Origin of the sequence: Polaromonas sp. (genome assembly GCF_036676035.1) — a bacterium.
Classification (GTDB): domain Bacteria; phylum Pseudomonadota; class Gammaproteobacteria; order Burkholderiales; family Burkholderiaceae_C; genus Polaromonas.
The window spans coordinates 55,094-112,179 of record NZ_JAKFDR010000114.1; the positions used below are offsets into that span (position 1 = coordinate 55,094).

Annotated in this window: 51 protein-coding genes and 2 pseudogenes (2 of these 53 running past the window's edge); 17 read left to right on the top strand and 36 right to left on the bottom strand. The window is 62.9% G+C overall.

Annotated features, from left to right (window positions below; all coding sequences use genetic code 11):
• Together V6M61_RS17670 and V6M61_RS17675 are read left to right on the top strand one after the other, a co-directional pair.
• A protein-coding gene (locus tag V6M61_RS17670; RefSeq protein ID WP_332777904.1) for a polyamine aminopropyltransferase crosses the window boundary here: on the top strand, positions 1-1,171 show its 3' portion. Its footprint begins 362 nt before the window's first position; the window shows 1,171 of its 1,533 coding nt (coding positions 363-1,533); the start codon falls outside the window, past its left edge; the stop codon is at positions 1,169-1,171.
• A 132-nt stretch (positions 1,172-1,303) separates the two neighbouring features.
• Positions 1,304-2,905: an FAD-dependent oxidoreductase gene (locus V6M61_RS17675; RefSeq protein WP_442957805.1), complete on the top strand. Its 1,602-nt coding sequence runs from the start codon at positions 1,304-1,306 to the stop codon at positions 2,903-2,905.
• A gap of 35 nt (positions 2,906-2,940) precedes the next feature.
• On the opposite strand, the gene V6M61_RS17680 is transcribed toward V6M61_RS17675, so the two are convergent.
• Positions 2,941-3,318: an S-adenosylmethionine decarboxylase family protein gene (locus V6M61_RS17680; protein WP_332777905.1), complete on the bottom strand. Its 378-nt coding sequence runs from the start codon at positions 3,316-3,318 to the stop codon at positions 2,941-2,943.
• 179 nt (positions 3,319-3,497) lie between these two features.
• Here V6M61_RS17680 and tkt point away from each other — a divergent pair, with 179 nt between their 5' ends.
• Positions 3,498-5,558 carry a transketolase gene (tkt, locus tag V6M61_RS17685; RefSeq protein ID WP_332777906.1) on the top strand — a complete coding sequence of 687 codons (2,061 nt, stop codon included), beginning with the start codon at positions 3,498-3,500 and terminating at the stop codon, positions 5,556-5,558.
• Between the two features lie 108 nt (positions 5,559-5,666).
• Positions 5,667-6,665 carry a type I glyceraldehyde-3-phosphate dehydrogenase gene (gap, locus tag V6M61_RS17690; protein WP_332777907.1) on the top strand — a complete coding sequence of 333 codons (999 nt, stop codon included), beginning with the start codon at positions 5,667-5,669 and terminating at the stop codon, positions 6,663-6,665.
• On the opposite strand, the gene V6M61_RS17695 is transcribed toward gap, so the two are convergent.
• From V6M61_RS17695 to V6M61_RS17720, 6 genes are all read right to left on the bottom strand, one after another.
• Positions 6,620-8,059: a sensor histidine kinase gene (locus V6M61_RS17695; protein WP_332777908.1), complete on the bottom strand. Its 1,440-nt coding sequence runs from the start codon at positions 8,057-8,059 to the stop codon at positions 6,620-6,622. The two genes, gap and V6M61_RS17695, sit on opposite strands and share 46 nt — an antisense overlap.
• Positions 8,056-9,855: a DAHL domain-containing protein gene (locus tag V6M61_RS17700; RefSeq protein ID WP_332777909.1), complete on the bottom strand. Its 1,800-nt coding sequence runs from the start codon at positions 9,853-9,855 to the stop codon at positions 8,056-8,058. Before V6M61_RS17700 ends, V6M61_RS17695 begins: the two co-directional genes overlap by 4 nt.
• Positions 9,852-10,826: a cytochrome-c peroxidase gene (locus V6M61_RS17705; protein WP_332777910.1), complete on the bottom strand. Its 975-nt coding sequence runs from the start codon at positions 10,824-10,826 to the stop codon at positions 9,852-9,854. Before V6M61_RS17705 ends, V6M61_RS17700 begins: the two co-directional genes overlap by 4 nt.
• A 195-nt stretch (positions 10,827-11,021) precedes the next feature.
• A complete protein-coding gene (locus tag V6M61_RS17710; RefSeq protein WP_332777911.1) occupies positions 11,022-11,396 on the bottom strand; it encodes a hypothetical protein in 375 nt (124 codons plus the stop codon).
• Positions 11,397-11,690: 294 nt separating this feature from the next.
• Positions 11,691-12,914: a Fic family protein gene (locus V6M61_RS17715; RefSeq protein ID WP_332777912.1), complete on the bottom strand. Its 1,224-nt coding sequence runs from the start codon at positions 12,912-12,914 to the stop codon at positions 11,691-11,693.
• Between the two features lie 89 nt (positions 12,915-13,003).
• Positions 13,004-14,176, bottom strand: a complete 1,173-nt coding sequence (locus tag V6M61_RS17720) for an NAD(P)/FAD-dependent oxidoreductase (protein ID WP_332777913.1) — start codon at positions 14,174-14,176, stop codon at positions 13,004-13,006.
• A 153-nt stretch (positions 14,177-14,329) separates the two neighbouring features.
• Here V6M61_RS17720 and V6M61_RS17725 point away from each other — a divergent pair, with 153 nt between their 5' ends.
• Together V6M61_RS17725 and V6M61_RS17730 are read left to right on the top strand one after the other, a co-directional pair.
• Positions 14,330-15,040 carry an aspartate/glutamate racemase family protein gene (locus V6M61_RS17725; protein ID WP_332777914.1) on the top strand — a complete coding sequence of 237 codons (711 nt, stop codon included), beginning with the start codon at positions 14,330-14,332 and terminating at the stop codon, positions 15,038-15,040.
• 170 nt (positions 15,041-15,210) lie between these two features.
• Positions 15,211-15,867 carry a class I SAM-dependent methyltransferase gene (locus V6M61_RS17730; RefSeq protein WP_332777915.1) on the top strand — a complete coding sequence of 219 codons (657 nt, stop codon included), beginning with the start codon at positions 15,211-15,213 and terminating at the stop codon, positions 15,865-15,867.
• Positions 15,868-16,018: 151 nt separating this feature from the next.
• Here V6M61_RS17730 and V6M61_RS17735 read toward each other — a convergent pair whose 3' ends face one another.
• From V6M61_RS17735 to V6M61_RS17755, 5 genes and pseudogenes are all read right to left on the bottom strand, one after another.
• Positions 16,019-16,585 carry a DUF1439 domain-containing protein gene (locus V6M61_RS17735; RefSeq protein ID WP_332777987.1) on the bottom strand — a complete coding sequence of 189 codons (567 nt, stop codon included), beginning with the start codon at positions 16,583-16,585 and terminating at the stop codon, positions 16,019-16,021.
• A gap of 71 nt (positions 16,586-16,656) precedes the next feature.
• Entirely contained in the window at positions 16,657-16,908 is a 252-nt protein-coding gene (locus V6M61_RS17740) for a hypothetical protein (RefSeq protein WP_332777916.1), read from the bottom strand.
• 307 nt (positions 16,909-17,215) lie between these two features.
• A pseudogene (locus V6M61_RS17745) lies at positions 17,216-17,676 on the bottom strand (transposase); the annotation flags it as partial.
• Positions 17,677-17,768: 92 nt separating this feature from the next.
• Positions 17,769-18,737 (bottom strand): Bug family tripartite tricarboxylate transporter substrate binding protein, encoded by a 969-nt coding sequence (locus tag V6M61_RS17750; protein ID WP_332777917.1) that lies wholly within the window; start codon positions 18,735-18,737, stop codon positions 17,769-17,771.
• Positions 18,738-18,768: 31 nt separating this feature from the next.
• Positions 18,769-19,749: an amidohydrolase family protein gene (locus tag V6M61_RS17755; protein ID WP_332777918.1), complete on the bottom strand. Its 981-nt coding sequence runs from the start codon at positions 19,747-19,749 to the stop codon at positions 18,769-18,771.
• A gap of 119 nt (positions 19,750-19,868) precedes the next feature.
• On the opposite strand from V6M61_RS17755, the gene V6M61_RS17760 reads away from it, so the two are divergent.
• The 3 genes from V6M61_RS17760 to V6M61_RS17770 all read left to right on the top strand — a co-directional run bounded on the left by V6M61_RS17760 (position 19,869) and on the right by V6M61_RS17770 (position 23,851).
• Positions 19,869-20,834, top strand: coding sequence for a LysR substrate-binding domain-containing protein (locus tag V6M61_RS17760; RefSeq protein WP_332777919.1), 966 nt, complete (start codon positions 19,869-19,871; stop codon positions 20,832-20,834).
• A 574-nt stretch (positions 20,835-21,408) separates the two neighbouring features.
• Positions 21,409-21,888, top strand: coding sequence for a VOC family protein (locus tag V6M61_RS17765; protein ID WP_332777920.1), 480 nt, complete (start codon positions 21,409-21,411; stop codon positions 21,886-21,888).
• Between the two features lie 679 nt (positions 21,889-22,567).
• Entirely contained in the window at positions 22,568-23,851 is a 1,284-nt protein-coding gene (locus tag V6M61_RS17770) for an ATP-binding protein (protein WP_332777921.1), read from the top strand.
• Between the two features lie 253 nt (positions 23,852-24,104).
• Here the strand turns inward: V6M61_RS17770 and V6M61_RS17775 are convergent, their stop codons facing one another.
• The 8 genes from V6M61_RS17775 to V6M61_RS17810 form a co-directional block, all read right to left on the bottom strand.
• Entirely contained in the window at positions 24,105-24,878 is a 774-nt protein-coding gene (locus tag V6M61_RS17775; RefSeq protein WP_332777922.1) for a tRNA-uridine aminocarboxypropyltransferase, read from the bottom strand.
• Between the two features lie 367 nt (positions 24,879-25,245).
• Positions 25,246-25,911, bottom strand: coding sequence for a hypothetical protein (locus tag V6M61_RS17780; RefSeq protein WP_332777923.1), 666 nt, complete (start codon positions 25,909-25,911; stop codon positions 25,246-25,248).
• Positions 25,912-26,034: 123 nt separating this feature from the next.
• The gene (locus V6M61_RS17785) at positions 26,035-26,247 is read right to left on the bottom strand and encodes a KTSC domain-containing protein (RefSeq protein ID WP_332777924.1); all 213 of its coding nucleotides are present in this window, start codon (positions 26,245-26,247) and stop codon (positions 26,035-26,037) included.
• Between the two features lie 2 nt (positions 26,248-26,249).
• The gene (locus V6M61_RS17790) at positions 26,250-28,166 is read right to left on the bottom strand and encodes an ATP-binding protein (RefSeq protein ID WP_332777925.1); all 1,917 of its coding nucleotides are present in this window, start codon (positions 28,164-28,166) and stop codon (positions 26,250-26,252) included.
• The gene (locus V6M61_RS17795) at positions 28,156-29,394 is read right to left on the bottom strand and encodes an SIR2 family protein (RefSeq protein WP_332777926.1); all 1,239 of its coding nucleotides are present in this window, start codon (positions 29,392-29,394) and stop codon (positions 28,156-28,158) included. Before V6M61_RS17795 ends, V6M61_RS17790 begins: the two co-directional genes overlap by 11 nt.
• Before the next feature lie 7 nt (positions 29,395-29,401).
• Entirely contained in the window at positions 29,402-29,812 is a 411-nt protein-coding gene (locus V6M61_RS21065) for a hypothetical protein (protein WP_442957806.1), read from the bottom strand.
• 324 nt (positions 29,813-30,136) lie between these two features.
• Entirely contained in the window at positions 30,137-30,616 is a 480-nt protein-coding gene (locus V6M61_RS17805) for an aminoacyl-tRNA deacylase (protein WP_332777927.1), read from the bottom strand.
• 131 nt (positions 30,617-30,747) lie between these two features.
• Positions 30,748-31,224 (bottom strand): FKBP-type peptidyl-prolyl cis-trans isomerase, encoded by a 477-nt coding sequence (locus V6M61_RS17810; protein WP_332777928.1) that lies wholly within the window; start codon positions 31,222-31,224, stop codon positions 30,748-30,750.
• Positions 31,225-31,303: 79 nt separating this feature from the next.
• Between V6M61_RS17810 and V6M61_RS17815 the strand changes: the two are divergent.
• Positions 31,304-31,857, top strand: a pseudogene (locus V6M61_RS17815) (DNA-3-methyladenine glycosylase).
• 175 nt (positions 31,858-32,032) lie between these two features.
• On the opposite strand, the gene V6M61_RS17820 reads toward V6M61_RS17815, so the two are convergent.
• The 3 genes from V6M61_RS17820 to V6M61_RS17830 form a co-directional block, all read right to left on the bottom strand.
• Positions 32,033-32,701, bottom strand: coding sequence for an SPOR domain-containing protein (locus V6M61_RS17820; protein WP_332777929.1), 669 nt, complete (start codon positions 32,699-32,701; stop codon positions 32,033-32,035).
• Complete coding sequence (locus V6M61_RS17825) at positions 32,695-33,576, bottom strand: biotin--[acetyl-CoA-carboxylase] ligase (protein ID WP_332777930.1); 882 nt, start codon at positions 33,574-33,576, stop codon at positions 32,695-32,697. The genes V6M61_RS17820 and V6M61_RS17825 overlap by 7 nt, the downstream gene beginning before the upstream one ends.
• 149 nt (positions 33,577-33,725) lie before the next feature.
• On the bottom strand, positions 33,726-34,271 hold the full coding sequence (locus V6M61_RS17830) for an SET domain-containing protein (RefSeq protein ID WP_332777931.1): 546 nt from the start codon (positions 34,269-34,271) through the stop codon (positions 33,726-33,728).
• Between the two features lie 95 nt (positions 34,272-34,366).
• Here V6M61_RS17830 and V6M61_RS17835 point away from each other — a divergent pair, with 95 nt between their 5' ends.
• The gene (locus V6M61_RS17835; RefSeq protein WP_332777932.1) at positions 34,367-34,885 is read left to right on the top strand and encodes a TlpA family protein disulfide reductase; all 519 of its coding nucleotides are present in this window, start codon (positions 34,367-34,369) and stop codon (positions 34,883-34,885) included.
• On the top strand, positions 34,882-37,827 hold the full coding sequence (locus V6M61_RS17840) for a DNA topoisomerase III (protein ID WP_332777933.1): 2,946 nt from the start codon (positions 34,882-34,884) through the stop codon (positions 37,825-37,827). The genes V6M61_RS17835 and V6M61_RS17840 overlap by 4 nt, the downstream gene beginning before the upstream one ends.
• Before the next feature lie 68 nt (positions 37,828-37,895).
• Here V6M61_RS17840 and V6M61_RS17845 read toward each other — a convergent pair whose 3' ends face one another.
• From V6M61_RS17845 to V6M61_RS17900, 12 genes are all read right to left on the bottom strand, one after another.
• The gene (locus V6M61_RS17845) at positions 37,896-38,564 is read right to left on the bottom strand and encodes an HAD family hydrolase (RefSeq protein WP_332777934.1); all 669 of its coding nucleotides are present in this window, start codon (positions 38,562-38,564) and stop codon (positions 37,896-37,898) included.
• Positions 38,561-38,872 carry a GIY-YIG nuclease family protein gene (locus tag V6M61_RS17850; protein WP_332777935.1) on the bottom strand — a complete coding sequence of 104 codons (312 nt, stop codon included), beginning with the start codon at positions 38,870-38,872 and terminating at the stop codon, positions 38,561-38,563. The genes V6M61_RS17845 and V6M61_RS17850 overlap by 4 nt, the downstream gene beginning before the upstream one ends.
• 109 nt (positions 38,873-38,981) lie before the next feature.
• Positions 38,982-40,355: an aldehyde dehydrogenase family protein gene (locus V6M61_RS17855; protein WP_332777936.1), complete on the bottom strand. Its 1,374-nt coding sequence runs from the start codon at positions 40,353-40,355 to the stop codon at positions 38,982-38,984.
• Positions 40,356-40,454: 99 nt separating this feature from the next.
• Positions 40,455-41,231, bottom strand: coding sequence for a gamma-glutamyl-gamma-aminobutyrate hydrolase family protein (locus V6M61_RS17860; protein ID WP_332777937.1), 777 nt, complete (start codon positions 41,229-41,231; stop codon positions 40,455-40,457).
• A 200-nt stretch (positions 41,232-41,431) separates the two neighbouring features.
• On the bottom strand, positions 41,432-42,565 hold the full coding sequence (locus tag V6M61_RS17865) for an iron-containing alcohol dehydrogenase (protein WP_332777938.1): 1,134 nt from the start codon (positions 42,563-42,565) through the stop codon (positions 41,432-41,434).
• Positions 42,562-43,068, bottom strand: a complete 507-nt coding sequence (locus V6M61_RS17870) for a GNAT family N-acetyltransferase (protein WP_332777939.1) — start codon at positions 43,066-43,068, stop codon at positions 42,562-42,564. Before V6M61_RS17870 ends, V6M61_RS17865 begins: the two co-directional genes overlap by 4 nt.
• Positions 43,068-44,462, bottom strand: a complete 1,395-nt coding sequence (locus V6M61_RS17875; protein WP_332777940.1) for a glutamine synthetase family protein — start codon at positions 44,460-44,462, stop codon at positions 43,068-43,070. The genes V6M61_RS17870 and V6M61_RS17875 overlap by 1 nt, the downstream gene beginning before the upstream one ends.
• A gap of 29 nt (positions 44,463-44,491) precedes the next feature.
• A complete protein-coding gene (locus tag V6M61_RS17880; protein ID WP_332777941.1) occupies positions 44,492-45,610 on the bottom strand; it encodes a 2-aminoethylphosphonate--pyruvate transaminase in 1,119 nt (372 codons plus the stop codon).
• Positions 45,611-45,641: 31 nt separating this feature from the next.
• Positions 45,642-46,154: a DinB family protein gene (locus V6M61_RS17885; protein ID WP_332777942.1), complete on the bottom strand. Its 513-nt coding sequence runs from the start codon at positions 46,152-46,154 to the stop codon at positions 45,642-45,644.
• Between the two features lie 8 nt (positions 46,155-46,162).
• Entirely contained in the window at positions 46,163-47,896 is a 1,734-nt protein-coding gene (locus V6M61_RS17890) for a putative 2-aminoethylphosphonate ABC transporter permease subunit (RefSeq protein WP_332777943.1), read from the bottom strand.
• Positions 47,896-48,948: a putative 2-aminoethylphosphonate ABC transporter ATP-binding protein gene (locus V6M61_RS17895; RefSeq protein WP_332777944.1), complete on the bottom strand. Its 1,053-nt coding sequence runs from the start codon at positions 48,946-48,948 to the stop codon at positions 47,896-47,898. Before V6M61_RS17895 ends, V6M61_RS17890 begins: the two co-directional genes overlap by 1 nt.
• A gap of 120 nt (positions 48,949-49,068) precedes the next feature.
• A complete protein-coding gene (locus tag V6M61_RS17900) occupies positions 49,069-50,118 on the bottom strand; it encodes a putative 2-aminoethylphosphonate ABC transporter substrate-binding protein (protein WP_332777945.1) in 1,050 nt (349 codons plus the stop codon).
• Between the two features lie 189 nt (positions 50,119-50,307).
• On the opposite strand from V6M61_RS17900, the gene V6M61_RS17905 reads away from it, so the two are divergent.
• The 5 genes from V6M61_RS17905 to V6M61_RS17925 all read left to right on the top strand — a co-directional run bounded on the left by V6M61_RS17905 (position 50,308) and on the right by V6M61_RS17925 (position 56,620).
• Positions 50,308-51,102, top strand: a complete 795-nt coding sequence (locus V6M61_RS17905; protein ID WP_332777946.1) for a phosphonate utilization associated transcriptional regulator — start codon at positions 50,308-50,310, stop codon at positions 51,100-51,102.
• On the top strand, positions 51,089-52,327 hold the full coding sequence (gene phnA / locus V6M61_RS17910) for a phosphonoacetate hydrolase (protein ID WP_332777947.1): 1,239 nt from the start codon (positions 51,089-51,091) through the stop codon (positions 52,325-52,327). The genes V6M61_RS17905 and phnA overlap by 14 nt, the downstream gene beginning before the upstream one ends.
• Positions 52,328-52,540: 213 nt before the next feature.
• The gene (locus V6M61_RS17915; RefSeq protein ID WP_332777948.1) at positions 52,541-53,095 is read left to right on the top strand and encodes a phosphonate degradation HD-domain oxygenase; all 555 of its coding nucleotides are present in this window, start codon (positions 52,541-52,543) and stop codon (positions 53,093-53,095) included.
• Between the two features lie 99 nt (positions 53,096-53,194).
• Entirely contained in the window at positions 53,195-54,052 is an 858-nt protein-coding gene (locus tag V6M61_RS17920) for an EamA family transporter (RefSeq protein ID WP_332777949.1), read from the top strand.
• A gap of 3 nt (positions 54,053-54,055) precedes the next feature.
• Positions 54,056-56,620, top strand: coding sequence for a GcvT family protein (locus V6M61_RS17925; RefSeq protein ID WP_332777950.1), 2,565 nt, complete (start codon positions 54,056-54,058; stop codon positions 56,618-56,620).
• Positions 56,621-56,778: 158 nt separating this feature from the next.
• On the opposite strand, the gene V6M61_RS17930 is transcribed toward V6M61_RS17925, so the two are convergent.
• Positions 56,779-57,086 carry the 3' end of a sensor histidine kinase gene (locus tag V6M61_RS17930; RefSeq protein WP_332777951.1) on the bottom strand. The gene runs 1,165 nt beyond the window's last position, so the window shows 308 of its 1,473 coding nt (coding positions 1,166-1,473); its start codon lies beyond the right edge, outside the window; it ends in the stop codon at positions 56,779-56,781.

Consider the following 57,086-nt stretch of genomic DNA (forward strand, 5'->3'; position numbering starts at 1 on the left):
GGTCGGGCTGGAGATTCCGCTGGTCATGCGCATTCTCAAGCGCAATGTGGCCCTCAAGGAGCTGGTCTCACAGGTGCTCACCTTCGACTACCTGGGCGCGCTGGCGGTGTCGCTGGCTTTTCCGCTGGTGCTGGTGCCGCAGCTGGGCCTGATTCGCACCGGCCTGCTGTTTGGGCTGATGAACGCCGCCGTTGCCCTGTGGGCGCTCTGGCTGTTTCGCCATGAGTTGCGGCAATGGCGCGCGCACGCCGTGGCCTGTGGGCTGACGCTGGGCGCGCTGGCGGCCGGCTTGGCGGCGGCGGACCAGATCACCACGCTGGCCGAAGATCATTTTTACCAGGACCGCATTGTTTTTACGGCCAGCACGCCCTACCAGCGCATTGTGGTGACCAGCGGCAAAACCGGGCACCGGCTGTTCCTCAACGGCAACCTGCAGTTTGCCGAGCGTGACGAATACCGCTACCACGAGGCCCTGGTGCACCCGGTCATGAGCGCCCATGGCGCGCCCAAAAAAGTGGCGGTGCTTGGTGGCGGCGACGGCATGGCGGTGCGCGAGGTGCTCAAATACGCCAGCGTGGAAAGCGTGACCCTGGTCGAGCTCGACCCGGCGATGACGACGCTGTTTTCCCGGCAAGAAGCCTTGACCCGGCTCAATGGCGACGCCCTGAAGTCGCCCAGGCTGACCATCGTCAACGCCGATGCCTTCCAGTGGCTGGACCGCAGCACCGACACCTTCGACGTGGTGATTGTTGACTTCCCCGACCCCACCAATTTTGCTATCGGCAAGCTCTACACCAACTCGTTTTATGCCCTGCTCGACCGGCATCTGGCCGCCAGCGGCTATGCCGTGATCCAGACCACGTCGCCGCTGGTGGCGCGCAAGAGTTTCTGGACGGTGGTGGGCACCATCGAGTCGGTGGGGCTGCAGACCGCGCCCTACCACGCCAATGTGCCGAGCTTTGGCGAGTGGGGTTTTGTGGTGGCCAGCCGCCGGCCTTTCAAACAGGCCGGCATGCTGCCCCCGGATCTTCAATTCCTTAACCTTCAAACCCTGCCCGCGCTGTTTGATTTTCCGCAAGACATGGCGCGCGTCCCTGCCGAGGTGAACCGCCTGTCCAACCAGGCGCTGGTGCATACCTACGAGCAGGAATGGGGCAAGGTGACACATTGATGAGGGATTCGGGTTTCAGCTCCCTGTCCCTCTTCTTCTCCCTCTGGGAGAGGGTTGGGTGAGGGCCGGCAGCATCACCATTGCTGGCAGCCCCCATCCCAGCCTTCCCCCAAAGGGTGAAGGTGCAACACCGTGAAGCGGCGTGACTTTTTGGCGGCCTCTGCTCTGCCCATGGGCCTGGCCGGCTGCGACAAGCCGCTTCACATCGAAGGCGGTTTTGTCGGAGTGAGCCACCAGCGCGGCCATGCGCTGCGTGACAAGACCGGCTGGCCGGCGCCTTCAAAAACCCGCCGCACCCGCGTGCTGATTGCCGGCGGTGGGGTCGCCGGCCTGGCGGCGGCGCGTGCGCTGCGCCTGCGCGGCATCCACGACTTCACCCTGCTCGAGCTGGAAGACACGGCGGGCGGCAACAGCCGGGGTGGCCAGGTCCATGGCATCCCCTGTCCGCTGGGCGCCCACTACCTGCCGGTGCCCGGCGATGATGCCCCGGAGGTGCAGGACTTGCTGGAAGAGCTGGGCCTGCGCCAGCGCGTGGCGGGCCGCTGGAGCTACGACGAGCGTCACCTGTGCCACAGTCCGCAGGAGCGCCTGTTTTTCAAGGGGCAGTGGCAGGAAGGCCTGCTGCCGCTGCAGGGTGTCGGCCCGCAAGCGCTGGCGGCGTACCAGCGCTTTGCCCAACGGGTTCAGGACCTTGCGCGCGCCGGCCGATTCACCATTCCCGTATCAAAAATGCCCCTGCTCCCCGTGCACAGGGCGCTGGACGCTATCACTTTTGAAGCATGGCTGGGCCAAAACCAGCTGCTGGAGCCGCACCTACGCTGGTACCTGGACTATTGCTGCCGCGACGACTACGGCGCCGGCATCGCCACGGTGTCGGCTTGGGCCGGCATTCACTACTTCGCCAGCCGCCACGGTTTTCATCCACCCGGTGTTGAGCTGGGCGAGCGTGTCGAGCGCGAGTCCGCCGTGCTGGCCTGGCCGCAAGGCAATGCCTGGTTGACGCAGCGCCTGGCCGCCCCGCTGGGCGAGCGGCTGCTGGCCGGCCGGGTGGTGATGCGCGTGGCGGCTGGCAAACACGGCGTGGAGATTGATGCCTTCGATGCGGCGACCCAAAGCCTTGAGCGCTGGCAGGCCGACCATTGCATCCTGGCCTTGCCGCTGTTTGTGGCCGCGCGGGTGCTGGAAAACCCGCCGCCCGCCCTGCGCGAGGCCGCGGCCCGCCTGTGTTACGCGCCCTGGCTGGTGGCCAATATCCACATCAAGGCCGCGCTGCACGACCGGCCCGGCGCAGCGCCGAGCTGGGACAACGTGATGTATGACGAGCGGGCCACGGCCCAGGGGCTGGGTTATGTAGACGCCATGCACCAGAGCCTGCGGACTGTGCCCGGCGCGACCGTGCTGACTTGTTACCGCGCCTTTGGCCTGGACCCGGCACAACGCCAAAGCCTGTATGAGCAGCCCTGGACGCATTGGCGCGATGCCGTGCTCGAAGAGCTGTCGGTGCCGCACCCCGATTTGCGTGCCAAGGCCACGCGCATGGACATCATGCGCTACGGCCATGCCATGAGCACCCCGGTGCCCGGTATTCGCAGCAGTGCGGCGCTGGCGGCGCTGCAAGGCGCGCAGCCGGCCCCCTGGCAGCGCCTGCATTTCGCACACAGCGACCTGTCGGGCTATTCGGTCTTTGAGGAGGCGTTTACCCAGGGCCACCTGCGCGCCATGGCGCTGGGCTGATCAAGCCGCGTACGCCTCGCCGCTCATTGGCTTATTCACGATTCATTACCCCGGTCCAGCGAGCGCTGCTCGGTCCACTCGGGCGCAAAGCGGTCCACTAGCGCCTGCATCAAGCCGCGCGCCTTGGCCGAGTGGTCGCCGCTGAAATTGCAGACATACACGTCCAGCGTCACGGCTTTTTGCTCGGGCCAGGTGTGCACGCACAGGTGCGACTCGGCCAGCAGCACGGTGGCCGTGATGCCCCCCGGGCCATGCTCTGTGGCGGGGAAGGTGTGAAACAGCTTGTTGACCGGCTGCAGGCCGACGGCGTGCACGGCCCGGACGCACCAGTCGCCCAGTTGCGCAGCATCGGTCAGCCAGGCCGCTTCGCAGCGGCAGTCATGGAGATCGGCTGTGAGGTGCAGGCCTTGCATAAGGGAGGACTTTAAAACACTTTCAAACATCTGCGGGGCCAAAGCCCAGCCTATCCCCAAAACGCTCCCAACCATCCCCAAACTCCCCCAAACCCGGGGGAAACCCGCACCCCCGGTAAAATAGCGGATTAAGCCTCTTTTTTCCCCTTATTTCCCAGAACTTCCCGGAGCTTTGCCTGATGGCCACTACTGAATTAATGGCGAATGCGATCCGCGCGCTCGCAATGGACGCTGTACAACAAGCCAATTCGGGCCACCCCGGCGCCCCCATGGGCATGGCCGACATGGCCGTGGCACTGTGGGGCCGGCACCTCAAGCACAGCCCGCACAACCCCCAATGGTTTGACCGCGACCGCTTTGTGCTGTCCAACGGCCACGGCTCCATGCTGATTTACGCCCTGCTGCACCTGACCGGCTACAAGCTGCCGATGAGCGAGCTGAAAAACTTCCGCCAGCTGCACAGCAAAACCCCGGGCCACCCGGAGTTTGGCTACACCCCCGGCGTGGAAACCACCACCGGCCCGCTGGGCCAGGGCCTGACTAACGCGGTCGGCATGGCGCTGGCAGAAAAGCTGCTGGCCAAAGAGTTCAACCGCGAAGGCCATGACGTCGTCGACCACCACACCTATGTGTTCATGGGCGACGGCTGCCTGATGGAAGGCATCAGCCACGAAGCCGCAGCCCTCGCCGGCGCCTGGAAGCTGGGCAAGCTGATTGCCCTGTACGACGACAACGGCATCTCGATCGACGGCCAGGTCGCGCCCTGGTTCATCGACAACACGCCGCTGCGCTTCGCCGCCTACGGCTGGAACGTGATTGGCCCCCTCGACGGCCACGACGCAGAAGCCGTGTCAAACGCCATTCTTGAGGCGAAAAAGAGCACCGACAAGCCCACGCTGATCGTCTGCAAGACCCACATCGGCAAAGGCTCGCCGAACCGCGCCAACACCGCCAAGGCCCATGGCGAGCCGCTGGGCGCCGAAGAGATCAAGCTCACGCGCGACGAACTGAACTGGCCGCACATCCCGTTCGAGATTCCCAAAGAGACCTACGACGCCTGGGACGCCAAGGCCGCCGGCCTCGCCGCAGAGACGGCCTGGGACGTGAAATTTGCCGCCTACAAAACCGCCCATCCAGAACTGGCCGCGGAATTCACACGCCGCATGAAGGGCGAACTGCCCAAGCGCTTTTCGCAGCTGGCTGTTGATACGGTAATCGGCGCGCACACCCGGACCGAAACCGTGGCCTCGCGCAAGGCCTCGCAAATTGCCCTCGAAGCCTTCACCGCCGGCCTGCCCGAGATGCTGGGCGGCTCCGCCGACCTGACCGGCTCCAACCTCACCAACACCAAGTCAACGCCCAGCCTGCGCTTCGACCTGAACGGCGACGTGGTGCAGACCGAGGCAGCCAACGGCAGCCAGATCGGCGGGCGCCACATCAACTACGGCGTGCGCGAGTTCGGCATGGCCGCCATCATGAACGGCATTGCGCTGCATGGCGGTTTCATCCCCTACGGTGGCACCTTCCTGACCTTCAGCGACTACAGCCGCAACGCCATCCGCATGGCCGCGCTGATGAAGATACGCGTGGTGCATGTGTTCACGCACGACTCCATCGGCCTGGGCGAAGACGGCCCGACGCACCAGTCGATCGAGCACGCCGCCAGCCTGCGCCTGATCCCCAACCTGGACGTCTGGCGCCCCGCCGACACGGCCGAAACGGCGGTGGCCTGGGCCGTGGCGCTGCAAAACAAAAACAAGCCGACGGCCTTGCTGCTCAGCCGCCAAAACCTGCCTTACGCGCCCAAGAGCGACCTCGGCGAAGTCAGCAAAGGCGCTTACGTGCTGGCCGAGCCCGCCGAGGTGGGCCTGAACAAAAAAGCCCAGGCCGTGATCATCGCCACCGGCTCCGAAGTGCAGCTGGCGCTCAAGGCGCAGGAACTGCTTGCTGCCAAAAAGATAGCTGTTCGCGTAGTTTCCATGCCGAGCAACACCACTTTTGACAAACAGGATGCAGCCTACAAAACCGAGGTGCTGCCCGCCGGCATTCCGCGCATCGCGGTCGAGATGGGTGTGACCGACGGCTGGTGGAAATACGGCTGCGCCGCCGTGGTGGGCATAGACACCTACGGCGAGTCCGCGCCCGCCCCCGCGCTGTTCAAGCACTTCGGTTTCACGCCGGAGAACGTGGCCGAGACGGTGCAGGCCGTGCTGTCCAAGGGCGTGTCATCCCGGGCTTGACCCGGGATCCATGCAGCGAATGAGGCGGCATCACCTTTTACCACCATGGATTGCGGATCAAGTCCGCAATGACATCACTACAGATTCATCATTCAGGAGCAAAAGCAAATGACTATCAAGATTGGCATTAACGGCTTCGGCCGCATCGGACGCAACGTGCTTCGCGCAGCCGTGCAAAACTTCAGCGACATCGAAATCGTCGGCATCAACGACCTGCTCGAGCCCGACTACCTCGCCTACATGCTGCAGTACGACTCGGTGCATGGCCGTTTCAAGGGCGATGTCGCGGTCGAGGGTGGCGCCCTCTTCGTCAACGGCAAAAAAATCCGCCTCACGCAAGAGCGCGACCCCGCCAACCTGAAGTGGAACGAAGTCGGCGCTGATGTCGTGATCGAGTCCACCGGCCTGTTCCTGGACAAGGCCTCCGCAGAGAAGCACCTGACGGCCGGCGCCAAAAAAGTCATCATCTCGGCCCCGTCCAAAGATGACACCCCCATGTTTGTCTACGGCGTCAACGACAAGACCTACGCCGGCCAGGTCATCGTCTCCAATGCCTCCTGCACCACCAACGCCCTGGCGCCCGTGGCCAAGGTGCTCAACGACAAGTGGGGCATCAAGCGCGGCCTGATGACCACCGTGCACGCCGCCACCGCCACGCAAAAAACCGTGGACGGCCCCAGCAACAAAGACTGGCGCGGCGGCCGCGGCATTCTGGAAAACATCATCCCCTCCAGCACCGGCGCCGCCAAGGCCGTGGGCGTGGTGATTCCCGAGCTCAACAAAAAACTCACCGGCATGTCCTTCCGCGTGCCCACGTCGGATGTGTCGGTGGTTGACCTGACGGTTGAGCTCGACAAGGAAGCCAGCTACAAAGAGATCTGCGCCGAGATGAAGGCGCAAAGCCAGGGCGCGCTCAAGGGCGTGCTGGGCTACACCGAAGACAAGGTCGTTGCCACCGACTTCCGCGGCGACGCCCGCACCTCCATCTTCGACGCCGACGCCGGCATCGCGCTGGATGGCACCTTCGTGAAGATCGTGGCCTGGTACGACAACGAGTGGGGCTACTCGAACAAGTGCCTGGAGATGGTGCGGGTGGTGGCGAAGTAATTCGCTGCCGGCTTCAACAAGAAACGCGCCTTCGGGCGCGTTTTTTTATAGGGTCGGCGTTTGGGCGATGCCACCTCATGGCTCGCTGCTCTCGCTGCTGTTGTCTTGTGAGTCGGTGCGGCTTTCACCGGGCGGGCGTTGCCGGGGGGCGAAGGGAGCGTGAAGTAAAACGTAGCGCCTTCGCCAACTTTGGCGTCGGCCCAGACCCGGCCGCCGTGCCGGCCGACAATCCGGCTCACGGTGACCAGCCCCGCACCGGTTCCGGGAAACTCATGGTCCGCGTGGAGCCGCTGGAAGGTGCCGAACAGCTTGCCGGCGTAAGCCATGTCGAAGCCGCTGCCGTTGTCTCGCACGAAGAACACCGCTTTGCCGTCGGCGCCGCCCAGCCTGCCGACCTCGATCTCGGTATGGGTCCGCAGGGACGTGAACTTCCATGCGTTGCCCAGCAGGTGCTGCATCGCGATCCGGATCAAGCGCTTGTCGCCGTGGACCCGCAAGTCATCTTCAATGGTGACGGACGCTTCGCGCGGCGGAGAAACGCTGCGGTATTCGCCCATGAGCCGGCGCGAGATGGCGCTCAGATCGACCGGCTCCATGTGCAGCTCGGCACGCGATATCTGAGTCAGGGACAACAGGTCTTCGATCAGTTGCGCCCCCACCACGGCACTGGCCTGAATTCTGGACAGGTAATGCTGCACTTTCTTGCTGGCATGGCCGCCCAGTTCCTTGGCCAGGAGATTGCTGAACGCATTCATGGTGCTCAGCGGCGCGCGCAGATCATGCGATACGGCGTACGCAAATGCCTCGAGCTCCTTGTTGGATTGGCGCAGGGCTGTTTCGGTCTCCGTGAGATCCTGCACGGTCTCTTCCAGACTGCCCATATGCAGCGTCGCTTGCCGCGTCCGCTCCCATTTGGCGGTCAGCGCCCTGGCCAGCTGGCTGACCTCGATCATGTCGAACGGCTTCTTGACGATGAGCAGGCGGTCCTGCGCGTTCAGCCGCGCCTGCACATCCTCCCAGGGGTAGTCGGAGTAGGCCGTGCAGATCACGACCTGCACCTGCGGGTCGATGCGCCAAAGCCGCTCTATCGTCTCCACGCCGTCCCAGCCCGGGGGCATGCGCATGTCCACAAAGGCCATGGCATAGGGATGGCCGGCCTGAACAGCGGCTTCGACCTTGGCCACGCCTTCCTGCCCCTGGTAGGCCGAGTCCAGTTCGAAGCCGTCACCGGACGACGGTGCGGCCTGGCCAAACAGGGCCGCTTCGACCTCGTCCAGATCGCGCGCCGCCGGCCTGGCCGCGAGGATCTTGCGGAAGTCCTCATGGATTGAAGGCATGTCGTCGACCAGCAAAATGTGCCGGTTCTGCTGCGTGTGATTTAGCTGCGTGCTCATGGTTCGGCCTGTGCTGTATCGATCGGGAGTTCCAGCGTGAAAGTTGCGCCCTTGCCGGGGCCGTCGCTGTGGGCCGTGAGGGTGCCGCCCATCTGCCTGGCCGCCAGCGCGCAGCTGTGCAGGCCGAAGCCGTGGCCTGCCTTGCGGGTGGTGAATCCGTGCGAGAAGATCCGCGTCAGGTTCTCCTGCGTGATGCCTTCGCCCTCATCCTTGACGGATACCCGCAAACTGGAGCTGCCGACCATGTCCACACGCAGCGTGAGCTGGTGCGATCCGCCCGCCATGTTCGCCATGGCGTTCTTGGCGTTGCTGATCAGGTTCACCAGGATCTGCAGCACGCGCGCCCGGTCGAGCCGCACCACCGGCACCTGCGCAAACTCCTTGACCACGGTCACCTGATGGCGCGCGAGCGCTCCGCCGTTCATTTGCAGGGCATCCTCCGCCAGGTCGCATATCTGGACCGGCACGACGAGGCTGGACCCTCCCGCGTAGGATTGCTGGGTGGCCACCACGTCCTTGATGTGATCGATGCTTCGGGTGAGGTGCCCCAGTTCCTGGGCCATGCCTTGCTGCTCCTGCGCCAGGGCTTGCGCAATCCTGCTCAGGTAGCCGGGCAGCATCTTGCCCTTGTCGTCAAGGGTCAGAAAATCGCTCAGGTCCGCCGTGTGCTCGTCCATCAATTGCACGGCCCGCGTCAAACCCTGGGCCCTGGAGCTGCGCAGTGTGCTGCTGACCAGGTCGGCAGAGACGTTGACGCCGTTGAGGATGTTGCCCACGTTGTGCAGCACGTTGGTGGCCATCTCCGCCATGCCGGCCTGGCGCGCCGTGGCGACCAGTTCACTTTGTGTTTCGCGCAGTTCATGAACCCGCTGCTCCAGATTTTCATTGGCGCCATGGAGTTCCTGGTTGACGCGGTTGATCACGGCGTGACTGCGCACCAAACGGACCGCCGCATACAGGAGCAGCGCCGCCAGCACCGCCGAGAAAATCAGCAGGTACTCACGGTACTGCCCGCTCTGCGCCGTAGCACGTCGCTGTTCACCGCTCAACGTGTTGTTGAGCTCATCGATACGGGTTTCCGTCGGCACGACAGTGATGCTGCCGAGCAGCTGGTTGACGACCTTTTGCTCGCGCAGGATGGTGCGGACATGCGCGCCGAAAATAGCCAGCCTCTCCCTGATATCCGGTGGAAGAGACTGCGAGGCGGCTTCAAGCTGGCTCAACCCAGCCTGAATTTCAGCGCCCCGCTCATCCGATGCGCTTTGGCTGTACAGCATGCTGGCGAGCAGCAGCTTGTTCACGCTGATCAAGGTGCGCCGGGCTGCCGGCTGTGCGCTTTCACGGGTTTGCACTATCGACTGTTCGATGTCTGCTGCCGCAGTCGGCAAGAAGACCAGCGAGTTGCGCAGCACCGCGTTGTTCGATTTGAATTGTTCGATCAGGGTGGCTTTTTCCTGGATGACGTGGGACAGCGCCGCACGGCCCTCGCCCAACGCGGCAGCTTCGTCGTGTTCTTGGGCCCCCATGTCCGCCGTGAGCTTTTCCAGCAGCCGGTTCAACTCGGTCAGGGAGTCAGCCAGGGGATCGTAGTGCGTGTTGATGCCGATCTTGGACTTCAGAACGTCCAACTCCCATTTGGCATCCAGTTGCTTGAGATGCCGTAGCAAGGCGACATTCTCAAAGTAGTCTGACTCACCAAAGCGCTGTGTTTTGGCATAAAGCAAAACCAGGGCGGATATCAGTATGGCGGTCGCAACCACCATCGGCAGCCAGGTCAATCGATTGGACGCTCTCACGGCTTTGCGTCCAGTTCACCGGTCAGGGTGCCCAAAAACTTGATGATAGCTTCCTTGTCCTCCCTGGAGGCGACGCGGCCGAGCTGGTACCTGAACATGATGTCAACGGCATCTTCCAGCGTCTTCGCGGAGGCATCGTGGAAGTAAGGCGCGGTGAGCGCGACGTTGCGCAGGCTTGGCACCTTGAACACATACTTGTCGCTTTCCACCTTGGTGACGAGATAACGGCCCAGATCGGCCTGCGTCGGATTGCCGCGCTTCTCGAAGTAGTTGCCCATGATGCCAAACTTCTGAAACATATTGCCGCCCACATTCACGCCCTGGTGGCAGGCGACGCATCCATACTGCTTGAACTTGGCATATCCGGCTTTCTCCGGGGCGGAAATGGCGTTGGCGTCACCACGCAGAAATTTGTCAAAGCGTGAATTGGGCGTGATCAGGGTCCGCTCGAAAGTCGCGATGGCATTCTGGATATTCGCCTTGGTGACCCCGTCCTTGTAAGCAAGCGCAAATGCGCTCTTGTACCTGGCGTCCTGCGACACCTTCTGGACGACGTCTTCCCATTTCGAACCCATCTCAACCGGGTTCTGCACGACGTGATCAATTTGTGCTTCCAGCGAGTCGGCGCGGCCGTTCCAGAACTGCTTGAAATTGAGCGCGGCATTGAGCACCGTCGGGGCGTTGACGCCGGTCAGTCCGCCACTCAGTCCAATCGAATACGCGCGACCATCGACGCCGCCCTTGCCCAGATCGTGACAGCTGGCGCAAGACACGCGGCCATTGCCGGACAGGCGCGCATCGCGAAACAGCAGGCGCCCGATTTCGGTGCGAGTCGGATCCTGCGTCAGGGTCAGCGGAACCGGCTGGATCGGCTCATCGAGCAAGGCCGCAGAGGCGCTATGGGATGCCCAGGCGACCACGATGACTATCACGAACTTCAACATGCTCGATGTCGTTGTTTGCATGGTCATGGCCCTTTTTTGCCAGTCCTGTTGTTTTTACCAACTTTGTTGGTTCCAGCTTCAATATGATCAAATCACGGGCATCAATCGTGTAACTAAGGTTTTTTCCGGATTGTCGTACTTTTGAGTATCGCGTAGGAAAAAATTTCATTTGCCCGGAAGATGCGGTTCCAACGCCGGGTTGCGATGCGGAAACCGACGGTTTCAAACAGGCTTCCACTGTTCATCCACCGCAAAGGGATCGCGCATCTCACCCGATTCGGGTGCGCAGCAGTGAGTGAGCCGCAGCGCCTGCATGAGCTGGCGAAGAACAGAAGGCCCTGCGTAAACCACGACGAAGTGAAGAACGCCGGGTTCAGTCTCGCGAAGCGCCAGCTCCCGCGGTGCATTGCCGTCGTGTGGAGACGTTGCGCTCCACGAACCATCGGAATGCTGCTCCCAGCGCAACAGGGGAAAGAGCTGCGCGAGTTGAAGGCGAACATCATCCGCCGAGCCCAAGGCTTCTGCCCGGTTCTCCTTCCACTCAGTCATGGGGCCTGAATCGGCGGCCGCACGGTACAGGTAAAAGTCGAAGCTCATGGCTGATTGTCTCCACTTTTCTCAGCAGTCCGTAACGAAGGCGACGCCACCCATGCTGTCATTCTGAGCAACGCGAAGAATCTTGCCAGCATACCGAGATCCTTCGCTGCGCTCAGGATGACAAAGCATGTCGCACTACTTTCGGACGGCTGAGTCATCGCGGCGTTCGAGATGCGTGGCTTGCCTCTGACGGCAGACTTGCTGCGTGAGGCGTTGGCTTTGATTTGATAAAGCGAGCGTTTCTTGCAACGGCAACCCCAGAGGCGAATGGTCAAAAAGCTTCATGGGGGCGGATCAAGGGTCTGTACTATTTGCGCCGCCCTCGTTCCAGCCCTCGACGTTGACCGCATACCGCGTGGCCTTGCCAACACCCTCAACCCTCAGCAATCCGCTGCGCAGCAACTCTGACAGGTCACGGGTTGCAGTCGCTTTTGACGCACCCGTGATCTTGCTGTATTTGTCAGCCGTCATCCCACCCAGAAAGCCGCCGTCGCCTGCTTCAAGCAAGCGGCTCAAAATTTTGCTCTGGCGTTCATTGAGAGAAATGCCTGAAGCACGTAACCGGAATGCCGCTTTCTCCAGCGCCTGCTTCACCACTGCCTGCGACTTGATGCAGCACGCCGTGAAAGCACGCACAAACCATTGAACCCAGGGCGTGACATCCAGATCGCCCAGCTGCGCGTGATTCAACGCGTCGTAGTACGCCGCTCTTGACGCCAGCATTTGCCGCGAGAGTCCGAACAAACGCGTGGGCGATCCCAGGTCTTGCGCTATCGCCATGTCCACAATCGCCCTGCCCAGCCGGCCATTGCCATCTTCAAACGGGTGAATTGACTCGAACCACAGATGCGCGATGGCTGCGCGGACAATTCCGTTGACGGAGGGCGCAGAACGGGCCGGTGTGCTGTGAGAAAGGGGTGTTGCCGTGGGGTGTGAAGGGCGCGTTTCCTCAAACCATGCCAGATACAACCGCATCTCCGCAGCGACATTGCTTGATGCCGGTGCGGTGTAGTGCACCACTTCCCGGCCTTGCCGCCCGCTGACGATCTGCATCGGATCTGCATGGTCACGATATCGCCCAACCGCAATCCTGCGGATCCCCGTCGTGCCTCCCGGGAACAAGGCTGATTGCCAGCGGCATAAACGGTCTTCATCCAGCGCAGACTGATAGCCGTTCGTCGCGTCTTGCATCACCTCCACCAGACCATCAACGACGCGGTCGTGGGTGGGCAAGTCTGCCAGGCCTAGCCTGCGATAAACCGAAGACCGGACCGCCTCCAGATCCAGTTTTTCTCCTTCAATGGCCGCCGTAGCCATGGCTTCCTGAACCCATAACTCGCGGGTGACCTCTTGCGCGTCTGCCATCCCGATGGCTTCCATCTGCCCCAAAAGGCGGCCCTGCTGCAAGCGTGCCAAATTCAGGTCGTATTCAAGGGCACCCGCATCAAATACAAGTCCTGGCCAGCCCGGGCGCTGCCAGAGGTAGGTCTGTTTGAAGGAAGAGGTTTGAGGGGCCATGATGCGTATTTTAGCAAATACGGCTCAAAAAATGAGCTGTATTGGCGAGAAAGCGGCTCAGCCGCCGCTGCACCCTGGGCACCTGTACCCTAAATAACATTCTTCTCCAGCAAGGCCCGCCCCTCCACCAGCCTTTGCACCGACAGCGGCGACAAGTCCAGGCTGGTGTAGGCGCCATCGGCTATCCATTCGGCCAGGCCGCGCCCCACCGCCGGCGCCTGCTGCAGGCCGTGCCCGCTGAAGCCGTTGGCCAGCAGCAAATTGGACAAGGCCGGGTGCGGCCCCAGCAGGGCATTCTGGTCATGGGTGTTGTATTCGTAGTAGCCGGCCCAGGCGCGCTGCATGCGCACGGCCTCAAAGCCCGGCACCCGGTGCGCCAGCGCCAGCCAGGCCTGGTCGAACAAGTCGTAGTCGACCTCCAGCGGCACGTCGTTGTCATCCTGCGGCGGCGGCAGGCCGCAAATCCAGATGTTGCCTTCGGGCCGAAACCACAGCCCGCTCGGGTCAATCACCAGCGGGCAATCCGGCGTCTTCGCGGGGCTGGAAAACGCATACACGCAGCGCTTGCGCCCATACACCGGCAAGTCCAGCCCGGTACCGGCCAGCAAGGGCCTGGCCCAGGCGCCGGCCGCATTTACCGCCCAGTCGCACGCCAGTTGTGTGCCGCCTTCCAGCGTCACCGCATTCACGCGGCCCTGGCTGTGTGCAAAGCCGGTCGCCTGCGCCTTCACGTACTGCACACCCAGGCTGCGCGCCTTGTTCTTGAAAGCCATCAGCAAGCCGTAGCCGTCAAACCAGCCTTCACCATCCAGTCCCAGCGAGGCCAGCGCCAGGTCGTCTACCTGCAGCCACGGAAAGCGCTGCTGCAGCGCAGCCGGCTCCAGCAGCGCCACCGCTACGCTATGCGCACGCTGGGTGGCGTGGTTCTCGCGCAAGGTGGCCGCGCCGGCTTCAGTGGCCAAATACAAATAGCCCTTTTCTGTCAGTCCGATGTCGGGCACGTCCCCGTCCACCGCCAGGTGCTGCTTGATGTTGCGCAAAAACTCAATGCCGAACTGCGAGATCGCAATGTTCACCGGCGCCGAGAACTGCTGGCGTATGGAACTGGCCGATAGCGCCGAGGAGGCCTGCGCATAAGTCGGGTCGCGCTCTATCACGGTGACCTCGCCGCGAAAGCGCGCATGTGCTGCCAAAAAGCAGGCGAGCGCGCTGCCTATCACGCCACCACCGACGATGACTACCTTCTGTGTTGCCTGGCCCATCTTTTCCGTACTCCTCATCCTGCTTGGATGGTGCTCATCCTACCTATGGGCCTTGAAACCCCCGCCGCCCGCCACAATAATCCAAAGCACAGGCAACCGCCACCGACAAGCGCGCAACGGTTCTCCTGCACCACTTCATGGAACACAACTGTCATGCCCCAACACATCGGTATTGTTGGCTGCTCCGCCGAAGGCGCAGCGCTTTGTTACAAGACCATCTGCGCTGAAGGCGCGCAGCAGCTCGGTGCGCACGCGCATCCCGAGGTCTCTATGCACACGCCCTCGCTCGCCGAGTACGTGGACTGCCTCGATCGCGGCGACCTGCAGGGCGTGGCTGAGCTGATGCTCGCCTCCGCCAACAAGCTTGCGAAAGCCGGCGCCGACTTCCTGATCTGCCCCGACAACACCATCCACCAGGCGCTTCCTTACGTCGAGGCGCGGTCCCCGCTGCCCTGGCTGCACATTGCCGAGGTCGCCGCCGCCGAGGCCGTCCGGCGCGGGTTCCAGCGCATCGGCATCACCGGCACGCGCTGGCTGGTTGACAGCGAGGTCTACCCGGAAAAGCTCACGGCGCGCGGACTGGCGTATGTGCGCCCGAGCGATGCGGAACGCGACGAGATCAACCACATCATCATGGACGAGCTGGTGTGCGGCGTCTTCAAGCCCGAGGCGGTCGCCTGCTTTCAGCGGGTCATGGCACGGATGAAAGACGAGGGCTGCGACGCCGTGGTACTCGGCTGCACCGAGATCCCGCTGATCATGAACGACTCGAATTCTCCGCTGCCGACGCTGGACTCCACGCGCCTGCTGGCGCGGGCGGCGCTGCGCCGGGCGGTGCAAGGCACGGCAAAGCAGTCGGCCTGAGACGCGCAGCGGCCCTCAGCGCGGCCGGCGCCAGAATGAGTTGACCTTGCAGCGGCCCTTGTCGCATGATCTTTGACAGGGTCGCTTTGAAACCCCACCGTTTGCGGCGTCGGCGGGTTCCAGAGCTTTGACTTTTTGAAAAAACCACAGCCCATCAAGCAAGTGCCACCATGCGGAACGAACCCAGAGCAGTACGGCCGACCGGCCGAGCCACGCCCCCGCCTCGCCAGCGCCACAGCGGCCAGCTGCGCGACGACGTTGAGTTTCTTCGCGGCTTTCTGCGCCACCCGGCTCGGGTGGGCTCCATCGTGCCGAGCTCGCGCTGGCTGGAGCAGCTGCTGGTGCGCGAGGCCCGGGTGGCCGAAGCGCACACCGTGGTTGAGCTGGGCCCGGGCATCGGTGGCACCACCGCTGCCTTCTTGCACGTCATGCCGCTTGCGGCCCGGCTGCTGGCGATAGAGCTCGACGCCAACTTTTACCAGCACCTGCGCAGCACGGTGCAAGACCCGCGCTTCACGCTGGAACTGGGCAGCGCCGAGCAGTTGGAGGACTTGTTGGCCGCCTTGGGCCTGCCGGCGCCGGATGCCATCGTCTCGGGCATTCCATTTTCAACCATGGCGCTCGAAGCCGCCGACCGAATCGCCGCGACCATCGCCAAGGTGCTGCGACCCGGCGGCCGCTTTGTGGCCTACCAGCTGCGCGCGCACGTGGTCGATTTTGTCTCGCCCTATCTCGGCGAGCCTGACAAGCGGTGGGAGCTTGTGAACGTGCCGCCGTTGCGCGTGTTCACCTGGGTCAAGCCCGAGGGCAGTGCGAAAGCGCCGTAGCGGGCACTTCTTCAGGTAACACGCCCCGCGCAGGCCTGGTGGCATTCGGCGGCAAGTCCATGCATAAAATTGACATATAGCCCAATAACAACGGGCGTTGGCAGCTATGAATACAGGAGCGAGCCGGCCGCCCCGAACGCGGTCAGCGCCCTCAGCGCTGCTTCGTCACAAAGCCGATCACCAACCCCTTGGCCGTAACCGTGATGGCGCCTGGCTCAAGCCCCATGCCGTCTGCCAGCATCAAATCCTGCGGGCGCAGCCGGTGCAGGATGACTTCCTGCAGCGCCTGCTCGGCCAGTGCCGGGCCATAGGCATCAAGCAGCTCCGAAGGGCCGGGTGGCAGACCGGCAAAGCGCAGCGAATTCACGCGCAGCTGATGGGCGCGAATCGACTGGTCACTGGCTTCATAGCGCAGCGCAAAATCCAGGTCGAACGTGCCCGCATAGCTGCGCCGCAAGGCCGGGCCGGCCACTTTAACGGCCATCTCCGTTCCCAGGCGGTTCACGTCAGGCAGTAGGCGCAGGCGGGGCGCCTGCAGGTCAAGATTAAGCAGCCCAGCCACGGGATAACGCATCGGGAACCGCTGCGCCACGGCCTCCTGCAATTGTTCGCTGGATACCGTGTAGCTGGGCTGGGCGCGCGCATCCGGCAGGGCCAGCAAACCGGCCCCGCCCAATGCCATCGAGGTGGCCAGGGTCAACAACCATTTGCATTTCATCCGCGTCATTCTTTCTCCGCTGGACCGTGGGTCGGGCTTGACCCCAACCCTGCCACATCGGCCCGTACCGACTATCGACCCACCACCGACCAACCCGCCTTGAGGTTGGCCTTGTCGTTCTCGTATTCCCATGCGGTGCCGCAGCGGTCGCAGCGGTACTTGGTGATGGTGACCAGATGGCCGCCGCGCTTTTCCTGCCGGTTGCCGCCCTGCACCAGCTCGGGGTGCCCGGGGGCCTTGCGCCAGTTGCGCTGGATGCCGGCGCATGAATCGCACAGCGCCATCTTCTTCAATTCGTTTTGTCGGTTCGGGTCTTGGGTCATGGTGCTGCTCTTGTCTTGATGTAGGGCGAGGTTGCCTTGGGTGTTGGGGTCGATTGTCGCTCTTGGGTCGCCCGCGTGGCGGCGTCTGGTTGGACGCCAGTATGGTGCGCTCGAAGTTCCAGAACTTATGGGGGCGCCGGCAGTGTCGGTGTTTGCGGGTGTCGAACTCACGCTCCCGGCCAGTCCCGGCCGTTCACGCAGGTCGAAAATCAGCACGCGAACGGGCAGGTATCAAGGTCCAGCGGGCGTACCCGGTTGAGCGCCCGTGGTGGCGTGCTCGCCAATGCGGTCATTCAGCCCAGGTGCCTGCCTTTGCGTCCGGATCAGTCATGGAGAGCTGTCCGTCACGCTGCTCTTCATCTGCTCGCCGATCTCTCCCAGAGAGCGCATCTGTTCTTTGACCTTGGCGAGCTTCTCCTTGAGGTCACGGCTCGGCGGCACGGTCGATGCATCGCGGTCGGCGCGGTCCAGTTCAGCCAGGTAGCGCGATGCTCTGCTCTAGCTGCTGCATGCGTGCCCGCAGCTTGCGATTCGTGAAGTTCTTGTCGCGGTTGTTGACCGCCTTGAACTCGCTGCCGTCGATGGCGCGATGCCATCGGTGAACAGCTTCAACCTCCGACACAGCACCACGAATTCGCGACAGACCTTGCGGATGGCATCGCCGTGGTCCTTGCGAAAGTCGGCGATCGTTTTGAAGTCCGGGGCCAATCGCCCGGGGAGCAACATCAGCTCGACGTTGCGTTGCGCTTCGCGTTCCAGTCGCCGGCTCTACACAGACTGAAGGAAAAGAATGACCTGCCTGTGCGGGGCCGGCCGGCGCACGAGCACGGCCAGCCCCTGCATGCTACACGGTGGCAACGTCACTCGGCCTTGTAGCCCGATGCCTTGATGGGCCGTTCCCAGCGCCTGAGCTCGGCGGCCTGGGTCTCGCCGAGCTGCTGCGGGCCGGCGTAGTTCGTATTCAGGCCGATCTCGCGGACGCGCGCCTGGAGATCGGGTGCCTTGAGCACTTCGGCCATCGCGTCGGACAGGCGCTTGACCTTGTCGGCCGGCAGGCCTGCCGGGGCGAACAGGCCGACGAAGGCCTCCGCCGTGGCGTCGATTCCGGCCTCCTTGAGCGTGGGCACGTCGGGCAGCACCGGCGATCGCGCGTTGCCCGTGACCGCGAGGATGCGCAGGCGGCCCGCGCGGTGATGCTCGATGGTCTCCGATGCCGTGTCCACCATGATGGGAATCTGACCGCCCAGCAGATCGGACACCGCCGGCGCGCCGCCCTTGTAGGCCACGTGCGTGAGCGGCACGCCTGAGGCCTGCGACAGCAGCACGCCCGCAAAGTGCGGCACGGTGCCCGCGCCCGAAGTGCCGTAGTTGGCGCGGACCGGGTTGGCCTTGAGCCAGTTCAGCACCGCGCGGATGTCGCCGGCCGGCGCCGCCGGACCCGCCGTCACCGCGAAGTCGAAGGTCACCACACGCGCGATGGGCGTGAAGTCCTTCACCGGGTCGTAGTTGAGGTGGTAGACCCATGGCGAGATCACCAGCGCGCCGCTGGGCGAAATTACCAGCGTGTTGCCGTCGGCCGGCGCGCGCTTTACTTCCCCAAGCACCAGGCGCCCGCCAGCTCCGGGCTTGTTCTCGACGATCACCTGCTGGTCGAGCAGCGGGCGCAGGCGCTCGGCCAGCAGCCGCGCCACGATATCTACCGAGCCGCCGGGCGCGAAGCCGACCAGCAGCTTGACGGGGGGCTTGTCCTGCGCAAGGGCGCCCATGGGCAGCGCGGCGGCCAGCGCCATGGTTGCAGCCACCCAGTTGAAAACACGTCGCTTCATCATGGTGAGAGTCTCCTTGTTCAGTCGAAGTCGATCAGAAACCGAATACGCGCATGGCATTGCTCGAACGCACGGCGTCGCGCTGCGCGGCGGACAGCCGCTCGGTGTTGGCGAAGGATCCGCGCGTGTCGTGAACCTGGTGCGGCCAGTCGGTGCCGAACATCACGCGGTCGGCGCCGACGACCGAGATCAGGAACTCCAGCGAAGCCGGACTGTACGAGATGCAGTCGTAGTGGATGTGGCGTAGGTAGTCGATGGGCGTGCGCTGCATCTTGCGCCGCTGGGGGATCTCGACCTCGTGGCCCTTCTCGAAACGGCCGGCCAAGTAGGGCAAGGCACCACCCGCATGCGAGGCGATGATCTTGAGGTTAGGGTATTGGTCGAAGAAGCCCTCGAAGATCATGCGCGTGATGGCGAGCGTGGTGTCGAACATGAAGCCCACGGACCAGCTCAGGTCGAACTTCGTCATGTCCATCAGGTCGACGCCCGGCGGGTCGGTGGGGTGCACCAGCACCGGCAGCGCGCGACGGTCGATTTCGGCCCAGATGGGTGCGAAGGCCGGGTCGGTCAGGCTGCGGCCGGCGATGTTGGCCAGCACCATGACGCCGCTCGCACCGTTGTTGCAGGTGCGCTTGAGCTCGTCGAGCGCGCGCTGCGGGTATTCCCACGGCAGCGAGGTGAACCAGCGCAGCCGGCTCGGGTGCGCCGCCTGCGCCTGCGCCAGCGAATCGTTGGATTCGCGCGCCGCTTCGCAGCTGGTTTCCTCGTCGCCCCAGAACACGTTGGGGCAAGTCAGCGACATCACCGAGATGTCGATGCCGGCCGCGTCCATGTGCTGGATGCGTAGGTCGTAGTCGAAGTGCCCTTTCTGTGGGATGACCACGGGCGTGTCGCCACGGAATACCTCGTGCTGGCCGTCGGGCCGTGTCTGGATGTTGTAGAGGCCGCCCTTGCGCTTGAGCAGCTCCAGCCAGGGCCGGGTGAAGATATGGGTGTGTACGTCGATGACGGGCATCAAGGGGTCTCCTGTGGTGTGTGTGAGTGACGGATGTTCGATCGAGGCCTAGCCGCTACTGTAGTGATCTGGCATAAGCGTATTCACAGATATAGTGATGGTAGGATAAGTAAACACCTATGCCAGACCGACTCACCGCCCTGGCCCTTGAAACGCTGGGCCGCATGCGCTCGCGCCTGAAGGCGCGCCACCTCAACCTGCTGGTCGCGCTGAGCCAGTACGGCTCGCTCTCCCGCGTGGCGCAAGAATGGGGGGTGACCCAGCCCTACTTGACGCAGATGCTGGCCGAGATCGAATCAATGATGGGCACGGCGCTGTTCACGCGGCAGCGCGGTGGCGTCACGCCCACGCCCGTGGGGCGCATCGCGATCTCGCGCGCATCGCGCCTGCTGGCCGACCTGCAGGACTGGGCCAACGACATGGCCGCAACCCGGCTGGGCTTCACCGAACGGCTCAGCATCGGCGTGATCCACTACCTGTCCGGCCAGTTGCTGTGTGACACGCTCTCGCGCACGCGCGAGCAGGTCGGGCCCTTCGTGCTCTCGGTGGAGGAAGCCACCAGCGACCGCCTGCTGGCCCTGCTTCGCGAGCACCGGCTCGAAGGCGTTGTGGCGCGCGCGCGGGGCGCGGCGCAGGTGCGTGACCTGCGCTGCGACATCCTGTTCCGCCAGCGCCCCGCGCTGGTGTGCCACCCCAAGACCGCCAAGCATTTGGGCAAGCGCGCGCTGGACTGGCACGAGCTCGCCACCATGGACTGGGTCCTGCCGCCCGCGGGCACGGCGCTGGGCGCCTCGGTGCTGGACCTGTTCCTGCACGTGGGAGAGGAGCCGCCGGTGCCGGCCATCGAAACCCATTCGCTCAAGATCGTCGGCCGCATGATCGAGCGCAACCCGTCGATGGTGGCCATGGTGCCCGCCGACGTGGCGCACGATCTCGCCACCCGCGCGCACGTGGCCAGCGTGACCTGCGACTTGGAGTGGCCGCTGCCGCCGGTGGCGCTTTACCGGCGCCAGGGCGCGGGTGACTCACCCACCATGGCGACCTTTGTGCGCACGCTGATGACCCTGTGCAAGGAGCGGTTCTGATGACCTCCGCCGCACTGCGCACCATTCGATGAGGTGAGGCAGGATCACTCAATTCACTCTTTACATGAAAGGCCAGCCAGCCAAATCAGCGCTGATGACAACCCAACAACCACGGCGACGGGATCTCGCAAGTGGGCCATGCGGTTGTCCGACGACCGCTTTCCGCAAGTGCCAGTACCCGCTACGGGTCGCGAGCGCCAGATCGCGCTCCCGCAAAGCTGCTGTTCGAGGTTGAGTTCGTCATGGCCGACGCCAGACCCTCGCGAATGACCGCTGCTTGCAAACTGTGATTCCGCGTCACGTTGGCCGACCAGCAGCTTCCTGGGTAGAGCTGCCAATCGGTCAGAACGCCCGCCACGGACTCCTTTGGGCCGGTTTCCGTCGTTGGTACCGTGAAAGTGCGCGTCGGCCATGAGCTTGATCCCATTTGCGGATACGAATACGATGCCACTTGATCGGCGCCGTGGCGGACGATCGCGCATGCGCGCCACCCCATGGTATGCAAGTTGCCGAAGTAGTCCGGCTGCCTGCGCGGCTTGAATGCACGTATCTGTCCCAACTTAGGAGAACCAAGATGGTCAGCAAGAACACGATTTGTCTCTGGTACGACGGCACCGCGCTGGACGCCGCGAAGTTCTACGCCGAGACGTTCCCCGACAGCGCGGTGGGAGCCGTTCATCGCGCGCCTGGCGACTATCCCTCGGGCAAGCAGGGCGATGTCTTGACGGTCGAGTTCACGGTGATGGGCATCCCTTGTCTCGGCCTGAATGGCGGCCCCGAGTTCAAGCACAACGAGGCTTTCTCGTTCCAGGTTGCAACCGACGACCAGGCCGAAACCGATCGCTTGTGGAACGCGATCGTCGGCAACGGCGGCCAGGAAAGCGAATGCGGCTGGTGCAAGGACAAGTGGGGACTGTCGTGGCAGATCACGCCACGAGCCCTCACGGCCGCATACACCGATCCTGATCGCGCGGCAGCCAAGCGCACGTTCGAAGCCATGATGGGGATGAGAAAGATCGACATCGCCGCGATCGAAGCGGCTCGGCGCGGCTGACGCTCCCGATGCCGGCCCAGCCCCCGTCGCCGCGATAAGTACAGAACAGAGTGACGCACCACACTAGGCGCCACTGCCCTGCGGCAAACGCAGGCCGCGCAAACGCTGGTGCGCAGGCGTTCACCCACGCTCCAGTACAGGCGGGTGAGCTCAGCATTCACCGCGCCGGCCAGGCGCTGGCGGCTGCTGGCAATCAGCGCGTGCAGCTCGGCATAAAGAGGCTGCTCATCAGGCGAAACTCTCATCGCTGTTGAGAGTTTTCCAAGTTCCGTTGTGGCGGGTGGTTTGCTCATGCCAGCCCCCCTCACCGCCTCGCCATCCACAATCGCTTCTGCTCGCGGTTGCTAGGCGCCAGTTTTCGGTTGGTGCTCCTTTTCAGGCGCGATTAAGATAAATTGGTCTTCAGTCATTGTCCTGTATGCGTGAGTAGCTATTAAATAAGGAGCAAATGCACGGGTGAGAAATCAGGACCGCGCCGGAATCCCCTGCCCGCGCACCGCCGCCGGCCGCGCCACAAACGCCACCAAGGCGCGGCTGGCGAGCTGCTAATGAACCGTTGAGCGCCAAAAAATTGCGTTCGAATGCTGCTTGTCTATTTAAATTAGACAAAGTATTGCTTTAAATTGGTCGATATTTAAGTTCTAATTAGTCAAACCTCTTCAACCCTGGATCCCAAGGCATGACTACTGCTCTCCCGCCCTCATCCAGCGCCGCCATCCCCCGCCATGTTCAGGGCAAGATCGCAACCGCCTTGCAAGACACGCGCGTGGTATTGGTCGTTGGGCCACGGCAGGCGGGCAAGACCACGTTGGCTCGGCTCTATGCGACCCGTGATCGCCCCTACCTCACACTGGACGACCCTGCTACCTTGGCGGCGGCGCGGTCAGACCCCGCTGGGTTCGTGCGTGGCTTGAAGCAAGCCATCATCGACGAAGTGCAGCGCGCGCCAGACTTGTTGCTGGCCATCAAGGAAAGTGTGGACAAAGATCAAACGCCGGGTCGCTTCTTGTTGACCGGGTCCACCAACCTGATGGCCATGCCCATGGTGGCCGACTCGTTGGCGGGCAGGCTCGAAGTCATTACCCTGCTGCCCTTCGCCCAGGCCGAACTGGTGGGAACAAAGGGCGACCTGTTGGATCGTCTGTTTGACGGCGCCGGTTTGCCAGGTGTGGTCAGCCCTCTGGTGGGTGACGATCTGATGGATTGCGTGCTCAAGGGCGGCTACCCCGAAGCGCTGCGCCGTACCAGTGTCAGCCGCCACCAGGCCTGGCTGCAAGACTATGTGGCGCTCATTCTGGACAGGGATGTGCGCGATATCGCCAACATCGACCAGCTAGACCGCATGCCGCGCCTGCTCGACGTATTGGCCGCCCACGCCGGGCAGTTGGTCAACCACAGCAGCTATGGCGCTGCACTCGGGCTTACGACGCCCACGGCGCAGAAATATGTGGGAATTTTGGAGCGCTTGTTTCTGACGCGGCAGGTGCAGCCCTGGTCCAGCAACGCCGTCAGCCGACTCACCAAAACACCCAAGCTCCATTTTCTGGACACCGGTTTGCTTGCCGCGCTGCGCGATGTTACTGCCGCCCAACTGCAAAAAGACCGCACCGCCTATGGTCCGCTATTAGAGAATTTCGTCGTGTCCGAAGTCCTCAAGCTCACCACTTGGTCCGAGAAGCGGCTGCGCATCTCACACTTTCGAACCAAGGAGCAAGACGAGGTGGACCTGGTTCTGGAAGACCGGCGCGGGCGCGTCATCGGCATTGAGGTCAAAGCATCGGCCACCGTGCGAGCGCAAGACCTGCGTGGCCTGCGCAAACTGCAAGAGGCCGTGGGTGACAAATTTGTGCAAGGACTGGTGCTACACGACCATGACCGCATCACACCGTTTGACGAGAGACTGCACGCAGCACCGGTGTCACTGCTGTGGCAGGCCGCGCCTCTACCGCATGGACCTGTTTAACGACCTGCCCCCGCCCCCGGCGCTTGCGGCTGGTGCATGGCGGTGTGGGGCAGAGGTTTTGTGACCGAAAAATTCGGCTCCAGCCCTTACAGCGCGGGCGCAAGCCGCTATCAAATTATTGGGCTTTCCACAATTCGTGACAGCCTCCGCGTCATTGCGAGCGCAGCGCGGCAATCCATGGCTGCGCTTGATCGACGATGGATCGCCACGGCCTGCGGCCTCGCGATGACGAGACGGTGCGTTAGCCGCATGGCTAGGCGCCACTGCCCTGCGGCAAGCGCAGGCTGCGCAACCGCTGGTGCACAGCGTCCTCCATGTCCACGGGCAACTGCTGTTTGGCATTCAGGTAGTGGTTGGTGAACACATCCAGGTACGCCTCCAGGGTCTGCGCCGCATGCGTCTCGCCGGCCAGCGCCAGGCACAGGGCCGCCACCTCCGAGGTGCAGAAGTGGCTCTGTTCCCCAATCTGGCGTTTCGAGCGGCGCAGGCGGTAGTTGGAGAGTTGCTCGCTCTGCAGGCTGAGCACCGGCAGGTGGTTGAGGTAAGGGCTTTTGCGAAACATCTTGCGCGCCTCGGGCCAGGTGGCGTCCAGCAACACAAACAGCGGCCGCTTGCCCTGTCGAAATTCGTTGCCATCCTGGGCATCAATGGGCAGCACCTCTGTCACCACCCGCCCGGCCGCCACAAACTCCCCCGGAAACACCAGATACGGCTGCCACTGCGGATCGGCCAGCATGGCCAGCAGTGCAGGGTCAGCTGAAGTGCGCGCCCAGCCAAAGGCAGAAGTGTCTGCCACCACATCGGCAATCAGCCAGCCCGTGTTGCTGGGCTTGAGCGGCTCGATGTCCGCCATGATCAGGCACACACCCGCACGCACAGGCACTGCCGGACACAAGGCACACAGGCAGTGGCTGGGAACCAGGCGGCAACCGGCACAGCGCTCCCCCCGCGGACCGCCACGGGCGAGAAAGGGTTTGGAGCTGCGCGCCAGGCGTGCGGTGCGCAGGCGAGAGACGGCGTGGGTCATGCGGATGGTTGGGAAGCGGCGTTGGTGAGCATGGGCGCACTGTAGCAGTGGGACTCACGGCACACGCGACAAGCCCATGAGAACCAACCCTGCTACATTGACCCGCCCTGACATCGTACGACAGGCAGCATCCGGCGGATTTCTTAAGCCAAATCGGTTTCTAGCCCCTTTTGGATGGGCGCAGGCAGCTATAAAAAAGTAGCGACGCTGAGCTGGCGACATGGATCCCGGATCAAGTCCGGGATGACAACCCATTCCCTGCCCTCGCATTTGTCATTGCGGGCTCGACCCGCAATCCATGACCCCGAATCCCAAGCCAAAAACCGACGCGCGGTCTTCCTGCTCATTGCTGAGCCTTGCCTGTGGGTTACGGTACCAGTTTCGGCACTGCGGCAGAGTACTGATACGAGTGCCCATTCTGTGGAAAGTAGTAGACAGTCTTCGTAACCGGATCGATGCCTGCGCAGTTTCTCGCGCCGCAAGTTATATAAAGAAGCTTACGCTGTTGATCGTCAATCTTGACGATGATTAAATCTGAACTCTGCAAAGGTTTGTTGTTGGTTTTTTCTACAAGCTCAAGCCCGGCCTTCTTACCTTGGTTTAGGGAATACGCCAGAGAAAGGATGAAGGCTATAACAGTCGCGAGGTAGGCGAATAAAGTTGCCGTGCGCTGTTTTTCGCGCCGCTCGATCAGCGGATCTTTCCGTTTACCGAGACACAGATGTTTCAGCTTGAGAAAGCGTCGTCGTCTCTCTCGTCTGCGACGTAGCCAGTCATTAAGGCTTGGTAGGAAGGCGTGCGAGTAGAGAGGACGTGCTACAACGTATACGGAAAGAGCGGAAAAGGCAGGGGCAAGGAAGACCAGAAAACCGTTGAAGAGGACCTGATGAAAGTTCCGATCCAGAACATTTGCATCGAGTTGCAGCGGAATCAAGTAGCCTTCGTAATAGGCCGCATCTACGCAGTACAGGAATGCTGTTGCGACGGCTAGGAAGGTGCCGCTGTGGAGCAAAGGATTCTTTGAGTCAAGCACAGAAATTTAACTTAGATATATCCCGCAAACTGCGGGGTATCCGATGTGCTGCGAAATAACGCGGCAGTTCGGATCGAAAAACCCGTTTTGACATAGAGTTGGATTAATGTTTGTTCTTAACAGCTACGCTCGCGCGTATCGATAGTTCCCTTTGACATACTGCGCCAAGTACTGTCCCTTTGAAGGCGCAGCCCGCATGCCATCGAAGACGTGATCCGGGATGTCGAAGTAGTCGTAGACATTTCCATTTTTGAACTCTACTTTCAAGACTCGACTAGCGTCGTCAAACGCGAAGCGCGCGATGCTCGAAGATTCAGGTGTATTGATCCAATCCATGTTTACTCCTTGTTGTCAGGATCAGGTAGTGCTGCTACGGCCCCGGGTGGGGTCTTGTGTTGGTAGTGTGGGTCTTGCCGGCGCCACTGGCGCACCATCGCCGCGTAGTCAGCCGGATCGCGTGGCTGCCCCCAGCCAGCGGGGCCGTCATAGCCATCATTCGGATAGGAACGCACAACAACTCGAGGATCGACACTGTCAGGCCGTCTATGCGGTGGGGGCGGTGAAATTAGCGTGCGCACCGGCAGGCTCACAGCCTCGCCAACAATAATGGCTTCGCCAGTTCGCAGTACGGGCAACATGTCAAACAGGCCCTTCAAATTGTCAGACGCGGCGCCGGTGACATGACCCCTGTCTGTGTCGTTTGCGAGACGCATCGCGAACAGAGTCCCGCATTGCGAGAGTATGGTCGAGTCAATTTCAGAGGGGCGCTGGCTAACAATCATCATTCCTACGCCGTACTTGCGACCTTCCTTTGCGATCCGTCGCACGGCCATTGCGGCCGATCCAGCAGTTTCCTTGGATAGATAAGCGTGCGCCTCCTCCAACACCAAGAACAAGGGACGCTCTCTGCCACCTTCGGGCAGATTCCTTGCCCAGAATATCGCATCGTAAAGAACACGCAGCAGTGCGCCAATCAGGTCATTCAGCACAGAGGACGGTATACCAGAAAGGTCGAGGATCGTGATCGGCTGCGGTCCACCAATCCACCCTTCGAGCAAAGCGTCGAGATCCTTGACCACCTTGCCGTCGATGTCAGGCAGCCAGTCGCCGGGGTTGAAAAGGAATGCCATTCGCGGATCGCGTAGCCTTGAGGCCAACCCTGCGAGCTGCTGTCGGATGCCAATGGGGTCTCGCCCCAACTGGACGCGCTCTGGGGCGGGGCCCGTAGTCTTCACCGTTCGGTAAAGCGGCGGGGTTACGGACATCGCGTCGCCCATTTGAAGTGGCTGGTTGTTTGGCCCAAGAACGTAGGCTGGATCGACATCGTCGGCGGCACCACCTGGTCGTGGGATGAGGGTGTGGTGCTCTCGCTTATGCAACTCAAACCACAACTTGTGCAAACAGAACGGGATCGGAGAATCGACCGTTACCTGAGATTCCTCGATGCCGTCTCTTGGCTGAACTTCCAGACTTTCCTTCTTAAGCTGCACGATGGCGTCGGCAACGGCCGCGGCCTGAGCGTCCTTCAACCCGCCAAAAGCCAGGCCGGTCAACTCTTCAAAACTTAGAGCCCAGAACGGGATGAGCAATTCGCTCTGGTTCTTGGAAGCTTGGACCGCAACCCGAAAAACTGAGGCCCTGTCAGAGAGTGCTTTCGCGTATTCGCCGTGGATGTCGAGCACAACGATTCGCGCGGAGGGGTAACGCGTCGGCTCGGACAGCGCGGTCAGCAGTCCCGCGACAGTGGTTGACTTGCCTGAGCCAGTGGTTCCAACAACAGCGCAGTGCCGGGTGATCAGCTTGTTGATGTTCACCAGGGATGGAATCGATTCGGCGCTGGCGAGATGTCCGACCGACACGAAGTCTTGGGGATCGCCTGATCCATAAATCGCACGAAGGTCTGCTTCGGTGACGATATGGACTCGGTCTTCAATCGTTGGATGCTGAGAGATACCGCGCTCAAACCTTCCGCCTCGTTGGCCCTCGCCGACCATCTGCACTTTTACCCAACGATTGCCGTAGACCTTCCGATCCTCGTCACGCTCCGGCGCAGCCCCGGCCCCCACCTGTGAAACGACCCCATAAAGGTCGACGAAGCCAAGGGGGATGCGAACGAAGCTGCCGACCTGTCCGATGCGATACCCCTCGCCATGAACAAAGCCGAGCCCGGTCACTGTCTCATCGCTCAACTCCACGGTGATAGTTGCTCCATGAACGTCTTGCACCGTTCCAATAAAGGTCGGATCACGCTGCATTTGGAGTTACCTGCTCGTCATCCGAGCGTGATAGCTGCTGAGCTAAGAAGTTACCGAAATGCTTGAAGTCACCAAGCAGGAACTCGCAGTTCTGCGACTCGGCGCCGGCGTTTTCAGCCGCTGCCTTCTTTGCCACACTGAATCCATGCTGCGGATGCCCCGTCTGCTCATCAGCGCGCCAATCCCGTTCCACTGATCCCAATACGGCCCCGTCTGCGGCGAGCAGGCTTAGGTTGGGGTGCCTCTGCGCCTTGTGCAGCGCATCGGTATACGCTGCACGAGCACCGTAGAGCAGGCCAAAGCAAATTGCAGTCGGATTGCTTCGGAGTCCATGAAGGATGATCTCGTTCAGGTGCTGGTCACCAAACGAGTATCCGCAGGTTACCAGCACCGCTTGCCCCCGAGCAAGGAACTCGCGGAGCCTGTCGAGCATCGCAAGGTATGGAAGCCGCCGACTTTGGTCATATTTCAAGTGCGACGGATAAATCATCTGCCGGCCCTCACTACTAGGCTTGTCCGTTCGCACCACTTCAAACTCGTTGTGCGACTTGTCGATTCGTTGCCGCCACCAGTTCACCGAGCCGTGAACTTTCCATAGACGAGCCCAGCGAGGCGGGAGAGACTCGCTCTCCATCGATGTAAGATCAAAAAATGCTTGTTTTGAACCGACAAAGCCGTCGAAGTACGGGATCTTGTTGGCCTCCAACGCCTGTTCTACTAGCAGGTCATAGTTCGGAGTGAAAACCTCTATCGCGTGAGCGCGCTGGATCCCTCTGATCCAAGTCGCCAATTGGTGGTACGGCGTATTCCACTCCGGCAAGTCGACACCAACAACTTCAGTCGTGATGTTGCATATTTCGGCGTCGAGCGCCGCAAGTGCTGCCTTGTCGAGACCATCGATATTGCCATCGCGCACCACGTCTTGAAGAGCACGGATGTGGCTGAGAATGTCCTCAATCGTCGGTTGAGCGGGGTCTCCATCGCTAAAACGTTTCAACAGTGTGGCGTGGTGGACCTTGTGCGCATCTGATTTGCTCAGTCGGTCGTTGACCATTCCCGTGAGATTTCTAATGTCGGGAATCAATGGCCGCGTTTCTTGTCCTTCGGGAACGCGGATAGATGCGGGGCATCCAGCGCCGAGCAAGAAAGCGATCCGCATCTTGTCTGGCGCAAGCGCCTGCTGCAGAAGAGTCGATTGGCGATATGGGCAGTGGGAGAGTGTATTCATGAGTTGGTCAGAGCTTTTCTAGTACCCGCTCCAGCCGCTCGGCCAGACGTTTCTCGCCACTGGTCATGCGCGAAACGCAGGTACCGATTGAAGGAATAAGAGTCGCCATCCGGGAGTCACAAGCCTGCAAACATTTTGTGAAAACCATCATGCCGGGAAATGAGCCATCAGACCAGTGGCGGACTGCTGGCACAGCGCTCAATTTTGAGAATAGTGAAGGTAAATATTCACCAAAAATAATGGCCTGGCTTCGATTGAGTGCCGATTTGCCGGAAACCCTGCGGGCTTCAGTATGAAAATGGCCTTCAGCCCGTGCAGAATGGGTGTAAGCAGCTATAAAAAATGTAGCGAAAAAAGGCCCATTTCCCGATGGGCCACTGGCGGCTGGCATCCTGAGCGCAGCGAAGGATCTCGGCATGCTGGCAAGATTCTTCGCGTTGCTCAGAATGACAGCGTGGGTGGCGTCGCCTTCGTTTCGGACTGTTGAGTAAGTGCCAAATCTGCCTCTGGCCCTATCAGAATGGCTGTGGACAGCTATCAAAATAGTAGCTAATGAGTAGGACAGGAAACACGCCAGCGCTGCCGCGCTACAGGCCACAGGGCTTTGCGATCTTGCTTTGGCGTCTCACCGGCAGCTTAAAAACGGGCAACACAAAGACCGGGGCCTGGAGCCCCTGCGTCATGGCGCGAGCTGCTCTGGCGCTGCCGTACGCGAAGTGACCAGCCTGGGGGCCAAATGCCCTCAGTGCGTCGGCGTCTTGCAGAAATGGCCGTGCCGCTGCGAGCTCATCAGTGCGTGGAACTGGTCGTGCGACATGCGAAGCAGGCGTTCGTGGTCGCCGCCTTCCATGTACACGACCTCGCTTTCCTCGAGCTCGTCATCGACAATCGTTTCAATACCCCAGGGCATGCCGATCGAGGGCACGGCGCCGGGGTCGCACCCTTTGAACAGCAGCGCGACGCGGTCTTCATCGGCCAGCCGCAGTTCCTTGCGCTCGAGCATGCGCGCAAGTTCGCCGACCATCACGGCCTTGTCGGCGGGGATGACCGCCATCACGTAGCCGAAGTCGTCTTCGAGAATGACCGACTTGGCCAGGTGGCAAGGCATGACGTTGGCGCTGCGGGCCGTCTCTGCGCTGGTGCGGCTGTGCGCGTGCGCGAAAACGTCATAGCGGGCGCCGCGCTGGTCAAGGTAGGTGGATAGATTTGAGGGAATGGACATGGCAGCCTCCTGGAATAAATAGACCCATCCGGGGCCAGAAGCGGTACGGCCCGTGCAGGCCGCGTCCTTGATCAGTTTAGGCCGAAAGATGCCGCTTGACCAGAGCCTGCCTGCCTGCCAATACCAATACTTCAGTGGTGGTGCCCGTGCTCGCCATGCACGTGCTTGTGCGCAATTTCTTCTTCAGAAGCGGCGCGCACATCGGTGACCGTGATGCTAAAGCGCAGCTCCTTGCCGGCCAGCGGGTGGTTGCCGTCCAGCATGACGATGTTGCCCTTGATTTTCATCACGTGGAAAACCTGCTCGCGGCCATCGTCGCCCCGGCCCTGCAGCTGTCCGCCGACCTTGACGCCCGGCGGAAACTCGGCTTTGGGAATGGTGCGCACCAGGCTCTCGTCGCGCAGGCCGAAGGCGTCTTGCGGCTCCAGCTGCAGCGTGGTCTGGTAGCCCGGCATTTTGCCTTCCAGCGCTTCCTCGATCTTGGGCAGCGTGTTGCCGTAGCCGCCATGCAGGTAAACCATCGGTTCGCGGCTTTCCTCCAGGAGCTTGCCTTTGGCGTCGGCTACCTTGTAGCGCAGGGTGACGGCGGTGTTTTTTTCAATTTTCATGTTCAATTTGGCGTAAAGCGTGTTGATGGATGCGCCATTGTCGCGCCTTGGCTGGCAGCAGATGGTAGACACTTGCGGCATGTCCCGCTTGCCCCTCGATTTTTCCGCCCCTTCCCACGAAGTCGCCCGCCGGCTGATCGGGGTCACGTTGCTCGTCGACGGGGTGGGCGGGCGGATTGTGGAGACCGAGGCTTACGACCGCGAAGACCCGGCTTCGCACAGCTTTGGCGGGCCCACGGCGCGCAATGCGGCGATGTTCGGGCCGCCGGGGCGGGCCTATGTGTACCGCTCGTACGGCATTCACTGGTGCCTGAACCTGGTGTGCCGTGAAGCCGGCCATGGCGCCGGGGTGCTGATCCGGGCGCTGGAGCCCACGGCGGGGATAGCGCGCATGCAGGCGCGGCGCGGGCCGGACGATATCCGCCTGCTGTGCGCGGGCCCGGGCCGGGTCGGCCAGGCCCTAACTACAACGGCATGCCGCTGGACGCGCCGCCGTTTGAATTGATTGGCGCCGGCGGGGATGCGCCGATCACTGTGCTGGCCGGTCCGCGCATTGGCATCTCCCGGGCGGTCGAGGTGCACTGGCGTTTTGGGGCGGCGGGCTCGGCGTTTTTGAGCCGGCGCTTCTCCTGAGCCGGGTTTTGTAAGCCAAATTGGCCATTGGCCCAAGCAGATTGGGCGCTGATAGCTATTAAAACGATAGCAAAATGAATGCCGCACGCTACACTAGCGCCGCGAAGGGCCGCCCCGAGCAAGCGACGGCCCCCTCGGGGGCAGCGAAGTACACGCAGTGACGAGCGTGGGGGCTCTAGTGGCAGGCCTGCAGGGCCTTGCCGCCGAGCTGGGGCTTGAGCTCTTCCAGCTGGGCTTTGAGCCCGGCATCCACCGCGACCAGCTTGAGCAGCTGGCCGCGCGACTCGGCGCGCTCCTGGATGACCTTGGCGGTGCGCACGCCGCGCGTGGCGATTTTGGCCAGCTCGCTCTCGGCGGCGGCCTGCGTGGCAAAGCTGCCCAGGGACAGGCCCGGCGACAGGGCTTCGCTGCTCACGGCCTCAAACGACACGCCGCGCTGGCGCAGTTCGGTGCGCTTTTTGGCCAGCGCCTCGGCATTGGTGTATTTGCCCATGTAGACCATCCAGCGCGCCGGCTCCACGCTGCCTTCCAGCGTCCAGCTGCCGGCGGGCAGCGTTTTTTGCAGGCTGGCGCGCAGGGTGGCACTCTGCGCCTCGTTGAACAGGCCGGCCTGCAGGCATTCGGCGGGCGCGGCGGCCGGCTTGGCTGGGGCGGGGGTGTTTTCCAGCTGCTGGGCTTCACGCGGGCTGAGCAGTTGCATGGCCTCGGGCCGCAGCTGCTGCGTCAGGCGCTGGGGTTCGGACTGCTGGCTGGGGGCGAAGCCGTAGCTGGCCAGCAGGCCTTGCGACCAGGCAAAGTAGCCGGCATTGGCCAGCAGGAGCAGCAAGACCAGCAGCCTCAGCACGGCCGCTCACCTCCAGGCGGTCCAGGTGGGGTGCCCAGGGGCCTGACGCTGACTTCCGAGCTGGTAATTTCTTTCATGCCAGCCGCAGTATGCACCAGCAGGGCGCCGTTTTCACTCACGCCGTGCGCCGTACCCTGGGTGCCGTCGGACAGCTGCACGGCGCGGCCCGACAGCGCATCGCGCACCGCAAACCGGGCCTGGAAGGGGGCAAAGCCAAACTGCTCGAAGGCCTGCACGGCCTGCACCAGCGGCGCGACCACGCGGCCCAGCGCTTCGGCCACATCGACCGTGGGCAGCAGCTCCTGCAGGCAGGCCGGGGCCATGGGCGCAGCGGCAAAAGAAGAGGCAGCGGGCAAAGCCGGGCCTGGCGGCAGCGGTGGCAGTGAAACGGGCCGGATATTGATGCCCACCCCGATCACCACGTAGCGCAGCGTGTCCCAGCTGGCGGTTTCCACCAGAATGCCGGCCAGCTTGCGCTCGCCCTGCGGCGTGCTGAGCCACAGGTCGTTGGGCCATTTGAGGCGGATGCCGCGGTTGGCGGGGTCCAGGCTTTCGGCCAGGCTGATGCCGACGGCCAGCGACAGGCCCGACCAGCTGGCTGGCGCCAGCGGCAGGCCCAGTGAAAACGTCAGGCTGTCGCCCCGGCGGCTTTGCCAGGCGCGGCCCAGCCGTCCGCGGCCGGCGGTTTGCTGCTCGGCCACCAGCAAAATGGGCTGGGCCGCGGCGGGCGCGTGGCGAAAGCGCCGCATCAGTTCGGTGTTGCTGGAGTCGATCTCGGGCAGCACTTCGACCGTGAATCCCGGCAGGGCAGGCGCCACGGCCTCCCAGAGGGCCTCGGCAGGCCACTGGATGGGGGAAGTCAGGGGTGAGGTCATGGCAGCGGTGCGGATTGATTCAGGACGGTGTCTGTTTCTGTCATTGCGGACTTGATCCGCAATCCATGACGCCGGCTTTGTTGCTGGAATAGCCCGGGGCATGGATCCCGGATCGCGTCCGGGATGACCAGTCAACGGCTGTCAGGGGCTTAGTCCTTTTTGCGCTTTTTGGCCTTCTTGTCTTTGCCCTTGTCTTTGGGCGCCAGCAGGGTGCCTCGGCATTGCTTGGCGCCGCACCAGCACGGATATTCGGCCTTGAGCTTCTTGGTGTAGGGGGCGTCGATGATCAGGCCGTAGTCGTAAAACAGCTCTTGCCCCGCCGGGATGTTGCGCAGCGCCTTGATGAAGACGCGGCCGTCCTGCTCGTCGGCTTCGCAGTTGGGCTTGCAGCTGTGGTTGATCCAGCGCGAGGAGTTGCCGCCGTACTTGGCGTCAATCACGTGCTTTTCATCGACGTGAAAGTAAAACGTGTGGTTGGGATCTTTCGGGTCGTGCGGATGGCGGCGCAGGGCCTCCTTCCAGCTGATGACCTCGCCCACGTACTCGATCAGGGTCTCGCCCTCGGCCAGGTCCTGCACGGCAAACACGCCTTTGCCATGCACGCCGGAGCGGCGGGTTTGAATGCGGCGGCCCGCTGCGATGGGGGCCTGGACAGGGGGGGTGGATTTGGCGGCTAAGACCCGGGTTTTGGACACAGTGGATTTTTTTGGTATGGTTAATTCATGCATGTGCGCGCACCTGCGTGCGTGCGCACGCGTACGCGCGAAGCCACTATTGTAAGGAACAAGCCGTGTTGAACCGCCGAAACATCCTGGAGTCCCTCGCCGCGCTGGCCGCGGCGGGTCTGGGCCCGGCTGCGCTGGCCAGGGGGGTTGAAGGGCCCCTGCCCCAGGCGGGCAGCGCCCTGCCGGTGCCCGCGCTCACGCTGCTCGATGGACGGGCCTGGACGCCCGCCCAGGCACAGGGCAAGGCGCTTGTGGTGTACTGGTGGGCCAGCTGGTGCCCTTTTTGCGCGGTGCAGTCGCCCCATATAGAGGCCTTGTGGCGCGCCCAGAAGGCCAGCGGGCTGGAGGTGCTGGCGCTGTCGATTGACAAGCAGCCGGGGGCCGCGGCTCAGTACCTCAAGGCCAAGGGTTACAGCTTTCCGGCAGCGATGTACACGCCGGAGATCGCCAAAGTGCTGCCCAAACCGCGCGGCCTGCCGGTGGTGGTGGTTCTCAAGATGAATGGCCGGGACGGAAAAGTAGTGTTTGCGCAAGCCGGGGAAATGTTCCCCGAAGATGTGGAAGGTTTGAAGAAGTACTTATGAAAACTCTGGTGATTGCAGAAAAGCCCTCGGTGGCACAAGACATTGTGCGTGCCATCACGCCGGTGGCGGGCAAGTTTGAAAAACACGACGAGTACTTTGAGAGTGAAAAATGGGTCGTCACCTCCGCCGTCGGCCACCTGGTGGAGATCCAGGCGCCCGAGGAGTTTGACGTCAAGCGCGGCAAATGGAGCTTTGCCCACCTGCCGGTGATTCCGCCCTACTTCGACCTCAAGCCCATCGACAAGACCAAGACCCGGCTCAACGCCATCGTCAAGCTGGCCAAGCGCAAGGATGTGGGCGCCATGGTCAACGCCTGTGACGCGGGGCGCGAGGGCGAGCTGATCTTTCGCCTGATCCAGCAGTACGCCAAAGCCAAACACCCGGTCAAGCGCCTGTGGCTGCAGTCCATGACGCCGGCGGCCATCCGCGAAGGCTTTGACAGCCTGCGCACCGACGAACAGATGCTGCCGCTGGCCGATGCCGCGCGCTGCCGCTCCGAAGCCGACTGGATGGTCGGCATCAACGGCACGCGCGCCATGACGGCTTTCAACTCGCGCGACGGCGGTTTCTTTTTGACCACCGTGGGCCGGGTGCAGACGCCGACGCTGTCGGTGGTGGTGGAGCGCGAAGAGCTCATCCGCAAGTTCGTCAGCCGCGATTACTGGGAAGTCCACGCCACCTTTCTGGCCGAAGCCGGCGAGTACAACGCCAAGTGGTTCGACCCCAAATGGAAAAAGGCCACGGCCAATGCCGACAATGCCGAGCCCGATGCCGAGCTGAGGGCCGACCGGGTCTGGTCCGAGCGCGAGGCGCTGGCGATTGCCCAGGCCGTGCGCGGCAAGAGCGCGACGGTCACCGAAGAGTCCAAGCCCACCACGCAGGCGGCGGGCCAGCTGTTTGACCTGACTTCGCTGCAGCGCGAGGCCAACGGCAAGTTTGGCTTCTCGGCCAAGACCACGCTGTCGATCGCGCAAAGCCTGTACGAGCGCCACAAGGCCCTGACCTACCCGCGTACCGACTCGCGCGCGCTGCCCGAAGACTACCTGCCGGTGGTCAAACAGACCTTTGAAATGCTGGCCGACAGCACCATGAAGCACCTGGCGCCGCATGCGGCCACGGCGCTCAAGGGCAACTACATCAAGCCCAGCAAACGCATCTTTGACAACGCCAAGGTGAGCGATCACTTTGCCATCATCCCGACGCTGCAGGCGCCGCATGGCTTGAGCGAGGCCGAGCAAAAGCTGTACGACCTGGTGGTGCGCCGCTTCATGGCGGTGTTTTTCCCCAGCGCCGAGTACCTGGTCACCACCCGCATCACGCAGGCCAGTCATCAAGGCGTCAGCCACAGCTTCAAGACCGAGGGCAAGGTGCTGGTCAAGCCCGGCTGGCTGGCGATTTACGGCAAGGAAGCGGCCGATGAAGTCGCCGATGCCAAGGACGGCGACAAGGGCCAGAGCCTGGTGCCGGTCAAACCCGACGAGATGGTACGCGCCGAAGCGGTGGACGCCAAGGGCCTGAAAACCCGCCCCCCGGCCCGCTACAGCGAGGCGACCTTGCTCGGCGCCATGGAAGGCGCCGGCAAGACCATCGACGACGACGAGCTGCGCGAGGCCATGCAGGAAAAAGGCCTGGGCACGCCAGCCACCCGCGCCGCGACCATCGAGGGCCTGATCGCCGAAAAATACATTCACCGCGAAGGCCGCGAACTGATTCCGACGGCCAAGGCCTTCCAGCTGATGACCTTGCTGCGCGGCCTGGGCGTGGAAGAGCTCTCGCGCGCCGAGCTGACCGGCGAGTGGGAGTACAAGCTGGCGCAGATGGAGCACGGCAAGCTCAGCCGCGACACCTTCATGGCCGAGATTGCGGCCATGACCGAGCGCATGGTCAACAAGGCCAAGGGCTACGACAAGGACACCATTCCGGGCGACTACGCCACCTTGCAAACCCCCTGCCCCAACTGCGGCGGCGTGGTCAGGGAAAACTACCGCCGCTACACCTGCACCGGCAAAAACGGTGGCGATGGCTGCGGCTTTTCCTTCGGCAAGACGCCGGCCGGCCGGACCTTCGAGGCCGACGAGGTCGAGCAGTTCCTGCGCGACCGCAAGATTGGCCCGCTCGACGGCTTTCGCTCCAAGGCGGGCTGGCCCTTCACGGCCGAGATGGTGATCAAGTACGACGAAGAAGCGAAAAACTACAAGCTGGAGTTCGACTTCGGGGAAGACCAGAAGGCGGCGGAAAGCGGCGAGATTGTGGACCTGTCGGCCAATGCGCCGCTGGGTGCCTGCCCCAAATGCGGCAGCGCCGTGCGCGAATTCGGCAAAAGCTATGTCTGTGAGAAGTCGGTGCCCACGCTCGAACAGGTCACGCCCAGCTGCGACTTCAAGAGCGGCCAGATCATTTTGCAGCAGCCGATAGAGCGCGTGCAGATGACCAAGCTGCTGCAAACCGGCAAGACCGATCTGCTCGACAAGTTCGTCTCCATGCGCACGCGCCGCGCTTTCAAGGCCTTCCTGGTGTGGGACAAGGAGGCCGGCAAGGTGGCTTTCGAGTTCGAGCCGCGGACCTCGAAGTTCCCGCCGCGCAAACCGGCTGCCGCCAAATCAGCACCGGCCGCGAAAAAAGTGGCCGCCAAAAAGGCACCCGCCAAAACGGCTGCGGTCAAAGCTGCTCCGGTCAAAACCGCCAAACCCAAGGCCGCACGCAAAACCACGCCCGGCGCGGGCCTCAAACCCAGCGATGCGCTGGCCGCGGTGATTGGCGCCGAGCCGGTGGCGCGCACCCAGGTGATCAAAAAGCTCTGGGACTACATCAAGGCCAACGCCTTGCAGGACGCGGCCAACAAGCGCGCCATCAATGCCGACGCCAAGCTGCTGCCCGTCTTCGGCAAGCCGCAGGTGACCATGTTCGAGCTGGCCGGCATTGTGGGCAAGCACCTGGGCTGAGCATCGGGTTATTTTTGCTATCAATATGATAGCTGTTGGCGCATGTTTTGCGTGGACTTGAGGTCTTTTTACCTTAGATGCACGGCGGGCCAGCGGCGCTCGGCGGCGATGGCCGCCAGCCGGGCGTCGGCATTGACCGTGACCGGGTGCTTGACCGCCTCCAGCAGCGGCAGGTCGTTGATCGAGTCGCTGTAGGCCGTGCTTTGGTAGTCCTGAAAGCGCAGCCCGCGCGCCGTCAGCCAGTCGTGCAGGCGTTCGACCTTGCCTTCGCGCATGTTCAGCGTGCCGGTGGTGCGGCCGGTAAAGCGGGCGTCACGCACTTCGGCTTCGGTCGCAATCAGGTGCTCGATGTCCAGGTAAATGGCGGTCAGCTCGGTCAGAAAACGGTTGGTGGCCGTGGTCATGACCACCAGGTCGCCGGCTTCCAGGTGTTTGTCTACCAGCGCGATGGCCGCTGCAGGAATGCGCGGCACGACCCAGGTGGCCAGAAACTCCTGGCGCAAAGGCTCCCATTCCTGCAAGGTGCGCCCGGCCAGCGTGCCGACGTAAAAATCGGCGAACTCCTGCAACCCGACCGTGCCGGCCTTGTAGCGGGTCTCGATGTCGGCATTGCGCGCGCCAAAGTGCTTTTTGTCGAGCACGCCTTTTTCAATCAGGAAGTCACACCACAGCACATCGGTGTCACCGCTGAGCAGGGTGTGGTCCAGGTCGAACAGGGTCAGTTTTGGCATGGTCATTCTGAGCTCAGCGAAGAATCTCCAACGATGTCCGCATACAAATCCTTCCACCCTGGATTCAGGCTTTCGATCAATTCCATTTTTCTGCTTCTGAGCCATCCCTTGAGCTGCTTTTCACGCAAGATCGCGGCTTCTATGGAGGATGTGGTTTCGAAGTAGGCGAGCCTTGAAATGTTGTAGCGCGAGGTGAAGCCTTCGACCAGCTTGTTCCTGTGTTCGTACATACGGCGTATCAGGTTGTTCGTAACCCCTATGTAGAGAGTCTTGGACAGGTTGGTTGCGATGTAGACGAAGTATTGGTGTTCCAAGATAGAGATCCTTCACTGCGTTCAGGATGACATGTCATCCACTGTTGTCATGCTGAGCTGGCCTGTCATTCTGAGCGCAGCGAAGAATCTCATGCGGCGGGTCAGCTGGTCACACACTTCTCAGATGCCAGGCTTTGGGGCGCGTGAAGGTCTGGATACCGTAGGTGGACAGGGTCAGCCCCACGCCCGAATCGCCATAACCGCTCCAGGGCAGGCGCGGGCTCACGCGGTCGCAGCAGTTCCAGTAGACGCTGCCGGCGTTGACCTGGGCCAGCAGGGCTTGTGCGCGGCTTGCGTCAGGCGTGTAGACGCCGGCGGTCAGGCCGTAGCGCGTGTCGTTCATGAGCTTGACCGCCTCCTCGTCGCTGGAGACCTTCTGGATGCCGATGATGGGGCCGAAGCTTTCTTCCTGCATCAGCGTCATGGTGTGGTCGACATTGGAAAACACCGTGGGCGCATACCAGTTGCCCGGCCCGGGCAGGCGCTCGCCGCCCAGCAGCAGCCTGGCGCCCTTGGCTTTGGCATCCGCGACCTGCGCATCCAGCACCTCCAGCTGGGGCGCGCGCGTGATGGCGCCTATGTAGGTGTCCTCGCTTGCCGGGTCGCCGGCCCTGAAGGTTTTCACCGTGTCCACAAAGGCCGCGACAAAGGCGTCGTGAATCTTCTCGTGCACGTAAATGCGCTCGACCGAGCAGCAGCTCTGGCCGGTGTTGTACATGGCGCCGTCGGCCAGCGATTCGGCCGCGGTCTTGGGGTCGGCGTCGTCGCAGACATAGGTGGGGTCCTTGCCGCCGAGCTCGAGCTGCAGCTTGACCATGCGGGTGCCCATGGCCTGCGCGATGCGGGCGCCGGTGGCGTACGAACCGGTGAAAAACAGGCCGTCGATCTGCTGCTCCATCAGCGCGGCCCCCACGGCGCCGCCACCGATCAGGGGCACAAACACCTCCTGGGGGACGCCGGCGCCATGCAGCAGGCGCGCAATCGCCAGGCCGGTCAGGGCGGCGTATTCGGACGGTTTGTACAGCACCGCATTGCCGGTCAGCAGTGCCGGCACGATCACGTTGCAGCCGACGAACCACGGGTAGTTCCAGGCCGAGATGTTGGCCACCACGCCCAGCGGTATGTGCTCGATCTGCTCGATCATGCCGCCGTCCTGGAAGACCGTCTGCGTGGCGATGGAGGCGTCGGTTTCATTGAGAAAGAAGTCAAGGCGGCCCAGCAGGCCATTGAGTTCGTTGCGCGACATCTTGATGGGCTTGCCGGTCTCGCGGGTCATGGTGGCGGCCAGCGACTCCAGCTCGGCCACGATGGCCGCGCGAAAACGGCTGATGCAGGCCTTGCGCTCGGCCAGCGGCACGGCGGCCCAACGGGGCTGCGCCGCCCGGGCCTGCGCGGCCTTGGCGGCGACCGAGGCGTCGTCGTCAGCCGGGACCTGCGTGATCAGTGCGCCGGTGGCGGGGTTGTGAATGGAGAGGTGGTGCATATTGAGGTCCGTGCGCTACTTGGGCGGGTTGAGGTGCAGGGGGGTTGAAGTCAGGTTGAAGTTGTTGGCTGGCAGGAGATAAAGAGAGCCAGGGCCGGCTCAGCCCGAACGGACCAGCCGTGCCGCTTCCAGAAAATCGGTCAGGAGCGGCCCGTCATCGAGGGTGCCCAGCTCGGGCCGGTGGAACTCCGGATGCCACTGGACGGCCGCCACATAGCTGTCGCCAGTGCGGCGAATGGCTTCTATCATGCCGTCATCGGGGCAGCGCGCCTCCACCACAAAACCGGGGGCCAGGTCCTTGATGCCCTGGTGATGGATGCTGTTGATTTTGTAGCTTTTGGTGCCCGCCAGCAGCGCGCTCAGGCGGGTTTGCGGCACCAGCTCCAGATTGTGGAAGTGCTGGTCGTAAACCTGCCCGTCGCGGTGCGCGCGAGCTCCGGGGCGCTGGGTGCCGATGTCCTGGTACAGCGTGCCGCCGAAGGCCACATTGATGAGCTGCAGGCCGCGGCACACGCCAAACACGGGCTTGCCCGCCGCCACAAAGGCCTTGACCAGCGCGCGCTCGTATTCATCGCGCGTGCGGTCGCCGCTCCATTGCTCGCGCAGCGGTGTTTCGCCGTAACTGCCGGGCCACACGTCGGCGCCGCCGTGCAGCACCAGGCCGTCGAGCCAGTTGGCGTAGTCGGCAAAGTCAATCGTGCCGCGGGCGGTGTCGCCGACCGGCGACGGAACCATCACCGGCAGGGCGCCGCCGGACATCAACCAGTGCGCCATGGACTGTTCAACGTACTGCAGGGTTTTGCTGGCAAACGCCGTGCGTGCCGGGTCGGGGTGGAAAAAGCAGGCGCTGATGCCGATTTTGAGATGCTCTGTCATGACAGTTCCAGATTTCGTACAAACCTCACTGTAGTTCTCACTTTAGGGCACTTCCATCCATCTGTCATTCCCGCGCAGGCGGGAATCCATGGTCCCGTCAGTGATTGATTGATAGGGGCGCACTGGATCCCCGCCTGCGCGGGGATGACGAAAGTGTGAATGGATGTGTGAATTGATAAAAGTGCCCTTTGGTCTTTGCCTCACATCGCTGCCTTGAACAAGGCTTCAAAATCCCCGGCGGTGCAGGGTCGCGGATTGGTCTGGTGGCAAATGTCGGCCGTGGCAATTTCGACCAGGCGCGGCAGGTGTTCCGGCTTCACGCCATGGGCGGCCAGCCGGCCGGTGATGCCGATGCTGGCTTTGAGCTGCTGCAGCCAGGGCACCAAGGCCTTGCCGCCGCCGGCCACGCCGCAGACATGGGCCAGCTCGTCAAATTTGGCCGGCACTGTTTCGTAATTCCAGGCCAGCACCGTATCAATCATCAGCGCATTGGCCAGGCCGTGGTGCAGGTCGCATACCGCGCCCAGCGCATGGGCGCAGGAATGCACGGCGCCCAGGTCTTTCTGGAAGGCGATTGCGCCCATCATCGAGGCCATCATCATGTCGCTGCGCGCCTTGAGATTGCCGGGCTCTTTCACGGCGGTGAGCAGGGCGCTGGCGGCAATGCGCGTGCCCTCCAGCGCAATGCCGTCGCACAGCGGGTGGTAGGCGGGCGAGAGGTAACTCTCGATGTTGTGCGTCAGCGCGTCCATGCCGGTGGCCGCCGTCACATGGGCCGGCAGGCCCAAGGTGAGTTCGGGGTCGGCAAACACCACCTTGGCCAGAATTTTCGGGCTGAAGACTATTCGCTTCACGTGCGTGCCGTTCTCGCCCACCACGGCTGCGCGGCCCACCTCGGAACCGGTGCCCGAGGTCGTGGGCAGGGCCACAAAATAAGGCAGCTTGTTGACGATGGGGCGCACCTGCGGGTGGTCCCAGACATATTCCAGGATGTCGCCTTCGTGCGTGGCGGCTATGCCCACCACCTTGGCCACGTCGAGTGCCGCACCGCCGCCAAAGCCGATGATGCAGTCCGCGCCGTGTGCTTTGAAAGCGACGGCGCCATCCATCACCTGGCTGCAGGTCGGGTTGCCATGCACGCCGGAGAACACGGCCACATCAAGCCCGTCCAGATGCGTCATGAATTCCGCCAGCACCGGCAGCGCACTGAGCCCCCGGTCAGTCACGATCAGCGGGCGCTTGCAACCTTCCTTGAGCAGTTGCTTGGCGACCAGCTTGCGGGCGCCTGGGCCGAACTTGATGGCGGTAGGGAATGCGAAATTGGTGATGTTCATGATGTTTTAAGTTGAAGGTACATATGTGTTTTGCCGAAACTGATGCCATCGACCCGAATCGCGTCGGGCTCCGTGCCGAAGGATGTAAAACCGGCTCTTTCGTAGAGCGCGAGGGCTTGCCGGTTGCTGTCGGTCACCGTGAGGATGAGGAGCTCTATGCCCGAGGCCCTGGCGTCCTGCACCGCCGTATCGACCAGGGCACGGCCCAGGCCTTGCCCCGTGTGTTCGGGTGCGACATACATGCCGACCAGTGTGGCCTTGTGGCGATTTTTGAGGCGTGTCTCACGGTTCAGGCCCACCATGCCGGCCATCTCGCCGTCTACAAAGGCGCCCCAGAGTTTTTCATTGGACGTTGCCGCCAGCCGCTTTTCTGCGTCAGCCAGCGCTTGCAGGCTGACTTCCTCAAAGCTCGAGGTGAAGGCGTCGGCATGCTCGCGCAAACCACGCAGGCGAAAGGCCCGGAAGGTGGATGCGTCGGAGACTTCAAGCCTGCGGATTTGCATCAGATGATCTCGAAGTAGCGTTTCAGTTCCCAGTCGGTCACGCCGTCCAGCCACTGCCGCCATTCCCAGTCGCGGGTGGCGGCGAAATGGTCGACAAAGGTATCGCCCAGCCAGTCGCGGGCAATGCTTGATTGCTGGAAGATGCGCGTGGTTTCGATCAGGGTGCGCGGTGCGCGTGCAATGTTTTCTGCGCCGACATTGGTGCCGGTGATGGGCGGGGCGGTGAGCTTGAGGCCTTTTTCCACGCCGTCCAGCCCCGCCGCAATCACAGCCGCCATCGCCAGGTAGGGGTTCACATCGGCACCCGGGCAGCGCGTTTCAAGCCGCGTGGCCTTGGGGCTGCCGGCAATCACGCGAAAGCTGGCGGTGCGGTTGTCGATACCCCAGGTCGGTTTGACGGGCGCCCAGAAACCGTCGACCAGGCGCTTGTAGCTGTTGATGGTGGGCCAGATCATGGGGCCAAACTCCATCATGCAGGCCACCTGGCCGGCCAGGTAGCTTTCAAACAGCTTGCTCATTTTGCGCGGGCTTTTCGCGTCGTAAAACAGGTTGTTCTTGCCGTCGGAGAGGCTTTGGTGGATATGGCCGCTGCAGCCCGGCAGCTGCTGGTTGGGCTTGGCCATGAAGCTGGGCATGATGCCGAAGCGCGCGCCGATCTCCTTGGTGCCCGTTTTGAAGAGGATGGCGCGGTCGGCCTGCTCCAGCGCTTCGGAAAAGCCGATGGCTGCCTCGTAGACCCCGGGGCCGGTTTCGGTGTGCAAGCCCTCAATCGGCACGCCGAACGCCAGCATCTCGTCCATGATCGCGTTGAAGAAGTCGCGGTTGCGGTTCACCCGCAGCAAGGAATAGCCGAACATGCCGGGCGTCAGCTGCTCCGGCCCCACGCCCTTCTTGGCCGCCCAGCTTTGAGGGGTTTCCAGGAAGTTGAACCACTCGAACTCCATGCCGGTCATGACCTTGAAGCCCATTTTCTCGGCGCGTTTGAGCACGCGCTTGAGCGTCTGGCGTGGGCAGACGGCGTGGGCCGAACCGTCAGCATTGACGAATTCGCCGAGGAAAAACGGCACGCCGTCATCCCAGGGCACATGGCGTGCCGTGCCCAGGTCCAGCCGCGCCAGCGCGTCCGGAAAACCGTGCTGCCAGCCGGTGACGGTGGTGTTGTCGTAGCAGCTGTCCGTCATGTCCCAGCCCAGCACCACGTCGCAAAAGCCGAAGCCGCCCGCCGGATAGGGCTCGGCGGTGCCGAAGAATTTGTCCTTGTGCAGGTACTTGCCGCGCAGGATGCCGTCGATGTCGCTGACCGCCACCTTGACCTTGGTCGCCCCCGACTTCTTGACCGCCTCCACTGCGGGGTGGACTGCCTGGGAGGTATTGCCGGGTGCTTTGCTGGCCATGCTGGACTCCTTGTGGTTGGTCAGTGCGCTCAATGTGCCGGTGCGGCCGAGGTGATGCCCATGTCTTGCAGTGCCCCTGCCACCGCGTGAACGGCCTGCTCCATTTCGTTGGGGCCAATCGCGCCGATACAGCCTACACGGAAAGTTTCCATCTGGGTGAGTTTGCCGGGGTAGAGGATAAAGCCGCGTTCGCGTGCGGCGGCATAAAACTTTTTGAACTCGTAACGGTTGTCCGCGGGTGCGTGAAAAGTCACGATGATGGGCGCCTGGATCGCCGGGTCCAGAAAAGGCTTGAAGCCCAGCGCGGCCATGCCCTGGATCAAGGTGTTGTAGTTGCGGGTGTAACGGGCCAGGCGAGCGGGCTGCCCGCCTTCTTCTTCAAACTGCGCAATCGCCTCGGCCAGCGCCACCATGACGTGGGTGGGCGGCGTGAATCGCCACTGCGTGGTTTTCTCCATGTAGACATGCTGGTCGTGCAGGTCCATGGCCAGCGACTGGCTGCGGCCGGCGCAAGCGTCCAGAATGGCCTTGCGGATAAAGACAAAACCCATGCCGGGCACACCCTCCAGGCATTTGCCGCTGGCGGCCACCAGAGCGTCAAAACGGACTTTGCGGGCGTCGATTTCCAGTGCGCCGAAGGAACTCATGGCGTCCACAATCAGGCCCTTGCCATGGGCGGCGCACACATCGGCCACTTCCTGCAGCGGATTGAGCACGCCGGCGCCGGTCTCGCAGTGGATCAGGATCACGTGGCTGATGCTGGCATCCTGCTGGAGCTGGTTGGCCAGCACTCCAGGGTCCACCGGCGCCGCTTCGTCAAAAGGCATCACGCTGCAGCGGCGACCCATCAGCGTGGTGAGCCGCGCCGCGCGCTTGCAGTAGGCGCCGTTGTCCAGCACCAGCACATGGCCGTCGCGCGGCACCAGGGTGGCCACCGCCGCCTCCACGCTGAAAGTGCCACTGCCCTGCAGCGGCACCACCACATGCGAGTCGTGGCCGTGAATGATGTTCAGCAGGCTGTTGCGGATGCTGGCTGTCACGGCGTTGAAGTCGGCGTCCCACGAGCCCCAGTCTTTCAGCATGGCCAGCTTGGTGCGCAGCGTGGTGGTCAGGGGGCCGGGGGTTAGCAGGATTTTGTCTCTGTCCATGGCGGTGTCTCTGGTTGTCGTTGTGGGCGATTCAAGTCAAGCGGGGCACGGTGTCGCGCAGGAACACGGGCAGGTCCATGCTCGGCGGGCGCGCCGGCACCTGGTAGATCATGTCGGCCACGTAGCCCCGGTGGAAAGTCTTGTGGTTGACAACATGCAACAGCATGTCGCCTCGGGTCATCGCCCCTGCGCCACCATCGACAAACTGGAAAACCACCACTTCGTCGTGTCCTTCGGCCGTCAGTGCGTCGGCGTACTCGATGTACCAGGCATCAATGCGCGCCTGGTCGATGCGCAGGGCATCCAGCGTGGGCGTATCTTCGGTATTGCGTGATGTAAAGCCATGGGGCTGGCCTTGCAGGTGCGCTTGCCAGATCCGGTCGACCACGTAGGCGTGATTCAGCGTGCGGACCATATTGCCGGAGCCCGTGGCCCGCGCGGCCAGGGGCTCACCCGCAGGAAGCTCTCCCAAGGCGGAGAACAGCCGTTCGTTCGCCCACGCGGTGTAGCGCGTCAGCATGCGGATGTTGCGAAGTGCGGGCATGGGCGCTCCTATCGGGCCGTGATTCGCCATGCCTGCGTGCGGCGGTTCACCCACCAGGCCAGGGCCATGAACAGCAAGGTGGCAAGAGTCGAGGCCACGCCGATCAGCACGGCCATGGCCGCCGCAGCGCCCATTTCACCGGCTTCATCCAGGTTCAAAATCGCAATCGATGCGACCTTGGTCTCCGGTGAATACAGGAACACCACGGCCGAGATGGTGGTCATGGCATTGATGAAGAAGTAGCGCGCAATGTCTATCAGCGCCGGCGTGCAGATCGGCAGGGTGACGCGCCAGAAGGTCTTGAAGAAAGGCACCTTGAGCGAAGCGCTGACGGCTTCAAATTCGCCGTCCAGGCTTTTAAGCGCCGTCACCGCCGTCAGGTGGCCGGTGGTGTAGAAGTGCACGATGGTGCACAGCGTGAGCAGGCTCAAGGTGTGGTACAGCCCGTTCAGCGGGTTGTCCGGGGCGTTGAAAAAGAAGATGTAGCCCAGGCCCAGCACCAGGCCGGGCACGGCCATGGGCAGCATGGCCAGCATGCGCACCAGGCTGCGCAGGCCGTCCATGCCCTTGGTTTTTTCCAGCAGGTAGGCGCTGAAAAACACCAGCGCCGTGCCGAACAGCGCCGTGCCTGCCGACATCTTCAGGCTGTTGACAAAGCCCACGCTGACTTCCGCGTCCACCAGGCCCAGCACGTAGTGGCGCAGGCTGGGGCTGAGGTTGTAGGGCCAGAAGCTGGCGAACGAGGCGAACACGGCCATGCCCAGCATCGCCAGCACGAGCACTGCGATCAGCGAACAGTACAGCGTCATCACGAGGTCGTAGGTGCGGGCGGGCTTGGGGCTGTAGGGCACGGCGCGGGCCGTCAGCATGGCGGTTTGGCGCCGGCTCACATAGTTGTCGACGCCGAAGGTCAGCACGGCGGGCGCCAGCAGCAGGATGGCGACGACGGCGCCCTTGGCAAAGTCCTGCTGGCCGATGACCAGCTTGAAGACATCGGTGGCCAGCACGTTGAAGCTGCCACCTATGACCTTGGGAATGCCGAAATCGGTGATCACCAGCGTGAAGGTGACCAGCGCCGCCGAGATCAGGCCGTACTTGGCGCCGGGCAGCGTGATGGTGAAGAATTTGCGGGCGGCGCTGGTGCCCATGGCGTCGGCCGCTTCGTACAGGCGCGCGTCGGACAGGCTCAGTGCGGTCACCAGGATCATCAGCGCATGCGGCAGCACGGCGAAGCATTCGGCGACCACGATGCCGGGTGCGCCATAAATCTGCTCAATGCCGATGCCCTGCATCCAGCCCTTGAGCACACCCTGGTTGCCGAACCAGTAAATCAGGGAAATCGCCGACAGCAGCGAAGGGGCCAGCAGCGGGATCAGCGTGATGCCGCGAAACAGCGCCTTGTATTGCATGCAGGAACGCGCCAGCGCATAGGCGAAGCCAAACGCCAGCGGCACCGTGATCAGCGTGACGGCGCTGGAGACCCACAGGCTGTTCCACAGGCTCTCCAGCAGGGCCGGCGTCTTGGCGTAGTCAACGAAGTTGTCGAACCAGACGAACTGGCCGGCCTTGTCTTCCAGGGCCTGCTGCAGGATGGCCAGCAAGGGGGCCGCCAGAAACGCTATCAAAATAATAGCTGTCAGTGCGAGCGCAATATGGGCCAGGTAATCAATCCAGTGTGTTTTCTGACGAACCGGAGGGCATGCGGGAGCGGTAGCGACGGTAGAAACGGTGGAGGCCCGCATCAGAACACCTTGATGCGCTCGGGCAGCAGCTTGAGCTTGAGCGTGGAGCCGATCTGCAGCGATTGCTCGGACAGGAAGTTGAGCGACAGGTACACCGTGAGCTTGTGGCTGTTGAATGCCGGGGCCGCCACATGTACATGGCAGAAAGAGCCGAGGAACTCGATTTTCTCGATGGTGGCATCAAACACATGGGCGTCGCCGTCGGCAATGGGCCGGGCCAGCACGTCCTCGGGCCGCAGGTAGACCTTGACGTCGCGGTCGCCGCCATCACAAGGCAGGCACAGTGCGCCAAATTTCAGCTCGCCGCCGCTCACATGTGCCGGCAGCACGTTGACCTTGCCGACGAAGTCGGCCACAAAGGGCGAGGCCGGTTCGCGGTAAATCTCCATGGGCGTGCCGACCTGCTCGATCGCGCCCTGGTTCATCACCACGATGCGGTCGGCGACGCTGAGCGCCTCTTCCTGGTCGTGCGTCACCATGATGGTGGTCACGCCCAGCTTTTGCTGCAAGGCCCGGATTTCCTGGCGCAGGCGCACGCGCTCCAGCGCGTCCAGCGCCGACAGCGGCTCGTCCAGCAGCAGCAGGCCCGGTGCGGTGGCCAGTGCGCGCGCCAGCGCAATGCGCTGCTGCTGGCCGCCCGAGAGCTGGGCCGGGTACTTGCCTTCGCTGCCCGGCAGGCCGACCAGCTTGACCAGTTCGCTCACGCGCTTTTTGATGTCGGCCTTGGGGGTTTTGCGATTGACCAGGCCATAAGCCACGTTGTCGGCCACGCTCAGGTTGGGAAACAGGGCGTAGCTCTGAAACACGATGCCGTAGTCGCGCAAGGCCGGCGGCAGCCGCGAAATGTCGCGGCCCGCCTGCTGCACTTCACCGGCGGTCTGCACGTCCAGCCCGGCAATGATGCGCAGCAAGGTGGTCTTGCCGCAGCCGGATGGCCCGAGAAAGCAGACAAACTCACCCTTGCGGATATCCAGGTTGATGTCTTGCAGCGCGGTGAAGCTGCCGAACTCCTTGCGGATGTGGCGCAACTCAAGGAACGTGTCATGGGTCATTGTGGGTACCGCAGCAAAAAACTACCTTTCCAGTAACACCGCGGAACCGGCTCTGCCGGGCCGCTGGTGTTGCCCCCTTGAGGGGGTTCCGGCTACACGCAGTGAGCCGAGACAGGGGTGTCACTTCTTCTCTGTTTTGCTGTTGTAACGCTTGGTCCACTCGGCCAGAATGCGTTCGCGGTTGTCGGCCGCCCAGTTGAAGTCCATCTTGACGAGACGGGCCTCATAGTCTGCAGGTACGTTGGCCAGCGGAGGCGCCAGGCCGGGCTGTGCGGTGATGGCAAAGTTCTTGCCGTAGAGCATCATTGCGTCCTTGCTGGAGGCCCAGTCAGCCAGCTTCTTCGCGGCGTCCAGCTTTTTCGTACCTTTGTGAATGGCAAAAGCCTCCAGGTCCCAGCCCAGTCCTTCCTTGGGGAAGACCAGGTCGATCGGGGCGCCCTTGGCCTTGTTGGCATTGCCGCGGTATTCAAACGAAATGCCCATCAGGAATTCACCAGAGGCCGCCATGTTGCAGGGCTTGGAGCCGGAGTGGGTGTACTGCGCGATGTTTTCGTGCAGGCCATCCATGAACTTCCAGCCGCCGCCTTTGCCGTCCTTGTCGCCAAACAGCGTGAGCCAGGCGGTCACGTCAAAGTAGCCGGTGCCGCTGGAGGCCGGGTTGGGCATGACGACCTGGCCTTTGTAGACGGGCTTGGTCAGGTCCTGCCAGGACTCGGGCTTGGGGATGTTCCGCTTTTTCGCTTCGATGGTGTTGAAGCACACCGTGGCGCCCCACACGTCCATGCCAAACCAGGCGGGGACTTTTTTCTTGTCGCGGTACTGGCTCATGATGCCGTCAAGATTGAGCGGCGCGTAGGGCTCGAGCATGCCCTGCTTGTCGAGCAGGGCCAGGCTGGAGGCGGCCACGCCCATCACGGCGTCGGCCTGCGGGTTGGACTTCTCCGCGAGCAGTTTGGCGGTGATCACACCGGTCGAGTCGCGAACCCACTTGATCTCGATGTCCGGGTTTGATTTGTTGAAGCCTTCCTGGTAGGCCTTGAGCTGGTCGGTTTCCAGTGCGGTGTAAACCAGCAACTGGGCCTTTTGCGCCGACGCAGAAGTGGCGATGGCCAGCAGGCCTATCGCCGCGATTGCCTTGGTGAGTGATGTGAGATGGGTAGCCAGTTGCATAAGAAGTCCTTGGTGAAAAACCCGCAATGTTGTGACCTGATCGTGTCAGCGGCATGACACTGTGATGACGCAGCCTGTGTTCAGGCCATATCAACCCAGCTCGACTTTATTTAACGACTACCCTTTTATCTTGTCAATTGTTTTCTGCAGATTGTTGACAATTTTCTGTTTTGTGCTTCAATGCAAAGCATGAACGCTGTCTTTCACCCTACCATCGCGCTGCTTCAAAGCAGCTCCCTCACCACCGTGGTGCAGCAGGAAATTGAACGCGCCATTCTGGTCGGCGAGTACGAGCCGGGCAGCAAGCTGATCGAAGCGACGCTGGCCATGAAAATGGGCGTGTCGCGCGGCCCGGTGCGCGAGGCCTTTCGCATGCTTGAAGAAGCGGGGCTGGTCCGCAACGAGAAAAACCGCGGCGTCTTCGTGCGCGACATCCCGATTGACGAAGCCGTCGAGATTTTTGACCTGCGTGCCGCCATGGATGAACTCGTTGGCCGCCAGCTGGCCAAAAACATCACGCCGGCCCAGCTCAAGGAAATCAAGGGCTTGGTCGACGCCATGGAAAAGGCCGTCAAGGCCGAAGACGCCCGTCAGTATCACCTGCTCAATCTCACTTTTCATGACCGGCTGGTGGAGATGGCGGGCAACCGCAAGCTCACCGAGATCTACCGCAAGCTGATCAAGGAGCTCTCGCTGTTTCGTCGCCTCAACCTGGCGGACGGCTGGCTCATGCCGATCTCGGCCGGCGAGCATCGGCAGATCGTCAAGGCCATTGCGTCGGGTGACGCGGCCGCGGCCGGCCGCGCCATGTTCGACCATGTGATTGAAAGCAAGGAGCGCACGATAGAAAACGATTTGCGGCGCCAGGCGCGGCTGCAGGCCAGCCCTGCAGGACGCAGTATGGCGGGCAACGCCGCCCGCTCAGCCGGGAAGGCCGACCACACGGAAAAAGAAAAAGAAAGGCCCCAACGTGGCAAACGCTGAACTGAGTGCCGAGCTGAATGTCAATGGCAGGCGCTACAAGCTGCCGGCCCGGCCCACGGTGGTCGTGTGCGTGGATGGTTGCGAGCCCGACTACCTGGCGCAGGCGGTGGCCACGGGCCAGATGCCCTGGCTCAAGCGTACGCTGGCCCAGGGTTGCGGCCTGATTGCCGACTGCGTGGTGCCGAGCTTTACCAATCCCAACAACCTGTCCATCGTGACCGGCGCGCCGCCCAGCGTGCACGGCATTTGCGGCAACTACCTGTTTGACACCGCGACCGGCACGGAGGTCATGATGAATGACCCCAAGTGGCTGCGCGCGCCCACCCTGCTGGCCGCCCTGTCCGATGCTGGCAAGTCGCTGGCGGTGGTGACGGCCAAGGACAAGCTGCGCAAGCTGCTCGGGCATAAGATGAAAGGCATCTGCTTTTCGTCCGAGAAAGCCGACCAGGTCACGTTCGCCGAAAACGGCATTGAGGATGTGCTGGGGCTGGTGGGAAAACCGCTGCCCAGCGTGTACAGCGCAGACCTCTCGGAGTTTGTGTTCGCCGCGGGCGTGAAACTCATGCAGAAGTACAAGCCCGACGTGATGTACCTCTCGACCACCGACTACGTGCAGCACAAGCATGCGCCCGGCACCGACGGCGCCAACTCTTTTTACCGCATGATGGACGGCTACCTGGACCAGCTCGATGCGCTGGGCTGCGTGATTGTGCTGACGGCCGACCACGGCATGAACGCCAAGGTGGCGCTGGATGGCACGCCGGACGTGATTTACCTGCAGGACTGGTTTGACAACTGGCTGGGCATAGCGAAAGCGCGCGTGATTTTGCCGATCACCGACCCTTATGTGCTGCACCACGGTGCGCTGGGCTCGTTTGCGACGGTTTATCTGCCCGAAGGTGCGGACGTTGGCGCGGCCTGCAGCCGGCTGGCGCAACTCAAGGGCATGGAGCTCGTGCTGACCCGCGAGCAGGCGGCCCAGCGCTTTGAGCTGCCGGCCGACCGCATCGGCGACCTGGTGGCCGTGTCGGAGCGCTTCACCGTGATTGGCACGTCGGCGTCACGCCACGACCTGAGTGCGCTGGAGGTGCCGCTGCGCTCGCACGGCGGCATCAGTGAGCAGCGCGTGCCGCTGGTCGTGAACCGCAAGCTGCCCGGGCTGGACTTGACCCGGCGTTTTCACAACTTCGATGCGTTTGACCTGGCCCTGAATTACGCGCAATGAAGTGATGCGTAGTTACTCAGCAGTCCGTAACGAAGGCGACGCCGCCCATGCTGTCATTCTGAGCAACGCGAAGAATCTTGCCAGCATGCCAAGATCCTTCGCTGCGCTCAGGATGACAAAGTATGTCGCACTACTTTCGGACTGCTGGGTAACAACGCGGGCGTGCAGCAAAGGATCAAGAGTTTCATCAACCCTAAAAACCTACCCACTGCCATGGCCTTAACCTTTGCTGATATCGAACAGCTGTTTGTCGAGCGCGGGGGCGAGCAGTACAGCGGCGAGCCCGTGACCCAGCTGGAGCATGCGCTGCAGACCGCGGCCCTCGGCGAAGACGAGGGGGCTGGGGATGCGCTGGTGACGGCCGCGCTGCTGCACGACCTGGGCCATCTGCTGCACGACTTTGGCGCCACGCCTTCGCTGCAAGGCGTGGACGATGTGCACCAGTACCGCGCATTGCCGTTTTTGCGCGGGCTGTTCAACGATGAGGTTCTGGGGGCCATCAAGCTGCATGTGGACGCCAAGCGTTACCTTTGCGCCACCCGGCCTGCCTATTTCGAAAGCCTGTCGGCGGACTCGAAACGCTCGCTGGCGTTGCAGGGCGGCATCTTCAGTGCAGAGCGGGCGGCAGCATTCATCGTCCGGCCCGGCGCTGAGGGCGCGGTGCGCCTGCGCATCTGGGACGATCTCGCCAAGACCGAGGGCCTGGCCACACCGCCGCTGAGTCACTTCCTGGACCGCGCGCGCCGCTGCGCCCTGGTTGCTGCATGAGCCGCCGGGCCGTTCCCAAGGCGAATACCGCAGCGCGCAGCGCGGAGGTTACCCAATGAGCGCAGCGCAGAACCGCTTCAAGCAAGCCTGGGGGAGCCTGTGCTTTTAACTTGGCCAGTGGTGGCCGCCGTGCTGTTCGGCGCGCTGCTGCATGCCAGCTGGAATGCGCTGGTCAAGTCCAGTGCCGACAAGGCGCTGGATACCGCGCTGATCCACCTGGTGGGCTCACTGATTGCCGTTCCGCTGGTGTTGCTGATCGGCTGGCCGCCCGCCGCAGCCTGGCCCTACATCATCGCCTCGGTCGTCATTCATATCGGCTACTACATTGCCCTGACCGGCGCCTACAAGCATGGCGACCTGGGCCTGACCTACCCGCTGATGCGCGGCACCGCGCCCTTGCTGGTGGCGCTGTCGGCCGGCCTCGCGCTCGGTGAAACCCTGTCACCGCTGGCCTGGGCCGGTGTGATCGGCGTGAGCTGCGGCGTGCTGGCATTGGGCCTGAGCCGCCATGCCATGGACCGGCCGAAGGCGGTTGGTTTTGCGCTGGCCAATGCCGTGGTGATTGCGGTCTACACCGTGGTCGATGCGCTGGGCGTGCGCGCGACCTTCGGCGCAGGCAGCAACGCCTTCCAGTATGTGGTGGCGCTGTTCGTGCTGGACGGCTGGCCCTTCGCGTTGCTGGTGTTTTCGCGCCGGGGTGGCGCCGTGGCCTGGCCCTATGCACGAGCGCGCTGGCCGGTGGCGGCTGGTGCGGCGGCCGCTTCGCTGGGTTCCTACGGCATCGCGCTGTGGGCCATGACGCAGGCGCCGGTGGCCACGGTGGCAGCGCTGCGCGAAACCTCGGTGCTGTTTGCGGCCTTGCTGGGCAGCTGGTTTTTGAAGGAAGCCTTCACACTGCGCCGCGTCGTCGGCACCGCCGTCATCGTGGGCGGCGTGATGGCTTTGAGATTGGGATAAAAAATGACACTCCCCACCCATGCAGAAATTGTGATCGTCGGCGGCGGCATTGCCGGCTGCTCGACGGCCTACCACCTGGCCAAGCTCGGCCACACCGATGTGTTGCTGCTCGAGCAGGGCAAGCTGACCAGCGGCACCACCTGGCATGCCGCCGGCCTGGTGGGCCAGATGCGGCCCAACCGCACCATGACGCAGATGAGCAAGTACGGCATCGAGCTCTATGCCTCGCTGGAAGCCGAGACCGGCCTGGCCACCGGCTGGAAGCAGTGCGGCAGTGTCAACGTGGCGCGCACGCCCGAGCGCATGCAGGTGCTGAAAAAACAGGCGGCCATGGCGCGCAGCTTCGGCGTGGCCTGCGAGTTGATCACGCCGCAGCAAGCCGGCGACAAGTACCCGATCATGCGCACCGACGACTTGGCCGGCGCGATCTGGCTGCCCGGCGACGGCAAGGCCAACCCGGCCGACCTGTGCATGTCGCTGGCCAAGGGCGCACGCAATCGCGGCGTGAAGATGGTGGAAGGCGTGGAAGTGACCGGCGTGATCATCGAAAACGGCAAGGCCGTCGGCGTGCAAGTCACGCAGGGCGAGCTGCGCTGCAGCATTCGGTGTGAAGTGCTGGTGAACTGCGCCGGCCAGTGGGCGCGCCAGTTCGGCCGGCTCGCCGGCGTCAACGTACCGCTGTACTCGGCCGAGCATTTCTACATCGTCACCGGCAAGGTTGACGGCGTGCACCCCCTGCTTCCGGTGATGCGCGACCCCGACGGCTACATCTACTACAAGGAAGAAGTCGGCGGCCTGGTGATGGGTGGCTTCGAGCCCCAGGCCAAGCCCTGGAGGATGGACCCGATCCCGAGCACCTTCCAGTTCGAGCTGCTCGACGAGGACTGGGACCAGTTCGAGATCCTCATGACCAACGCCATGCACCGCACGCCCTGCCTGGAGACGGCCGAGGTCAAGATGCTGCTCAACGGGCCCGAGAGCTTCACGCCCGACGGCAACTTCATCCTGGGCGAGGCGCCCGAGCTGCGCAATTACTTCGTCTGCGCCGGCTTCAATTCGGCCGGCATCGCCAACTCGGGCGGCGCCGGCCGGCTGATGGCCGAGTGGATCGTGGGCGGCGAGCCCAGCATCGATTTGTGGGACGTGGACATCCGCCGCTTTGGCAGCTTCACCGGCAACCGCAAGGCGTTGTCCGAGCGCACCGGCGAAACCCTGGGCCTGCACTATGCGATGCGCTGGCCGCGCCAGGAGCTGGAAACGGCCAGGCCGCTGCGCACTTCGCCGCTCTACGACATCCTTTCAGCCAAGGGCGCCGAGTTTGGCAGCAAGAATGGCTGGGAGCGTGCGAATTATTTCCGGCCGCTGCTGCCCTCACCCCAGCCCTCTCCCGAGAGCGGGAGAGGGAGAGGGAGCGAATACCTGGGCGATGCGCCGCAGGCTTCAACGCCTGAAATCGACGATGTGCATGACCCCCTCTTCCGCGAGCGGGAGAGGGATGGGGTGAGGGTTCCCCGTCCCCCCTACACCCTCGATAAACCAGGCTGGCTCCCTTGGATGCTCGAGGAGCAAAAGGCCACGCTCGAAGCCGTGGCGCTGTACGACCAGACCTCGTTTTCCAAATACCTGCTGCAGGGCCGCGATGCGCTGGCCGTGCTGCAACGCCTGTGCGCCAACGAGATGGACGTGCCGGTGAACAAGATGGTCTACACCGCCATGCTCAATGCGCGCGGCGGCTTCGAGAGCGACCTGACCGTGATCCGGCAGGCCGCAGACCGTTTCCTGATCATCACCGGCTCGGCGCAAACCGTGCGCGACTTCGACTGGATCACGCGGCATATCGGCGAGGCCCAGCATGCGGTCCTGACGGATGTGTCGGCGATGTACTCGGTGCTCTCGGTCATGGGCCCGAAGGCGCGCGAGCTCTTGGGTCGGGTGAGCCCGGACGACCTGTCGCCCGAGGCGCTGAAGTTCTCCTGGACCAAGGAGATCGACGTCGGCTTTGCCCGCGTGCGCGCCGCCCGCATGAGCTATGTGGGCGGGCCGGGCTTCGAGCTCTACACGCCGATCGAGATGGCGCGCCATGTGTATCTGGCGCTGATGGAGGCGGGCCGGGACCTGGGGCTGAAAGACGCCGGCTACTACGCGCTCGACGCGCTGCGCATCGAGCAGGGCCGGCGCGCCTGGGGGGCAGAGTTGGGGCCCGACGAGACGCCCTGGGAAGCCGGCCTGGCCTTCAGCGTCAAGCTCGACAAGCCGGCCGACTTCATCGGCAAGGCCGCGCTGCTCGCCAGCAAGGGCCAGCCGCTGCGCAAGAAGCTCGTGACACTGGTGTTCGACACGCCCGAGGCCTTCGCCTGGGGCGGCGAGGCCATCTTGCTTGACGGCGAATCGGTGGGCGAGATTTCATCCGTGGGCTTCAGCCCGCTGGCCAACGCCTGCGTGGCGCTGGGCTATGTGCGCGGCGGTGCTGCCCGCCAGCCGCATGTCGGGACGCCGGCCCAGATCGAGCTCTGGGGCGAACGCGTGGCCGTGACGCTGCATGACCAGTGGCCGCCGGCCAAGTGTTAACTCGCCCCCACGCTTGTCGCTTTGCGTACTGCGCTGCCTCCCGAGGGGGCTGAACTTGCTCGGGGCAGCCCTTCGCGGCGTTCGGTGCTATTATTTTAATAGCTGTCTGCGCCAGATTTGTATGGGCTGGAGCCGTATTTTGCTCATAATCGCCGCCGTCATTCAGCGCCCGTCAGGTCCACGCCGACGAAGCGCACGGTCACGCGCGTGCCCGGAGACTGCGGGTGCCCCGGCAGGACAGCGTCTTCAATCGTGATGGTGGCGTCGTGCTGCTTCGCAATTTCAAGAACAATGGCCAGTCCCAGCCCGGAGCCATCCACGTTGGTGCCGAGCGCGCGGTAAAAGGGCTGGAACACCAGTTCGCGCTCTGACTCCGGAATGCCGGGCCCGGAGTCTTCCACCAGCAGCACCAGCACGCCGCTGAAGGGGTCGGTCAGCAGCCGCAGCGTAACCTGGCCTTTTTCGG

Bases quoted from the DNA above. Each gene is read 5' to 3' on its own strand.
- V6M61_RS17680 (WP_332777905.1), bottom strand. From the start codon at position 3,318: ATGCAAGGCCTGCACCTCACAGCCGATCTCCATGACTGCCGCTGCGAA.
- tkt (WP_332777906.1), top strand. From the start codon at position 3,498: ATGGCCACTACTGAATTAATGGCGAATGCGATCCGCGCGCTCGCAATG.
- gap (WP_332777907.1), top strand. From the start codon at position 5,667: ATGACTATCAAGATTGGCATTAACGGCTTCGGCCGCATCGGACGCAAC.
- V6M61_RS17695 (WP_332777908.1), bottom strand. From the start codon at position 8,059: ATGAGCACGCAGCTAAATCACACGCAGCAGAACCGGCACATTTTGCTG.
- V6M61_RS17705 (WP_332777910.1), bottom strand. From the start codon at position 10,826: ATGACCATGCAAACAACGACATCGAGCATGTTGAAGTTCGTGATAGTC.
- V6M61_RS17710 (WP_332777911.1), bottom strand. From the start codon at position 11,396: ATGAGCTTCGACTTTTACCTGTACCGTGCGGCCGCCGATTCAGGCCCC.
- V6M61_RS17715 (WP_332777912.1), bottom strand. From the start codon at position 12,914: ATGGCCCCTCAAACCTCTTCCTTCAAACAGACCTACCTCTGGCAGCGC.
- V6M61_RS17720 (WP_332777913.1), bottom strand. From the start codon at position 14,176: ATGGGCCAGGCAACACAGAAGGTAGTCATCGTCGGTGGTGGCGTGATA.
- V6M61_RS17725 (WP_332777914.1), top strand. From the start codon at position 14,330: ATGCCCCAACACATCGGTATTGTTGGCTGCTCCGCCGAAGGCGCAGCG.
- V6M61_RS17730 (WP_332777915.1), top strand. From the start codon at position 15,211: ATGCGGAACGAACCCAGAGCAGTACGGCCGACCGGCCGAGCCACGCCC.
- V6M61_RS17735 (WP_332777987.1), bottom strand. From the start codon at position 16,585: ATGAAATGCAAATGGTTGTTGACCCTGGCCACCTCGATGGCATTGGGC.
- V6M61_RS17740 (WP_332777916.1), bottom strand. From the start codon at position 16,908: ATGACCCAAGACCCGAACCGACAAAACGAATTGAAGAAGATGGCGCTG.
- V6M61_RS17750 (WP_332777917.1), bottom strand. From the start codon at position 18,737: ATGATGAAGCGACGTGTTTTCAACTGGGTGGCTGCAACCATGGCGCTG.
- V6M61_RS17755 (WP_332777918.1), bottom strand. From the start codon at position 19,749: ATGCCCGTCATCGACGTACACACCCATATCTTCACCCGGCCCTGGCTG.
- V6M61_RS17760 (WP_332777919.1), top strand. From the start codon at position 19,869: ATGCCAGACCGACTCACCGCCCTGGCCCTTGAAACGCTGGGCCGCATG.
- V6M61_RS17765 (WP_332777920.1), top strand. From the start codon at position 21,409: ATGGTCAGCAAGAACACGATTTGTCTCTGGTACGACGGCACCGCGCTG.
- V6M61_RS17770 (WP_332777921.1), top strand. From the start codon at position 22,568: ATGACTACTGCTCTCCCGCCCTCATCCAGCGCCGCCATCCCCCGCCAT.
- V6M61_RS17775 (WP_332777922.1), bottom strand. From the start codon at position 24,878: ATGACCCACGCCGTCTCTCGCCTGCGCACCGCACGCCTGGCGCGCAGC.
- V6M61_RS17785 (WP_332777924.1), bottom strand. From the start codon at position 26,247: ATGGATTGGATCAATACACCTGAATCTTCGAGCATCGCGCGCTTCGCG.
- V6M61_RS17790 (WP_332777925.1), bottom strand. From the start codon at position 28,166: ATGCAGCGTGATCCGACCTTTATTGGAACGGTGCAAGACGTTCATGGA.
- V6M61_RS17795 (WP_332777926.1), bottom strand. From the start codon at position 29,394: ATGAATACACTCTCCCACTGCCCATATCGCCAATCGACTCTTCTGCAG.
- V6M61_RS21065 (WP_442957806.1), bottom strand. From the start codon at position 29,812: ATGCCGAGATCCTTCGCTGCGCTCAGGATGCCAGCCGCCAGTGGCCCA.
- V6M61_RS17805 (WP_332777927.1), bottom strand. From the start codon at position 30,616: ATGTCCATTCCCTCAAATCTATCCACCTACCTTGACCAGCGCGGCGCC.
- V6M61_RS17810 (WP_332777928.1), bottom strand. From the start codon at position 31,224: ATGAAAATTGAAAAAAACACCGCCGTCACCCTGCGCTACAAGGTAGCC.
- V6M61_RS17825 (WP_332777930.1), bottom strand. From the start codon at position 33,576: ATGACCTCACCCCTGACTTCCCCCATCCAGTGGCCTGCCGAGGCCCTC.
- V6M61_RS17840 (WP_332777933.1), top strand. From the start codon at position 34,882: ATGAAAACTCTGGTGATTGCAGAAAAGCCCTCGGTGGCACAAGACATT.
- V6M61_RS17845 (WP_332777934.1), bottom strand. From the start codon at position 38,564: ATGACCATGCCAAAACTGACCCTGTTCGACCTGGACCACACCCTGCTC.
- V6M61_RS17855 (WP_332777936.1), bottom strand. From the start codon at position 40,355: ATGCACCACCTCTCCATTCACAACCCCGCCACCGGCGCACTGATCACG.
- V6M61_RS17860 (WP_332777937.1), bottom strand. From the start codon at position 41,231: ATGACAGAGCATCTCAAAATCGGCATCAGCGCCTGCTTTTTCCACCCC.
- V6M61_RS17865 (WP_332777938.1), bottom strand. From the start codon at position 42,565: ATGAACATCACCAATTTCGCATTCCCTACCGCCATCAAGTTCGGCCCA.
- V6M61_RS17870 (WP_332777939.1), bottom strand. From the start codon at position 43,068: ATGCAAATCCGCAGGCTTGAAGTCTCCGACGCATCCACCTTCCGGGCC.
- V6M61_RS17875 (WP_332777940.1), bottom strand. From the start codon at position 44,462: ATGGCCAGCAAAGCACCCGGCAATACCTCCCAGGCAGTCCACCCCGCA.
- V6M61_RS17880 (WP_332777941.1), bottom strand. From the start codon at position 45,610: ATGGACAGAGACAAAATCCTGCTAACCCCCGGCCCCCTGACCACCACG.
- V6M61_RS17885 (WP_332777942.1), bottom strand. From the start codon at position 46,154: ATGCCCGCACTTCGCAACATCCGCATGCTGACGCGCTACACCGCGTGG.
- V6M61_RS17890 (WP_332777943.1), bottom strand. From the start codon at position 47,896: ATGCGGGCCTCCACCGTTTCTACCGTCGCTACCGCTCCCGCATGCCCT.
- V6M61_RS17895 (WP_332777944.1), bottom strand. From the start codon at position 48,948: ATGACCCATGACACGTTCCTTGAGTTGCGCCACATCCGCAAGGAGTTC.
- V6M61_RS17900 (WP_332777945.1), bottom strand. From the start codon at position 50,118: ATGCAACTGGCTACCCATCTCACATCACTCACCAAGGCAATCGCGGCG.
- V6M61_RS17905 (WP_332777946.1), top strand. From the start codon at position 50,308: ATGAACGCTGTCTTTCACCCTACCATCGCGCTGCTTCAAAGCAGCTCC.
- V6M61_RS17915 (WP_332777948.1), top strand. From the start codon at position 52,541: ATGGCCTTAACCTTTGCTGATATCGAACAGCTGTTTGTCGAGCGCGGG.
- V6M61_RS17925 (WP_332777950.1), top strand. From the start codon at position 54,056: ATGACACTCCCCACCCATGCAGAAATTGTGATCGTCGGCGGCGGCATT.